Origin of the sequence: Kitasatospora sp. GAS204B, assembly GCF_029892155.1 — a bacterium.
Taxonomy (GTDB): domain Bacteria; phylum Actinomycetota; class Actinomycetes; order Streptomycetales; family Streptomycetaceae; genus Kitasatospora.
The window spans coordinates 1-57,671 of the sequence record NZ_JARZAG010000033.1 but is presented as its reverse complement, the minus strand read 5'-3'; the positions used below and the strand labels follow the sequence as shown (position 1 = coordinate 57,671).

Here is a 57,671-nt window from a genome sequence, read left to right as displayed (position 1 = left end):
ACCAGGCCGATGATCACTGAAACTCCGATCGAGGCGCGCGGTGCGCGAAGGGCGGGATGGGTCCCACTATGCCCTGCGGGACAGGGCCCGGCGAAACCCTGTCCCGTCCCGTGGACCTGGTCAGTCGACGCAGGGGATGCCGCCCATCCTCACCGCGGGCCCCTGCATCGGCAGACCGGCCGCCGGGTCGCCGGCACCGGGGGTGGCGGCGGCGGTCGGCGCGGCGGCGGCCGGGGCGGAGCCGTTGGCCGTCCCGGCGGGTGGGGTGAAGGTGCTGCCCAGGGTCAGCTGGACGTGCCCGGCCTTGACGGCGGGATTCGCGGTCGCCGTAACGCCGTAGCGGGCCGCCACCTGGTCGGCCGCGTCCTTCGCACCGGGGCCGTAGGCCACCGTGGTCCGGCTCTGCCGGGCGCCCTGGGCGGTGCGGCCGGTGGTGAACCCGAGTGCGGTCAGCGCCTTGGCCTCGGTGTCGGCGGCGTGCGGGACGGTGGAGGTGTTGGTCACGTCGACGGTGCCGCTCGCCTTGGCGCCCTGGTCGGCGGCCGGGCTCGGGGCGGTGGGCGCGTCCGGGCTCGGCGCCGGGGCCTGGCTCGCACTGTCCACGGTGTTGCCGGCCGGCAACGGGTCGCGTCCGATCAGCTGCTGGACGATCCGCTTGATCTGCACCGGGTCGACCTTGTTGACGTCCTGCCCGTTGATCGTCGCGAAGCCGGCGATCGGCAGCGTGTTGGCCTCGACGTGGCCGCCCGAGAGGTTGGGCGCCTGCTGCGCGAAGTCCAGCACGTTCCACCGGTCGTCGGTCACCACGTCCTTCTTGACCACGTCGAGCAGCTGCTGCATCTTGCCGAGGTCGCCGACCACGCCCTGGTCCTTGAGCTTCTTCACCACCGAGGCGATGAAGGCCTGCTGGCGGTGGGTGCGGTCGAAGTCGCCGCCGGCCAGGTTGTGGCGCTGGCGGACGAAGGAGAGCGCCTGCGAGGCGTTGAGCGTGTTGAGCCCGGCGTGGAAGTCGGCACCGGAACCCTGGCCCGCCATCGCGGGGTCCTTGGTGGCGTTGTTGAGGCAGACCGTGATCGGCTGCACCGCCTTGGCGATGTCGTAGAAGCCGACCAGGTTGACCTCGGCGAAGTGGTCGATCGGCACGCCGAGGAAGCTCTGCACGGTGGCCAGCGTCGCCTTGCGCCCGGCCTCCCGGCTCTGCCGCTCCAGCTCGGCCTTGTTCAGGCCCTTGCTCGCCAGCTTGGCCTCGGCGGCCGCCTTGGCGATGCCGTAGGCCTCCTTGATCTTGTGCATCCTGCCGTCCGCGCCCACGGTCTGGACGTAGTCGTCGCGCGGGATGGAGAGCGCCGTGACCTGCCCGCCGTTGGCCGGGATGTGCATCAGCATCAGGGTGTTGGTGTTGTAGCCGCCGACCTCGCTGCTGGAGCCGGCGTGCAGCTCGTCCTGGACGAACTCGCCCGGCAGGTCGTTGCCGTTCATGTCCTTGCGGCTGTCCAGGCCGATCAGCAGCAGGTTCACCGAGTTGTCCAGGTGCGGCGGGGCGCCGTTCCTGATCTCGTCCAGCGCGCTGGAGGTGGTCATGTCGCTGGACAGCGCGTGGACCGCGTACCAGGTGAAGCCGCAGGTGCCGAGCACCGCGAGCGAGGTGACGCAGGCCACCATGCGTCCGGCGACCAGCAGCGGCGAGCGTCGTCCGGGCCTGGGCCTGCCGGGCTTGGCGGCGGCGCGGCGGGCGGGGCTGGGCCGGTCAGCCACGGCGGCTCCTCTTCTGCCGCTCCGGACGCTGCCGGTGCTCCAGGACGACCCGCAGCACGATCACCAGCAGCGCGGCGCCGAGCGCGTAGGCCATCACCGGGAAGCCGTGCACGGCCCACTTGGCGGCGCCGGTGGCCAGTGCCTTGGTGTTGGCGTACTGCGCCCGGTTGGCCAGCAGTTCGGCGCCGGCCGTGCAGCCGAGCACCACCGGGGCGACTGCGGTGAGCACCCACCACCAGCCGGCCCGGGTGGCCAGCCAGCCGGCGGCGGCGGTGCCGAGCACGGTCAGCACCGTGAAGACCCCGCCGGGCGCGGAGCCGAGCAACTCGTCGGTGAACGCGCCGATCACGGGCAGGCCGAGCGCCGCCAGCACGGTGGCGCCCGGATTGGGGCGGCGGGTCCGGGTGCCGGCCCGGGACCGGGCGGCTCGCCGCGCCGGGGCCTGGCCCTGGTCGGGCAGCGGCGTGTCCGCGCCGCGCCGCGGGGCCGGCAGCTGTGCGCCGCGTGCTCGGCCCCGGGGCCGCAGCTGGTCCGGTGCCTCGCTCGTGGGCGTGCTCGCCCGTTGGCCTGCCATGTCCCCTACCTCGTCCGGTCGGCCGGTGTCGCCGGCGGTCGAGCCGGCGACCGCCGGCGTGTGACAGTTGCGCAATCTAGCAAGCGTTGGGACGACTTCGGATCGCTCGACGGTTCCTCGACTCCCGCTACGTAACGCTTGCGTAAGAGAATAAGTTTTGATCTGACTTTGGATCCTACTTGGTTGACATGGTAACCATCATGGGGTCGCTGGCAGTTGACGGCTCGCAGGCGGGTCGGCCGGACGGCGCCGGCCGACCCGCTCCCGACTGGTCCGATGAGCGGACCGGTAGCGTCTGGTCCATGAGAATCGTTCTTCACCGCTCCCGGGCGGCCGGGCAGGGTGCGGTCCTGGCGATGTTGCTCGGACTGCTTCTGTTGCTCGCCCCCGGCGCCGCCGTCGCCGCGGGCGGGCTCGACGACGCGTCCGCGGCACTCAAGCAGGGCAAGGTCTACGTCGATCCGGCGATGACCGGCCAGTTCTCCCAGGCCCAGGCCGACGCCCTGACCAAGAAGATCAAGGACGTCGACAAGCCGATCCTGGTCGCGGTGCTGCCGGCCACCAGCCAGTACCCGGCCAGCACCGTCATCGCCGATCTGCGCACCAAGGCCGGCATCACCGGCGTCTACGCGGTCTGGCGCGGCGACCAGTTCGCCGTCCGCACCGATGGCGCCGCGATGAGCGAGCTGACCGCTCGCAACTACGCCCAGGCCGCGTTCGACTCCCACCACGGAGATATCAACGCGACGTTGACCGATTTCGTCACCAACGCCGCGCCGAAGGTGCGAGGTCACGCGCCCGGCGCGGGCGGCTCCGGGTTCAGCGCCGCGCTGATCGTGGTCCCGCTGGTGCTGCTCGCGCTGGTCGGCGGCGGCGCCTTCCTGCTGGTCCGCCGGGCCCGCAAGCGCCGGGCCGAGCAGCTGGCGGCCGAACTGCGCGCGCTGCGCACCGTGGTCGACGAGGACATCACCGCCTTCGGTGAGGAGTTGGAGCGCTTGGACTTCACGCCGGGCGCCCCCGGCGCGGACGACACGCAGCGCGCCGACTACGAGCACGCGCTGGACGCCTACGAGCGGGCCAAGCGCACCATGGACGAGGCCAAGCGCCCGGCGGACGTCAAGGCGGTCACCGAGGCGCTGGAGGACGGCCGGTTCTCGCTGGCCACGCTGGCCGCCCGGCGGGCCGGCCGCCCGCTGCCGGAGCGCCGTCCGCCGTGCTTCTTCGACCCGCGCCACGGCCCCTCGGTCCAGGACGCGCAGTGGGCGCCGATGGGCGGCGCGGCCCGCTCGGTGCCGGTCTGCGCGGCCGACGCGCAGCGCCTGGCCACCGGCCTGGACCCGGCGATCCGCACCGTGCAGACCGCTCAGGGCCCGCAGCCGTACTGGAACGCCGGCCCGGCCTACGGGCCCTGGGCGGGCGGCTACTTCGACAGCTACGGCTCGGGCCTGCTGCCCGGCCTGCTGGTCGGCACCATGCTCGGCTCGGTCTTCTCCGGTGGCGGCTGGGCCGACGGCGGCTACGACGGTGGCTACGGTGCCGGGTTCGACGGCGGCTTCCCGGGCGGCGGCGAGCAGTACCAGGGCGGCGACGTCTCCGGTGGCGACTTCAACCCGGCGGACTTCGGCGGCTTCGGCAGCGGGGACTTCGGCGGTGGCGGCGACTTCGGTGGCGGCGACTTCGGCGGCGGTGGCGATTTCGGCGGCGGCGACTGGTAGGCCGCTCCCACCGCGCCGCAGGCCGGGCCCGCTCCGCACGGAGCGGGCCCGGCCTGCTGAGGCGGTCACGCCCTAAGGTCGGAGGATGCACGACGAAGACGTACGGGCCACCATCTGGGTGCGCGGCACCGTCCAGCAGGTCGGCTTCCGCTGGTGGACCAGGGCCCGCGCGCTGGAGATCGGACTGACCGGCTACGCCGGCAACCTCGGCGACGGCCGGGTCCAGGTGGTCGCCGAGGGCCCGCACGCCGGCTGCGAGCAGTTGCTCGCGCTGCTCCGCGGCCCGGGCACCCCGGGACGGGTGACCGGCGTCACCGAGATCTGGAGCGCCACCGGCGAGGGCTACGACGGCTTCGCGATCCGCTGAGCGCGCCCGCGGGAGAACCGCGGGCGCCGCGGCAGCGGCGGCAGCGGCGGCAGCGGTGCCCGAGAGATCAGGGCAGGTCCGCTGCCCGATGGTGGGCCGCTGGAGCGGTGGTTGCCATCGCCGTCCACTCGTGGTTAACTCCGCATCGTGCAGTGATCCACCGGACGTTCGGTGGTGTCATCCGCTACCCGTGGCGTGAGTCGACCGCCATGCAGGTGACAGCGGCGCCGTAGCACGCGGTGATCGTGTTGACCCGTACGGTCTTTGGTGAGACGCTGGAAGCCCGCGCACGCGACCGTGATTTCGGGCAGGGCCATGCCCTGTGGCCGTACATCCACAGTGCCTGACCAGGCTGGCAAGCCGGCTGCCCGGCATTCGCGAGCGCGCGCGTCAATCCCTTCCCCTCGACCTGTACCGTACCGGTTCGGTCACTCAGCGTGGAGGACCATACATCATGGCAAAGGCGCTTCTCGGGTACGTCGGCGGTCCCGACCCGCGAATGCTGTCCGAGATGCGGCGGCTTCAGCAGCGCGTCCAGGACCTGGAAGCCGAACTTGTTCGGATGCAGGCCGAGAACGACGCACTGGTGGCTGTCGCTGACGAGCACTCCCTGCTCGACAGTATCGGCCTCGGACAGCGGGAGCCCGCACTCACCTGAAGCACAATCCAGGTCGACCGGTCCCGTACCGGCCGGCTTTGCCGCGCGCGGATGTTGTCCGCTCCGCCACTGGAGCACCCGTGCTGATCGACTGATCGGACCGGGCGTCCTGCGGCGGGACGCGATCATCAGGGACGCCTTCACCGGCGTCCCTTCGTCGTCTCTCCCCCCGTCACGTTCTGTTTGTCCGATGCTGCCCACGGCCCGCCCTCCCGAAACCGGCGCAGCGGGCGGATACAGTCGATCGCTGTGCACCTCAAGAGTCTGACGCTGCGCGGCTTCAAGTCCTTCGCCTCGGCGACCACCCTGCGCTTCGAGCCGGGCATCACCTGTGTGGTCGGCCCGAACGGCTCGGGCAAGTCCAACGTGGTCGACGCGCTCTCCTGGGTGATGGGCGAGCAGGGGGTCAAATCGCTGCGCGGCGGCAAGATGGAGGACGTCATCTTCGCCGGGACCAGCGGGCGGGCCCCGCTCGGCCGGGCCGAGGTCAGTCTGACCATCGACAACAGTGACGGCGCCCTGCCGATCGACTACGCCGAGGTGACGATCACCCGGACGATGTTCCGCAACGGCGGCAGCGAGTACGCGCTGAACGGCGACACCTGCCGGCTGCTCGACATCCAGGAACTGCTCTCCGACTCCGGCATCGGCCGGGAGATGCACGTGATCGTCGGCCAGGGCCGGCTGGACTCCGTGCTGCACGCCGACCCGATGGGCCGCCGTGCCTTCATCGAGGAGGCCGCCGGCGTGCTCAAGCACCGCAAGCGCAAGGAGAAGGCGCTGCGGAAGCTGGACGCGATGGCCGCCAACCTCAACCGGGTGCAGGACCTGGTGGCCGAGTTGCGCCGCCAGCTCGGCCCGCTCGGCCGGCAGGCCAAGATCGCCAGGCGGGCCGCCGGGATCCAGGCCGAGCTGCGCGACGCCCGGCTGCGGCTGCTCGCCGACAATCTGCTGACGCTGCGTCAGGCCATAAAGGCCGAGGTGGCGGACGAGCTGGCGCTGCGGCTGCGCCAGTCGGCCGTGGAACAGGAACTGCAGCGGGCCCGGCAGCGGGAGGCGGTGCTGGAGGCGCAGGTCGAGCAGCTCGGGCCGCGCCTGGAGGCCAGCCGGCAGGCCTGGTACCAGCTCTCCGCGCTGGTCGAACGCACCAGGGGGACGATCGGCCTGGCCGAGGCCAAGGTCCGGCACGCCGGCAGCGCGGACCAGGCCGAGGAACGGCGCGGTCGCGACCCGGAGGAACTGGCCGCCGAGGCCGAGCGGGTCCGGGCCGAGGAGGCCGCGCTGGCCGAGGCACTGGAGGAGGCCCAGTACGCGCTGGCCGAGGCGGTGGAGACCAGGGCCGCCGCCGAGCGCGCGCTCACCGAGGAGGAGCAGCGGCTCAAGGCGGCCGCCCGAGCGGTGGCGGACCGCCGTGAAGGGCTCGCCCGGCTGCAGGGCCAGGCCGCCGCGGCCGCCTCCCGGGCCGCCGGCGCGCAGGCCGAGATCGAGCGCCTGGCCACCGCCCGGGACGAGGCCGCGCTGCGCGCCGAGGCCGCGCAGGCCGAGTGGGAACTGCTCCAGGAGCAGGTCGCGGGCCTGGAATCCGGCGACGAGCAGCTGGAGGCGGCGCACGAGCAGGCGCGTGAGGCGCTGGCCGGCGCCGAACGGGAGCTGAGCGCGGTCCGCGAGGCCGCGGCCGTCGCGGAGCGGGAGCGCGCCGCCCTGACGGCCCGTCACGAGGCGCTCTCGCTCGGCCTGCGGCGCAAGGACGGCACCGGAGCGCTGCTGGACGGCGCCGAACCGCTGGCCGGCCTGCTCGGCCCGGCGGCCGAGCTGCTCACCGTCACCCCCGGGCACGAGGTGGCGGTGGCCGCCGCGCTCGGCGTGGCGGCCGACGCCGTCGCGGTCGCCGACCCGCAGGCGGCGAGTGCCGCGCTGCGGCTGCTGCGCGAGCGGGACGCGGGCCGTGCGGCGCTGCTGATCGCGGGTGGGCCGGCCGGTTCGGTCGGTGCCGAGCAGCCGGTCGGGCCCGCTCCCGAGGGGGCCCGCTGGGCCGCCGAGCTGGTGGCAGGCCCCGCCGAGCTGCTGCACGCGGTGCGGATCCTGCTGGCCCGCACCGCGGTGGTCGCCGACCTGGACGCCGCCCGCCGGCTGCTCGCCGCCCACCCCGAGCTGACCGCCGTCACCGCCGACGGCGACCTGCTGGCCGCCCACCTCGCCCAGGGCGGCTCGGCCGGACCGCCCAGCCAGCTGGAGACCCAGGCCGCGGTGGACGCGGCGGCGCGCGCGATCGAGGAGCTGACCGGCCGCTGCGCCGAACTGGCCGAGCGGCTCGCCGAGGCCAAGGACCACCGCCGCGAGTGCGCCGAGCAGCTGGACCGGCTGGCCGCCGAGCGCCGCCGGACCGAGAAGCAGCGCGCCGAGGTGGCCGGTTCGCTCGGTCGGCTGGGGGGCCAGGCGCGGGCCGCCGCCGGCGAGGCCGAGCGCGCCGCCGCCGCCGTGCGGCGTGCCGAGGAGGGCCGGGCCGCCGCGGCCGAGGCCGCCGCCGAGCTGGCCGAGCGGCTCGCCGCCGCCGAGGAGCTGGCCGAGGAGCAGTCCGAGGAGCCCGACCCCGCCGAGCGCGACCGGCTGGCCGGGGCCGGGACCGCCGCCCGGCAGGCGGAGCTGGAGGCCCGGCTCGCGGTGCGGACCCACGAGGAGCGGGTCCGCTCGCTCGCCGGCCGGGCCGACGGCCTGGACCGCGCGGCCCGTGCCGAGCGCGAGGCCAGGGCGCGGGCGGCCGAGCGCCGCCGCCACGCCGCGGTGCAGGCCCGGGTGGCGGGGGCGGTCGCGGTCGGCGCCCGGCAGCTGCTCGGCTGCCTCGAGGTCTCGCTGGGCCGGGCGGACGCCGAGCGCACGGCGGTCGAGCGGGCCAGGGCCGAACGGGAGAGCGCGCTGCGCGAGATCCGCGAGCGGGGCCGGGAACTCAAGGACGAGCTGGACAAGCTGGTCGACGCCGGGCACCGGGACGAGGTGCTGCGGGCCGAGAAGCGGCTGCGGATCGAACAGCTGGAGGCCCGCGCGCTGGAGGAGTTCGGCATCGAGGGGGAGGAGCTGCTGGCCGGCTTCGGCCCCGACCAGCCGGTGCCCGCGCAGCCGCCCGAGGAGGGAGAGGAGCCGGGGGAGGCCCGCCCGTACGTCCGGGCCGAGCAGGAGAAGCGGCTGCGCGCGGCCGAGAAGGCCTACCAGCAGCTGGGCCGGGTCAACCCGCTGGCGCTGGAGGAGTTCGCCGCGCTGGAGGAGCGCCACCAGTTCCTCGGGGAGCAGCTGGACGACCTCAAGAAGAGCCGGCGCGACCTGCTGGAGATCGTCCGGGACGTGGACCAGCGGGTGGAGCAGCTCTTCGCCGCCGCCTTCCACGACACCGCCGCCCAGTTCGAGGGCGTCTTCTCCCGGCTCTTCCCCGGTGGCGAGGGCCGGCTGGTGCTGACCGACCCGGACAACATGCTCACCACCGGCGTCGAGGTGGAGGCCCGTCCGCCGGGCAAGAAGGTCAAGCGGCTCTCGCTGCTCTCCGGTGGCGAGCGCTCGCTGACCGCGGTGGCCATGCTGGTCGCCATCTTCAAGGCCCGCCCCAGCCCGTTCTACGTGATGGACGAGGTGGAGGCGGCGCTGGACGAGACCAACCTGCGCCGGCTGATCGCGATCATGGAGGAGCTGCGGGACAGCTCGCAGCTGATCGTGATCACCCACCAGAAGCTGACCATGGAGTGCGCCGACGCGCTGTACGGCGTGACCATGAAGGGCGACGGGATCTCCCAGGTGATCAGCCAGCGGCTGCGCGAGGAACACCGGGAGCGGCGGGCGCCGCAGCCGCGGGAGGCAACGGTCTGAGCACGGTTGCCGCCGCTGGGGCCCGGTGTCACCGATACTGGGTGAGTTATGGAATACGTGATCCTTGCCGTAGTCATCGCCGTGGTCGCCATCGGAGCGGTCACCGGCCTCGTCGTCAGCGGCAGACGACGTAAGGAACTGCCCCCGGTCGAGCGCCCGACCACCGTCGCGCCGACGACCCCGAGCGAGCCGCAGGTCGGTGACGAGGCCGCGCCGCCGCGCGAGGCGCCGGTGCAGACCATCGAGGAGGTCCAGCTCCCCGACTCCGTCGAGACAGCGGGGGCCGTCGAGGCGGTCGAGGCCGAGCAGGCCGTCGAGGCGCCCGCCGTCGAGGTGCCGGAGCCGACCGCCGGCCGGCTGGTCCGGCTGCGCTCGCGGCTGTCGCGTTCGCAGAACTCGATCGGCAAGGGCCTGCTGGCCCTGCTCTCCCGGGACCGGCTGGACGAGGACACCTGGGAGGAGATCGAGGAGACCCTGCTCACGGCGGACGTCGGCGTGGCCCCGACCCAGGAGCTGGTCGAACGGCTGCGCACCCGGGTCAAGGTGCTCGGCACCCGCACCCCGGCCGAGCTGCGCGCGCTGCTGCAGGAGGAGCTGGTCGCGCTGATCGGCACCGAGGCCGACCGCACGCTGAAGACCGCCAAGCACGAGGACGGCCGCCCGGCGGTGGTCCTGGTGGTCGGTGTCAACGGCGTCGGCAAGACCACCACCTCCGGCAAGCTCGGCCGGGTGCTGGTGGCCGACGGCCGCACGGTGGTGCTCGGCGCCGCCGACACCTTCCGCGCCGCCGCCGCCGACCAGCTGCAGACCTGGGGCGAGCGGGTCGGTGCGCGCACCGTCCGCGGGCCCGAGGGCGGCGACCCGGCCTCGGTCGCGTTCGACGCGGTCAAGGAGGCGATCGCCGAGGGCGCCGACACCGTGCTGATCGACACCGCGGGCCGGCTGCACACCAAGACCGGCCTGATGGACGAGCTCGGCAAGGTCAAGCGGGTGGTCGAGAAGCACGGCCCGGTGGACGAGGTGCTGCTGGTGCTGGACGCCACCACCGGGCAGAACGGCCTGGTGCAGGCCCGGGTCTTCGCCGAGGTGGTGGACATCACCGGCATCGTGCTGACCAAGCTGGACGGCACCGCGAAGGGCGGCATCGTGGTCGCGGTGCAGCGTGAGCTGGGCGTGCCGGTCAAGCTGATCGGCCTGGGCGAGGGCGCCGACGACCTGGCGCCGTTCGAGCCGGGTGCGTTCGTCGACGCGCTGATTGGCGACTGACCGCCGGTCGGCTCCGCCGGGGCGTCCTTCCCACCGGGGAGGGCGCCCAGTGGTTTTCAGGGCGCCGGTTTTCAGGGCGCCGGGCTTTCAGGCGCCGGGGCCTGAGGGCGCCGGGCTGCTCGTGGCGCCGGTCTCAGGAGGCCAGCCAGGCCGACTGCATCATCGGTTGGGCCGCCACCGCCCGCTCCCGGCCGCGGTGGCAGGCGTAGGCGAGGGTGCCGAGCAGCAGCCGGGCCTCCGGCGGGCGGGCCGCGCTCTCCCGGCAGGGGTGCCGCAGCCAGCGCACCGGCCCCAGGCCCGGCAGCACGGTGGGCGGCGCGGCCAGGTAGGCGCCCTCGCCGTGGCAGCCGAGGTCGAGCGCCGCGTCGTCCCAGCCCATCCGGTAGAGCAGGTCGGGCAGTTTCTCGGCGGTGCCGCGGGCCACGAAGAAGAGCAGCCGGCCGGTCGGCGCCGCGAGCACCGGGCCGACCTGGGTGCCCATCCGCTCCAGCCGGACCAGGGCGCGCAGCCCGGCCGGCTCGGGCACGTCCAGCACGTCGAAGCCGCGGCCGGTCGGTAGCAGCACGCTGGCCTGCGGATCGCCGTCCCACAGCGCGCGGGCTTCGGGCGCGGCGGCGCCGGCGGGCAGTTCGGGACCCGGGGCGCCGAGCGGTGGATGCAGTCCTGGCGCGGCGCAGCGCGGGCGGCCGCAGGCGCAGCCGCCGTCGGGCCGCAGCCGGGCGGCGGACCCGGCGCGAGCCGGCGAGCCGCCGAGGGCGACCGTCCAGCCCCAGCGCCCGGCGTACTCGGCCGCGGCCCGGCACGCAGTGGCGCGGGTACGGCGGCGCGAGCCGAACCTCAGATCGCCGAACAGGTTGTCCATGCCTCCCCCAACAGAATTCGGTTGCCGGCGGTTACGGGATTGTGACGCACCGTCAAATTCTCGCGTCCGGCGTACGTTCTCGCTTGGCGGCGCGCGGCGGGCAGAGCGCGCCGTTGAATGTTTTCGTCGGCCAGGCGGGGCCGGGGCGGGTCCGGCTACCAGTGAAGCGCCGGTGGCGGGCTCGCGGATCCACTGCGGGGGGTGGCGAATGGTGGCGATTCCCGGCGAGCCATCCCCCGGACGGCTCATGGCAGGTTACGTTCAGCACGCGGACCAGGGCATTGGGTGCGCGGGCGGGAAGACGAGCAGACCTCCGAGCGGGGTCGCGCGGACAGGGGTGGACCCTCAATGGCAGAGAAGCAGCCCAACGAGAAACTGACGGCGTGGTTCGCCCGCAGCGGCTGGTCCAAGGGCGAGTTCGCCCGACAGGTCAACCGCCAGGCCCGCACGCTGGGTGCGCACCACGTCAGCACCGACACCTCCCGGGTGCGGCGCTGGCTGGACGGCGAGCAACCGCGCGAGCCGATCCCGAAGATCATGGCGGACCTCTTCTCGGAGCGGTTCGGCTCGGTGGTCGCGGTCGAGGACCTGGGCCTGCGCGCCGCCGTCCCGGTCTCCACGGTGGCCGGCGGCGGGGTCGACCTGCCGTGGAGCGGGCCGCAGACGGTGCAGCTGATCAGCGAGTACTCGCGCAGCGACCTGATGCTCAACCGCCGTGGCTTCCTGGGCACTTCGCTGGCGCTGACGGCCGGCGCCGCACTGATCGAGCCGATGCAGCGCTGGCTCACCCCGGGTCCGGGCGGCTCGCCCACCCCGATCCTGGCGGCGGCCAACGGCGGCGAGCCCTACACCGGGCGGCTTTCCGAGCCGGAGCTCCAGTTGCTCGAGCAGACCACCGTGATGTTCCGCCAGTGGGACGCGCAGAACGGCGGCGGCCTGCGCCGCAAGGCGGTGGTCGGCCAGTTGCACGAGGTCACCGACCTGCTGCAGGAGACCTACCCGCCGCAGGTGACCCAGCGGCTCTTCCGGCTGACCGCCGAACTCGCCCACCTGGCCGGCTGGATGTCCTACGACGTGGGCATGCACCCGAGCGCGCAGAAGTACTACGTGCTGGCGCTGCACGCGGCCAAGGAGGCCGGTGACCGTCCGTTCGGCGCGCTGATCCTCACCGACATGAGCCGCCAGATGATCCACCTGAACCGCGGCGAGGACGCGCTGGAGCTGATCCACCTGGCCCAGTACGGCAGCCGGGACACCGCCCCGCCGCGCCAGCAGGCGCTGCTCTACGCGATGGAGGCGCGGGCGTACTCCAACATCGGCGAGGTCAACCGCTGCGCCCGCGCGGTCCGGCTGGCCGAGGACACCTTCACCGATGCCGGGCCGATCGAGCAGGACCCCAACTGGCTGCGGTTCTTCTCCAAGGCGGAGCTCTACGCGGAGAACGCGCACTCCTTCCGGGACCTCGCCTACCACTCCTCGCGCAGCCCGCGGTACGCCTCGATGGCCGAGCCGGTGATGGCCACCGCAGTGGACCTGTTCCGCGCGGACAAGGAGAACCACACCCGGTCCTACGCCTTCAACCTGGTCGGCATGGCCAGCGTGCACCTGCTGCGCGGCGAGCCGGAGCAGGCCGCTGCGGTGGCCGAGGAGGCGGTGGACATCGCCGGGAAGGTGCGCTCGGAGCGGCTCAACACCCGGGTCCGCAAGACCTCGGCGGCGGCCAGCCGGGACTACCGCTCGGTCGGGGCCGTCAACCGGCTGGCCGAGCTGGTGGTGGATCAGATCCCGGAGTACGAGGCGGTCTGAACGTTCACCCTTTCGGTGGACCCGGGGTGATCGCCTGCGCACCCCGGGTGTTGTGCGGCGGTACGGTACCTCACGGCCTGTCATGGCACGGCCGTAGTTCACGTACCCGTAACCGGTGCGTCGGCGGCGTCACGACGGCGAAACACCGAGCCGCACTGGCCGAAACCCGCTTTCGGCACTCTCCTCTTCATCGCCGACACCCCGGGTGGCACGGGACAGGGATCCCGAGGGTGGCGCGGCGGACATCTGGAGGAGACGCCGATGCCGGACGGCTTCAGCGCGGGCGATACCGCCTTCGTGCTCATCAGTGCGGCCCTGGTCATGTTGATGACCCCGGGCCTGGCCTTCTTCTACGGAGGCATGGTCAGGGTCAAGAGCACGCTCAACATGCTGGTCATGAGCTTCATCGCGCTGGCGATCGTCAGCGTGCTCTGGGTGCTCTACGGCTACACCCTGAGCTTCGGCAAGGACGCCGGCGCCGGCCTGATCGGAAACCTCGACCACCTCGGGATGCGCGGGATCGGTCTGAACGACCTGAACGGCTCGATCCCGGTCACCGCCTTCGCCGCCTTCCAGTTGATGTTCGCGGTGATCACCCCGGCGCTGATCAGCGGCGCGATCGCGGACCGGGCCAAGTTCACCGCCTGGTCGCTGTTCGTGGCGCTCTGGGTGACCGTGGTCTACTTCCCGGTCGCGCACTGGGTCTTCTTCAGCGACAACGGCCACGGCGGCTGGCTGGTCGACCACCTGGGCGTGATCGACTTCGCCGGCGGGACCGCCGTGCACATCAACGCCGGTGTCGCGGGTCTCGCGCTCTGCCTGGTGCTGGGCAAGCGGGTCGGCTTCAAGAAGGACCCGATGCGCCCGCACAGCCTGCCGCTGGTGATGCTCGGCTCCGGGCTGCTCTGGTTCGGCTGGTTCGGCTTCAACGCCGGCTCGGCGCTGGCCGCCAACGGCGTGGCCGGCATGGCCTTCATGAACACCCAGGTCGCCACCGCCGCCGCGATGCTCGGCTGGCTGGCCTACGAGAAGCTCAGGCACGGCGCCTTCACCTCGCTCGGCGCCGCCTCCGGTGCGGTGGCCGGCCTGGTCGCCATCACCCCGGCCTGTGGCTCGGTCTCGATGCTCGGCGCGATCGCCATCGGCTTGATCGCCGGCGCCGTCTGCGCGGCGGCGATCAGCCTCAAGTACCGGCTCGGCTTCGACGACTCGCTCGACGTGGTGGGCGTGCACGCGGTCGGCGGGGCGATCGGCTCGGTGCTGATCGGCCTCTTCGCCACCGGCCACGTGGGCCAGACGGCCAAGGGTCTCTTCTACGGCGGCGGTTTCAGTCAGCTCGGCAAGCAGGCGATCGGCGTGGCCGTGGTCGCGGTCTACTCCTTCGTGCTCTCCTGGTTGCTCGGCCAGGCGATCCAGAAGACGATCGGCTTCCGGGTCGCCGAGGAGGTCGAGCTGGCCGGCATCGACCAGGCCGAACACGCCGAGACCGCCTACGACTTCAGCGCGGTGGGGGCCAGCCTCGCCCGGGCGCTGAGCACTCCTGCGGCCGCCGGGACAGCACCTGGGGCAGCCACTGGGGGATCCGCTGGGACAGCCCCCGGGAAAGTCACTGACAAGAGCTCCGAGAAGACCGAGGTCGACGCCCGATGAAGCTGATCACCGCAGTCGTGAAGCCCCACCAGCTGGAGTCGGTCAAGGACGCGCTGCAGGCCTTCGGAGTCCAGGGCCTGACCGTCACCGAGGCCAGCGGCTACGGCCGCCAGCGCGGTCACACCGAGGTCTACCGGGGCGCGGAGTACACCGTCGACCTGGTGCCGAAGGTCCGGATAGAGGTGCTGGTCGAGGACGCCGACGCCGAGGAAGTGATCGAGGTCCTGGTCAAGTCCGCCCGCACCGGGCGGATCGGCGACGGCAAGGTCTGGAGTGTCCCGGTGGACACCGTGGTCCGGGTACGGACCGGCGAGCGCGGGCCCGACGCGCTCTGACCCTCACGCAGCAGCGGACCCGCGACCAGCCCGTCGCGGGTCCGCTCGCCCGTTCCACGGAGTCGCCGTGATGATTGACTACCAGTCGGCCCGCACCGACCTGTTCACCAACCCCGACCTGGTCGGACGCGAACGCCGCAGCGCGCTGGCCGAGTTGACGGACCGTTGGCTCGCCGCGCTGCTCGCCGCGGCGGGCGGTGACCGGGGCGGCGTCGCGCTGGTCGCCGTCGGCGGCTACGGGCGCGGCGAACTCTCCCCGCGCAGTGACCTGGACCTGCTGCTGCTGCACGACGGCGGCCCGGTCGGTGAGCTGGCCGAGCGGCTCTGGTACCCGGTCTGGGACAGCGGGGTGGGCCTGGACCACGCGGTGCGCAAGCCCGCCGAGGCGCGCGCGGTGGCCGCCGCCGACCTGAAGGCGCAGCTGGGCCTGCTGGACGCCCGGCACATCGCCGGTGACGCCGAGCTGACCGGCGCGCTGCGCTCGGCGGTGCTGGGCGACTGGCGGGCCAAGGCCGCCGAGCGGCTGCCCGAGCTGCGCGCGCTCTGTCGTGAACGGGCCGAGCGGCACGGCCAGTTGGCCTTCCTGCTGGAGCCCGACCTGAAGGAGGCGGCCGGCGGCCTGCGCGACGTGGTCGCGCTCGACGCGATCGCCGCCTCCTGGCTGGCCGACGCGCCCCGGGAGGGCCTGGACGCCGCCCAGCGCCGGCTCAGCGACGTGCGCGACGCGCTGCACCTGGCCACCGGACGGGCCACCGAGCGGCTCGCGTTGCAGGAACAGGACCGGGTGGCCGGCGCCCTCGGCGTGCTGGACGCGGACACCCTGCTGCGCCAGGTCTACCAGGCGGCCCGGACCGTCTCCTACGCGAGCGACGTGACCTGGCGGGCCGTCGACCGGCTGCTGGCGGCGCGCGGCTCCCGCGGCCGGCGTCCGTTCCGCTTCGGCCTGGGCGGCGCGGGCCGGTCGGGCGGCGCGGACGCGGTGGCCCGCGGCCTGGTGGCCCGCCGGCCGCTGGCCGAGGGCGTGGTCGAGCAGGACGGCGAGGCGGTGCTCGCGCAGGGCGCGCGTCCGGCGGCCGACCCCGTGCTGGCGCTGCGCGCGGCGGCCGCCGCCGCGCAGGCCGGGCTGGTGGTCGGGTACGCCACGGTGCGCCGACTGGCCACCGAGACCAAGCCGCTGCCGGTGCCCTGGCCCGACGAGGCGCGCGAGCAGCTGATCACCCTGCTGGGCGCGGGGGAGGCCTGCCTGCCGGTCTGGGAGGCGCTGGAGGCCGAGGGCCTGATCACCCGGCTGCTGCCGGACTGGGAGCGGGTGCGCTGCCGTCCTCAGCGCAACGCGGTGCACACCTGGACGGTGGACCGGCACTTGGTGGAGACCGCGGTGAAGGCCGCCGCGATGACCCGCCGGGTCTCCCGCCCCGACCTGCTGCTGGTCGCCGCGCTGCTGCACGACCTGGGCAAGGGCTGGCCGGGCGACCACTCGCAGGCCGGTGAGGTGATCGTGCGCGACGTGGCCGCCCGGATGGGCTTCGACCAGGACGACACCGAGACCCTGGCGCTGCTGGTGCGCCACCACCTGACGCTGATCGACACCGCGACCCGGCGCGATCCGAACGATCCGGCCACCGTCGAGATGCTCGCCAAGGTGGTCGGCACCGCCCAGCACCTGGAACTGCTGCACGCGCTGACCGAGGCGGACGCCACCGCGACCGGGCCGGCCGCCTGGAGCAGCTGGCGGGCCTCGCTGGTGACCGGGCTGGTGGAGCGGGTGGCCGTGGTGCTGGCCGGGAGTCCGGTCGCCGAACCGCTCGCCGCGGCCTCCGCCGAGGAGGAGCGGCTCGCGGTGGAGGCGGCCCGGACCGGCGAGCCGTCCCTGACGCTGCGTGCCGTGCTGGTCGAGCCGGCCGTGGGCGCGGCCGGTGAGCCGCCCCGGGAGCCGCTGGGCGAGCCGATGGGCGTGGAACTGGCGCTGGCCATCCCGGACCGTCCCGGCCTGCTCGGCACGGTCGCCGGGGTGCTCGCGCTGAACCGGCTCACCGTCCGCTCGCTCACCCTGCGCGAGCTGGACCCGATCGGTGCGGGACCGGTGCTGCTGTTCGCCTGGCGGGTGGCCGCCGAGTTCGGCGAGCTGCCCGAGGCGACCCGGCTCCGCGCCGACCTGCGCCGGGCCCTGGACGGCTCGCTGGACCCCGGCCGCCGGCTGGCCGAGCGCGACGCGGCGGTGCCCCGTCGCCCGGGGATCAGCACCCCGCCGCCGGTGGTCACGGTGGCCCCCGGCGGCGTCTCGGCCACCGCGACCGTCCTGGAGGTGCGCGCGCACGACGCCCCGGGCCTGCTGCACCGGATCGGCCGGGCACTGGACGCGGCGCGGGTGCGGGTGCGCACCGCGCACGTCAGCACGCTGGGGGCGGACGCGGTGGACGCGTTCTACCTCACCGACACCGCGGGCGAACCGCTCGCCGAGGCGGTGGCCCGCAAGGTGGCCGAGGAGGTGCGGCAGGCCTTGTGCTGACCGGGTGGGACCCAAGCCCGGGGCGGCCGGATACCCTGGTGGGCGACGACCGTACTCATACCGATGCCGCAAGGGACCCGCGACCGACGTGTTCGACACTCTTTCCGACCGCCTCGCAGCGACGTTCAAGAACCTCCGGGGCAAGGGCCGCCTCAGTGAGGCGGACATCGACGCCACCGCCCGGGAGATCCGGATCGCCCTGCTGGAGGCGGATGTCGCGCTGCCGGTGGTGCGGGCCTTCATCAAGCAGGTCAAGGAGCGCGCGCTCGGCTCCGAGGTCTCCGGCGCGCTGAACCCGGCGCAGCAGATCATCAAGATCGTCAACGAGGAGCTCGTCAACATCCTCGGTGGCGAGACCCGCCGACTGCGGTACGCCAAGACCGGCCCCACCGTGATCATGCTGGCCGGTCTGCAGGGTGCCGGTAAGACCACGCTGGCCGGGAAGCTCGGCTTCTGGCTGAAGCAGCAGAAGCACACCCCCCTGCTGGTCGCCTGCGACCTGCAGCGCCCGAACGCGGTCACCCAGCTGAACGTGGTGGCCGACCGGGCCGGCGTCGCCTTCTACGGCCCCGAGCCGGGCAACGGCGTCGGTGACCCGGTCAAGGTGGCCGCCGACGCGATCGAGTACGCCAAGCAGAAGCAGTACGACGTCGTCATCGTCGACACCGCGGGGCGCCTGGGCATCGACGCCGAGCTGATGCGGCAGGCCGCCGACATCCGGGCCGCGGTCAACCCGGACGAGGTCCTGTTCGTCGTCGACGCGATGATCGGCCAGGACGCGGTCACCACCGCGCAGGCCTTCCTCGAGGGCGTCGACTTCACCGGTGTGGTGCTCTCCAAGCTGGACGGCGACGCCCGCGGTGGCGCGGCCCTCTCGGTGGCCCACGTCACCGGCCGGCAGATCATGTTCGCCTCCAACGGCGAGAAGGTCGACGACTTCGACGCCTTCCACCCGGACCGGATGGCCTCGCGCATCCTCGGGATGGGCGACATGCTCTCGCTGATCGAGAAGGCCGAGCAGACCTTCTCGCAGGCCGAGGCCGAGAAGATGGCCGCCAAGCTGCAGGGCGGCGGCAAGGACTTCACGCTCGACGACTTCCTGTCCCAGCTGGAGCAGGTCCAGAAGATGGGCTCGATCTCCAAGCTGCTCGGCATGCTGCCGGGCATGGGCCAGATCCGCGACCAGATCAACAACATCGACGACAAGGACGTCAACCGGGTCGGCGCGATCATCAAGTCGATGACCCCGGCCGAGCGGACCGACCCGAAGATGATCAACGGCTCGCGCCGGCTGCGCATCGCCAAGGGTTCGGGCGTCGGCGTGGGTGAGGTCGGCAACCTGGTCGAGCGTTTCTTCGAGGCGCGCAAGATGATGACCGCGATGGCCTCCGGCAAGGGCATCCCGGGCATGCCGGGGATCCCGGGCATGGGTGGCGGCGGCAAGAAGTCGGGCAAGAAGGCGCCGGCCGCCAAGGGCAAGCGCAAGAGCGGCAACCCGCTCAAGCGGGCCCAGGAGGAGGCGGCCGCCGCCGAGCGCCGGGCGCTGGGCCCGGGCGCGGCGCAGGAGCCGGCCCAGGGCGGTGCGTTCGGGCTCGGCGCGGGCAAGGGGCCGAGCGACTTCGAGCTGCCCAAGGAGTTCAAGGACCTGCTCTGAGCGGGACCTGAGCTCGGGAGTCGAGCAGGACGACTCGAGCTGACGAGTCGAAGGGCCGGTCGTGACGACCGGCCCTTCGCATGCCCGATGATGTTGGGATGAGCCGTGTGACCATTCGCGCCCCCAGGCCCTCCGATGCCGTGCTGTACGCCGCGGCGGTGCGGCGCTCCGCCGAGCACATCGGGCGCTGGAACCCGGTGGAGCCGGATGGGCTGCCGGACCTGTTGCAGCGTCAGGGTCCTGGACTGCGCACCTTTCTGATCGTCGACACGGCCGACGGCGGCCTGGTCGGCAAGTGCAACGTGTCCAACATCGTGATGGGCCGCTACTGCAACGCCGCGCTCGGCTACGACAGTTACCTTCCCTACGCGGGCACCGGGCGGATGACCGAGGGCATGCGGCTGGTGCTGGACGCCTGCTTCGCGGACCAGACCGCCGGCGGGCTCGGGCTGCACCGGCTGGAGATCAACGTGCAGCCGGAGAACAAGCGGTCGATCGCGCTGGCGACTCGACTCGGCTTCCGGCACGAGGGGTTCACCCCGCGGATGCTCTTCCTGGCCGGGGCCTGGCGCGACCACGAGCGGTTCGCGCTGACCGCGGAGGAGTGGCGTCCGGCGGGGTCGCCGGCCTAGGGCCTGTCCGGCGGCGTTGCTGATGGACGGGATTGCGCGGACTCCGGACTGAGACCACGTCAGGTCCGCGGCCACTGCGTCAGGTCCGCCGGCCGATCACGTACCGGAAGGTGTTGGCCAGCCAGACCGTGTCATCCGCCCGGGTGAACGGGTGCAGCGCCTCGGCGACCTCCTTGGCCACCGGAGCGGCGCCCGCATATGCGATCGCCGCGTCGAACCAGCCGGTGGCGAGCAGCCCGCGCACCGCGCTGTCCGGGTCGGGGTAGCCGAACGGGCAGGTCACCGTGGAGCTCGCGACCAGCCGCAGACCGGCGCCGGCCAGCAGAGCCGGCAACTCACCCGGCCCGCTGAGCCCGAACGGGTCGGCGACCTTTCGCGGGCCGCCGCGCCGCCGAGCCACCTCCAGCACCGCGGCGCTCTGGCAGTCCTGCTCGGGCCCGAGGGCGGCCAGCGCCACCAGGCCGCCGAGCGGCACCAGGCGGGCCGCCTCCTGGGCCGCCCGCAGCGGCTGCTCGGCCAGCCGTAGCGGTTCGAAGACGGTGACCGCGTCGTGCGCCGTCCGGGTGGCGGGCGCCCCCGCCGTCACCCACAGCCGGCGCGCCCTGGCCAGCTCGCGCAGTTCCGGATCGGGCTCCAGACCGGCCACCCGCGCCCCCCGCCCGGCCGCCAGCAGCAGTGCGAGCCCCGAACGGCAGCCCAGGTCCAGCAGGCTGACGCCCTGGCCGACGGTCAGCCGCTGGTGCACCGCGTCGTACAGCGGGACCAGCGTGCGCTCCTGGATCTCGGCCCAGTCGCGGGCCCGTGCCGCGGGCGTGGGCTGGATCGCCTGGAGCCGTGCTGCCATGGCCGTGCCGTGCGCTGAAGCCATCTGGTGGCCTCCCATCAGGTCCGGTCGGACGTGCTGCGAATGCTCCCCCACTACTGCTCCCCCCACTGTCGACCCCGACTCAAGCGAAGCGCGGCGCGGGCGCGGCGTCCAGAGGAGCACGCCGGTGCACGCGAGCCCGCTGGGCGTGCGCCCCCCGGCTGCCGGCCGTGCCGTTCCGTCGACCGGCAGCGATTCACACTCGGCCCGCCGGGCACCGTACGATTCGCCCCATGGCAAAGGCTCCCGTTCTCACCCCCCAGGCGGACGACTTCCCGCGCTGGTACCAGGATCTGATCAACAAGGCCGAGCTGGCCGACAACGGTCCGGTGCGCGGCACCATGGTCATCCGACCGTACGGCTACGGGCTGTGGGAGCGGATGCAGCAGGAGATGGACGCGCGGATCAAGAAGGCGGGCGCGCAGAACGCCTACTTCCCGATGTTCATCCCGCAGTCCTACCTCACCAAGGAGGCCGAGCACGTCGAGGGCTTCGCCCCCGAGCTCGCGGTGGTCACCCACGGCGGCGGCAAGGAGCTCGAGGAGCCGGTCGTGGTCCGGCCGACCTCCGAGACGATCATCAACGAGTACTTCTCCAAGTGGGTGCAGAGTCACCGCGACCTGCCGCTGCTGATCAACCAGTGGGCCAACGTGGTCCGTTGGGAGCTGCGCCCGCGCGTCTTCCTGCGCACCACCGAGTTCCTCTGGCAGGAGGGCCACACCGCGCACGCGACCTACGAGGACGCCCGCGCCTACGCCTCGATGATCCACACGGACGTCTACGGCGACTTCATGACCAACGTGCTCGGCATCGACGTGGTGCTCGGCCGCAAGACCGCCAAGGAGCGGTTCGCCGGCGCCATCAACACCCTCACCCTCGAGGGCATGATGGGCGACGGCAAGGCGCTGCAGATGGGCACCAGCCACGAGCTGGGCCAGAACTTCGCCAAGGCCTTCAACACCACCTACCAGCTGCAGGGCGCCGAGCGCGAGTACGTCTGGCAGACCTCCTGGGGCGTCTCGACCCGGATGGTCGGCGGCCTGATCATGTCGCACGGCGACGACAACGGCCTGCGGGTGCCGCCGCGACTGGCCGCCACCCAGGCCGTGGTGCTGGCGATCAAGGGCGACGACGCGGTGATCGCCAAGGTCCGCGAGATCGGTGCCGCCCTGGAGGCGGCCGGCATCCGCACCGTGGTGGACGACCGCACCGACACCCCGTTCGGCCGCCGCGCGGTGGACTGGGAGCTCAAGGGCGTCCCGCTGCGGATCGAGGTCGGCCCGCGCGACCTGGAGGCCGGCACCGCGATGCTGGCCCGTCGCATCCCCGGCGGCAAGGAGCCGGTGGCGATCGACGGCCTGGCCGCGCTGCTGCCCGGCATCCTGGAGGAGGACCAGGCGCTGCTGCTGCGCCAGTCCCGCGAGCGCCGCGAGTCCCGCACGGTGGACGTGAAGACCCTCGACGAGTGCGTCGAGGCCGCGGCCACCGGCTGGGGTCGGATCTCCTGGGCCGAGCTCGGCCCGCAGGGCGAGGCGAAGCTTGCCGAGCAGGGCGTTTCGGTGCGCTGCATCGTCGCCGCGGACGGCTCGGTGCCGGCCGCCGACGATCAGGAAGGCAATGTCGCGATCGTCGCGCGGGCGTACTGAATGGGTTATCCCCTCACTGATTGAGTAACCAGTAGGTGACGACGCCTCGTCTACTGGCCGGTCAACTCCCAGTGCGGGCGAACTAGCGGTACGGTGAACGGCCCGTGGCCCTGTCAAAATCTCGTCAGGGCCCGGGCCGAAACAACGCGGCGCGGCGCTCCGCCGTGCCCGGGAATCGGGCGACCCGGCGACGAACGGCGGGTGCGGACACCGAGGGGGTTGGTCTTGCGTCAGAATTCGAACGCTCAACACGGGCATTGTCTCGCCCAGCTGAGAGTTCTCCGGGAATTCCCGGTGAGCGCTCAAGAATGGAACGTCGGAACCCACTCCCTCGTTGGCATAGCGTGAGCACGACACAGCCCCTCGTCCTCGCGGCCGAACTGGCCGCCGCCTGGAGCGACATCCAGGCCTACCATCGCGACCTGCCCGATCTCGCCTCGCCCGAGGCGCTGATCGGCGAGTCGTCCTCGGCCTGCGGCACCCAGCTCGGCTTCGAGCGGCTGCTGCACGAGGCCGCCCACGGTCTGGCCGCCGCCCGCGACATCCGGGACACCTCCCGGGCCGGGCGCTACCACAACCGTCGATTCCTGCTGCTCGCCTCGGAGTTGGGGTTGGCGCACCCGGTGGAGCCGCACGCCAGTAGCGGCTTCTCGCAGGTGACCATGCTCGCCGAGACCCAGGAGCGGTACGCCGCGACCATCGAGCGGCTGGAGGGCGCCCTCGGCGCCCACCAGCAGGCGGTGGCCGGGACTCCCGACGGCGGAGTGCTGCGCGCGTTCCGTGGTCCGGCGGCCCGGCACGGCTCCTCGGGCGGCGGCGTCCGGGTCAAGGCCGTCTGCGGCTGCGGTCGCAACGTCCGGGTGGTGCCGTCGGTGCTGGCCCAGGCCTCGATCGTCTGCGGCGCCTGCCAGCAGCCGTTCAAGATCACCTGAGTGCGCCGCTCCCCTGACCGGATCCGCCCCGGTCGGGGGAGCCGCGCCCGGTGTGGCACAATCGATAGCTGATACCCGGCAGCCAACAGGAACCCTCTCGCCTACGGCTGGCGTGTCATTCGAACGGCCGACCCCCGCAACCCCACGCGGTGGTGCGGTCGCTCACCCACGTCAACTCCAGGAGAATCCACTCCCGTGGCAGTCAAGATCAAGCTCAAGCGTCTCGGCAAGATTCGCTCCCCGCACTACCGCATCGTCGTCGCCGACTCGCGCACCAAGCGTGACGGTCGTGCGATCGAGGAGATCGGCATCTACCAGCCGACCTACAACCCCTCGAAGATCGAGGTCGACACCGACCGCGCCCAGTACTGGCTGTCCGTCGGCGCCCAGCCGACCGAGCCGGTGCTCGCCATCCTCAAGCTGACCGGTGACTGGCAGAAGTTCAAGGGCCTGCCCGCCCCGGCCCCGCTGCTCGTCGCCGAGCCCAAGGTCGAGGACTTCTCGCACCTGTTCGCGAAGGCCGTCGCCGGCTTCGAGGACGCCACCACCGGTGTCGCCATCACCCCGAAGGCCAAGAAGTCGGACAAGGCCGAGGCTGACGCCGACGCCGCTTCCACCGAGGCCTGAGCGTGATCGAGGACGCCCTCGATCACCTGGTGAAGGGCATTGTCGAGCACCCCGAGGATGTCCAGGTGCGCTCGCGCAACCTGCGCCGGGGTAACAGCATCGAGGTGCGGGTGCACCCTGATGACCTCGGCAAGGTGATCGGCCGTGGCGGTCGCACCGCACGTGCGCTGCGCACTGTGGTGGGCGCGCTCGGCGGTCGCAACGTCCGGGTCGACCTGGTCGACGTGGACAACATCCACTGACGACCACCGTCGTCTTCTGATCCGGCCGGGACGCGTCATGCGTCCCGGCCGGATCTGTTTCTTCTCAGGCAACACCGTCTCGGTACCAGTACTCAGGAGTGCACCGTGCAGCTCGTCGTCGGCCGGATCGGCCGTGCCCACGGCATCAGGGGGGACGTCTTCGTCGAGGTTCGCACCGACGAGCCGGAGCTGCGGCTCGGGCCCGGCGCGGTGCTGCTCACCGACCCCGCCGCCGTCGGGCCGCTGACCGTCGAGTCCGGCAAGGTGCACAGCGGCCGGCTGCTGATCCGCTTCGAGGGCGTCAAGGACCGCACCGCCGCCGAGGCGCTGCGCAACACCATGCTGATCGCCGAGGTCGACCCGGAGGAGCGGCCGGAGGAAGAGGACGAGTACTACGACCACCAGCTGATCGGCCTGGACGTGGTGCTGCTCGACGGCACCCCGGTCGGCGAGCTGACCGAGGTGGTCCACCTGCCCTACCAGGACCTGCTGACCGTCACCAAGGCCGACGGCACCGAGGTGCTGGTCCCGTTCGTCGAGAGGATCGTGCCGACCATCGACCTGGAGAACCAGCGCTGCGTCATCGACCCCCCGCGCGGGCTGATCGACGACGGTGAGGCCGAGGTCGACGGCGGACCGGAGAGCGAGCGATGAGCGACGGTCAGGGGATGCGGCTCGACGTCGTCACGATCTTCCCCGAGTACCTGGAGCCGCTGAACGTCTCGCTGGTCGGCAAGGCCCGCGCCCGCGGCCAGCTCGACGTGCACCTGCACGACCTGCGGTCCTGGACCCACGACGTGCACCGCACGGTGGACGACACCCCGTACGGCGGCGGCCCCGGCATGGTGATGAAGCCCGAGCCGTGGGGCGAGGCGCTGGACGCGGTGCTCGCGGCCGGACCCGAGGGGGAGGTGCCGACGCTGGTGGTGCCCACCCCGAGCGGGGTGCCGTTCACCCAGCAGCTCGCCCAGGAGCTGGCCGGGCGCCCGTGGCTGGCGTTCGCGCCGGCCCGGTACGAGGGCATCGACCGCCGGGTGATCGAGGAGGCCGCCACCCGGATGCCGGTGGTCGAGGCCTCGATCGGTGACTACGTGCTGGCCGGCGGCGAGGTCGCGGTGCTGGTGATGGTCGAGGCGATCGCCCGACTGCTGCCCGGCGTGCTCGGCAACGCCGAGTCGCACCGGGACGACTCCTTCGCCCCCGGCGCGATGGCCGACCTGCTGGAGGGCCCGGTCTACACCAAGCCCGCCCAGTGGCGCGGCCGGGAGGTGCCCGAGGTCCTGCTCAGCGGCAACCACGGCAAGATCGCCCGCTGGCGGCGCGAGCAGGCCTTCGCCCGCACCCTGGCCAACCGGCCCGACCTGGTGGGGCGCTGGCGGCCCGAGGATTTCGACAAGAAGGAGCGCGAGGCGCTCAGCGTGCTCGGCCTCGGCTGGGACGAGCGGCAGGGCCGATTTCTTCAGGCCGCCGAAGCTGTGGAAGAATAGGCGGCTGTTGTCTGTCGCCGGGACTCCGTCAGGTGGTCCGGTGGTCCGGTGCCCTCGCCACGGGGGGATCATCGAGGGCCGAAGCGACCCGCAACGCACCCCATTGTGACGATTTTTCCGTGGGCGGCCCGTGGCGCCTGCGATGGAGAGCATCATGAGCAACAAGCTCGCTGCCGTCGACGCGCCTTCGCTGCGCACCGACATCCCGGCCTTCCGCGCCGGTGACACCCTGAAGGTCCACGTCCGGGTCATCGAGGGCAACCGCTCTCGTATCCAGATCTTCCAGGGCGTCGTGATCCGCCGCCACGGTGCGGGCATCGGTGAGACCTTCACCGTCCGCAAGGTGAGCTTCAACGTCGGCGTGGAGCGCACCTTCCCGGTGCACACCCCGGTCGTCGAGAAGATCGAGGTCCTCACCCGCGGTGACGTCCGTCGCGCCAAGCTGTACTACCTCCGTGACCTGCGCGGCAAGGCCGCGAAGATCAAGGAGAAGCGCGACCGCTGAGTCGCCGCCCCGGGCTCGCCCGGGGGGTGCGGCACGCTCAGGGTTGGCCGCTAAGCTCAGCCCGATGAGCACGCATGAACCGATCGCGGACCGCGACGGCACCTCGGCACCTGCGGGTGCGGGGGCGCCGTCGCGGTCCGCGGCCGTTTCGGCGCCGGCCGCCGGCACCGAGGAGGCCACGGTCGAAGGTGCCGCGGTCGAAGATGCTGCCGTCGAGACCGATACCGTCGAGACCGATGCCGTCGAGGCTGATGTCGCCGCGGAGCTGCCGCCTCGCTGGAGCCTGGGCTACCTGGCCAAGCTCGGTGCCGTCTGCGTGCTGGTGCTGCTGCTGGTCAACATCTTCGTCGCGCAGCCCTTCGTGGTCCCCTCCGGTTCGATGGAGAACACGCTGCGCCCCGGCGACCGGCTGGTGGTGGACAAGCTCGCCTACCAGTTCGGCGGCACCGTCGAGCGCGGCGACGTGGTGGTCTTCGACGGCACCGACTCCTTCGTGCCGGGCGGCGACAACGCGATCGGCCTGGGCACCGAGCTGCGCAAGTTCGGCGCCGCGCTGGGCCTGGCGGGCTCGGACGGCTCGATCTTCGTCAAGCGGGTGATCGGGGTCGGCGGCGACCGGGTGACCTACCGGCCCGGCGACCGGGCGCTGACCGTCAACGGCGTGCCGCTGGCCGAGTCGGACTACCTCCACCCTGGTGACACGCCCTCCGACGTGGGCTTCGACGTCCAGGTGCCGCCCGGCGAGCTCTTCGTGCTGGGCGACCACCGCAGCGCCTCCAGCGACTCCCGGGACCACCTCGGCGACCCCGGGGGCGGCTTCGTCCCGGTCGCCAAGGTGATCGGCCGGGCCGACTGGGTGGTCTTCCCGGTCGGGCACTGGTCCGCGCTGGACACCCCGGCCGGCTTCGCGGCGATCGCCGCGGCAGCGAGGGGCGGTGGCCATGGGGGCACGCGGTAGGGCGGCGGAACCGGCGCAGGCCGAGACCGCCGAGGAGGCCGGGACGCCGTCGCCCGCCGCTCGCGGCCGCGCCCAGCGCCGCCGCACCGCGCGGCGGGCCGCCCGCAAGGGCCGGCGCTCGCTGCTGCGCGAGGTGCCGGTGATCGCGGTGGTCGCGCTGCTGATCGCGCTGACGCTCAAGACCTTCTTCGTGCAGGTCTTCGTGATCCCCTCCGGCTCGATGGAGCAGACCATCCAGATCGGCGACCGGGTGCTGGTCGACAAGCTCACCCCCTGGTTCGGCAGCACGCCGCAGCGCGGCGACGTGGTGGTCTTCAAGGACCCGGGCGGCTGGCTGGAGAACAGTCCCGGCGCCGGCAGCGACGGGCCGATCACCCGGGGCGTCAAGGACGCCTTCAGCTTCGTCGGGCTGCTGCCCTCGTCCAACGAGCAGGACCTGATCAAGCGGGTGATCGGGGTCGGCGGCGACACCGTGGTCTGCTGCGACAACAGCGGCCGGATCACGGTCGACGGCAGCCCGATCGACGAGCCCTACCTCGCACCCGGCAACCCGCCCTCGCGGATGCCGTTCCACGTCACGGTGCCCAAGGGGCGCCTGTGGGTGATGGGGGACCACCGCGACCTGTCGGCCGACTCGCGCTACCACATGGACGGGCAGTGGCAGGGCACCGTGCCGGTCTCGAACGTGATCGGCCGCGCCTTCCTGATCGGCTGGCCGCTGAACCGCCTGCACTGGCTCTCCCAGCCGACCTACGGCACCCCGGCGGCCCTGGGCGCACCGACGGCCGGACAATCCCCGGGTGCCGGCCCGGATCCCTTGGAACCCTCACTCGTTATGGGGATGTTGGGCGTATCGCCTGCCGTGCTGCGACGTCGGCTCGGGGCGTTCACCGGTGGCTCACCGGCTGCGCGGCGGCGCTGGCGGGCGGCTCGCCGGTCGGCGGGCGCGGACTGACGGTCCGTCCGGTCCATCGGGCCGCCGTGTGGGAAGACCCGGGTGGACCACTCGGGGTGATAGAGAAGTGCAGACGTTCCCCGGCGCGGCCGTGGGGACGGTTCCGAAGGCTGTGCTGGTGTCCGGCCGTCCGACGACGGACGGCCGGACCCGGGTTCACGGTCGGTCACAGGCGTGGTGCCGGCTGTGCGGCACTGGTGAGCGCGGACGACAGTCGTCCGCACAGCAGGGAGGAGATGTCGTGGGGGATCTGGTGATCGGCGCCCGCGGGGCCGGCGAGCCTGAGGGTTCCGGCGGCCGCACGGCCCAGTCCACCGAATCCGGACAGCCATCCGAGCCCACCGACGGCCCTGGCGGGCCCGGCGGCGGCCACGGTGAGGGCGAGCTGCCCGACAACGGCGCGCCCGGGCAGTCCGGAGCAGGCCGGCCGCCGGTGCCGGACGAGGTGGACGACGTGCCGGAGAAGCCCGGTGGTGGCGAGCGCAAGCAGCGCTCGTTCTGGAAGGAACTGCCGATCCTGATCGGTATCGCGCTGGTCCTGGCGCTGGTCATCAAGACCTTCTTCGTCCAGGCCTTCTCGATCCCCTCCGCGTCGATGGAGCAGACCCTGCAGATCGGCGACCGGGTGCTGGTCGACAAGCTGACCCCGTGGTTCGGCGCCAAGCCGGACCGCGGCGACGTGGTGGTCTTCCACGACCCGGGCGGCTGGCTGGGCGACGGCGAGACCGCCCAGCAGAGTTCCAACTCGGTGGTCCGGGGCGTCCAGGACGTGCTCAGCTTCATCGGCCTGATGCCGGCGGCCAACGAGAAGGACCTGATCAAGCGCGTGATCGGGGTCGCAGGTGACACCGTGGAGTGCCAGGGCAACGGGCCGCTCAAGGTCAACGGGGTCGCGCTGAACGAGCCGTACGTCTACACGCCCGGCATGGTGCCCCCCAACCCGTGCGGCGGCACGCCGTTCGGGCCGGTCAAGGTGCCGGCGAACGCGATCTGGGTGATGGGCGACCACCGCAACGACTCGCTCGACTCGCGCTTCCACCAGGACCAGCCGCCGACCAAGAGCGAGCCGGGCGGCGGCTTCGTCTCGGTGAACGACGTGGTCGGGCGGGCCTTCGTGGTGGCCTGGCCGGTGAACCACTGGGCCACCCTGCCGGTGCCCTCCACCTTCGACCAGAAGGGCATCTCGGCCGAGGGCCTGGTGCCGCCGGCCCTCGGTGTGGTGGGGACCATGCCGGTGGCCCTGTGGCTGCGGCGCAAGCGTCGCGACTAGGCCCTGTCCGCCCGGCAAGATCGGCCGGACAGGACCTAGCCGCTCCGCCGGCCGCTCGGCCCTTGTTCCTCCCTGCTCGGCTCTTGCGCGGGCCGTGGTACCGACGAGTAATCTGCTCGGACGTGCCACGGCCCGCCGCCGTGTCCGGTCCCTCGTACCCAGGACGGTCCCGATGAGCAGGCTCGCCGAAGAAACCCCCGGTCCGGCCGGCTCCGCCGCCGCGTCCACCGGCCCGGCCCGGCCCGCCCGGCGGCGCCCGGAGATCGGCGCGGTGCTGCAGGGGGTGGCCCTGGTTCTGGGCCTCGGGCTGCTGCTGGGCGGCTTCGGGATGATCGCGCTGGACTACCGTCCGTACGCGGTGCCCACCAGTTCGATGGCCCCCACCATCGCGGCCGGCGACACCGTGCTGGCCCGCACGGTGGACGGCAACCGGATCGGGCGCGGCGACATCGTGGTCTTCCACGACCCGACCTGGGGCAACGCGACCATGGTCAAGCGCGTGGTGGGGGTCGGTGGCGACACGGTGGCCTGCTGCGACGCGCAGCACCGCTTCACCGTCAACGGCGTCCCGCTCGACGAGTCCTACCTGGCGCCCGGCGGCCCGCCGAGCGCGGCGTTCAGCGCGAAGGTCCCGGCCGGGCGGCTCTTCCTGCTCGGTGACAACCGCACCGGCTCGCTGGACTCCCGCACGCACCTGGACGACCTGGCGGGGACGGTGGCCACCTCGCAGGTGCAGGCGCGGGTGGAAGCGACCGTCTGGCCCTTCGGACACTCCGGTCTGTGGGGGCGTACGGTGGCCTTCGACGCGCTGGGCGGCCCGACGGCCAGCCGGCCCGGGCCGCTGGTGCCGCTGGCGTGGGCGATGGCGGCGGGCGCGGTGATCATCGTGCTGACCTCGCTGACCGGCCCGGTGGCCACGCTGGTCCGGCGGATCCGCGGGGCGGGGCGCTCGTAGCCGTCAGGTCGGGCTGGTCGGCAGGGCAGGGGGTTCGGATGGCAGCGCGGGAACCGGTGCGACGGCGGGAGGCCGCCCGGGTACTGCTGCTCGATGCGGCGGACCGGGTGCTGCTCTTCCACGGCTTCGACCCCGCCGAGCCGGCGCGCACCTGGTGGTTCACGCCCGGCGGCGGGCTGGAGCCGGGGGAGGACGGCCGGACGGCGGCGCTGCGCGAGCTGGCCGAGGAGACCGGGCTGGCCGGGGTCGAACTGGGCCCGGTGGTGGCCGTCGACCTGGCGGAGTTCAGTTACGACGGCGAGCGGTACGAGCAGCGCCAGTCCTTCCACCTGGCCCGCCTGCCCCGCACCCCCGACGCTCCACCGGCCGCCCTGGACAGCTCCGGGAGCGCGCCGGACGAGCGCGAGCAGTTGCGCGAGGCGCGCTGGTGGACGGTGGCGGAGCTGTGCCGGACGGCCGAGCAGGTCTACCCCGAGCGCCTGGCCGAGCTGCTGGAGCTGCTGTTGCGGCAGGGCCCGCCCATCGAGCCGGTCCGCCTCTGAGTGCGGGTGCCGTGGTCCACAATGGGGAAGGACTCGACGACCTGAGGGGACGCCTGAATGAGCGCGGAAGATCTCGAGAAATACGAGACCGAGATGGAGCTCAAGCTCTACCGGGAGTACAAGGACGTCGTCGGCCTCTTCAAGTACGTGATCGAGACCGAGCGCCGGTTCTACCTCACCAATGACTACGAGCTGCAGGTGCACTCGGTGCAGGGGGAGGTGTTCTTCGAGGTCTCGATGGCCGACGCCTGGGTCTGGGACATGTACCGGCCGGCCAGATTCGTCCGCAAGGTGCGGGTGCTGACCTTCAAGGACGTGAACATCGAGGAGCTCGCGAAGAGCGACCTCGAGCTGCCCTCGGACGACGCCGGCTTCGGGAGCTGAGCGTCGCGGGTGCGGATGTCGGGGTGCGGATGTCGGGGTGGGGATGTCGCGGTTGGGGATGTCACGGGTGGGACGTCCAGGCTGAACGTTTCATCGGATGATCTCCATGCGGCCGCGCCCAACTGAGCGACCGCACCTGTCCACACCCTCGGGGTTCTCCACAGCCTGACGACACCCCGTGGCCGGCTCGGCCGCCCGGCGGCAACCTCCGTAATCGGAGGTGATCGCCAATGCAGAACGCGAACACGGCCCTTGGCCGCTATGGCGAGGAGGTGGCCGCCCGCCGCCTCGCGGAGGACGGCCTGCGGGTCCTGGAGCGCAACTGGCGCTGCCCGGAGGGCGAGCTCGACATCATCCTGCTGGACGACGACACGATCGCCGTCTGCGAGGTCAAGACCCGCTCCGAGCACAGTTTCCAGCAGCCCGAGGAGGCCCTCGGCCCGGCCAAGGTCGACCGGCTGCGCCGACTCGCCGAGCGCTGGCTGGTCGAACGGTGGCCGGAGCACTTCGCCCGGTTCGCCTGGGCGCTGCCGCCGACATCGGCGACGTCCGCGCCGCCCGCAACCCCGTCGCCGGCCGCCGGGACCACCGCACAACCGATCGTGCCGGTGCTACCCGTCGGCGAGGTGCCGTTGCCGCCCGGCGGTGTGCGGATCGACCTGGTCTCGGTGGTCAGCCGGGCCCGCGGTGCCGCGCGGATCGAGCACCTGCGGGGAGTGGTCTGAGATGGCCTTCGCCCGTACCTGCTCGGTGGCCCTGCTCGGGGTGGACGGCGTGGTGGTCGAGGTCCAGGCCGACCTCGAGCCGGGCGTCGCCGCCTTCACCCTCGTCGGCTTGCCCGACAAAGCGCTCAGCGAGGCGCGCGACCGGGTCCGCGCCGCCATCTCCAACTCCGGCGAGCGGTGGCCGCAGCGCAAGCTCACCGTGGGGCTCAGTCCCGCCTCGGTGCCCAAGAGCGGCAGCGGCTTCGATCTCGCGGTGGCCTGCGCCGTACTGGCCGCCGCCGAGCGGCTGCCCCCGCCCGCTATCGCCGACCTGCTGATCATCGGCGAACTGGGGCTGGACGGCCGGGTCCGGCCGGTGCGCGGCGTGCTGCCCTCGGTGCTGGCCGCCGCCGACGCCGGCTACCGCCAGGTGGTGGTGGCCGAGCAGACCGCGGCCGAGGCCGCGCTGGTCCCCGGGGTCTCGGTGCTCGGGGTGCGCAGCCTGCGGCAGCTGATCGCGCTGCTCACCGACGAGCCGGTGCCGGACGAACCGCCGGACGCCGTGGCGGGCGCCCCCGACCCGTTGATGTCCGGACTGATGCTGCCCGGCACCGCCGTGCGCCGCACCACCGCCGACTCCGAGTACGGGCCCGACCTGGGCGACGTCGCCGGGCAGGAGGAGGCCCGCCGGGCGCTGGAGATCGCGGCCGCGGGGGCTCACCACCTCTACCTGAAGGGGCCGCCCGGCGCCGGCAAGACGATGCTCGCCGAGCGGCTGCCCGGCCTGCTCCCACCCCTGACCAGGGCCGAGGCGCTGGAGGTCACCGCCGTCCACTCGGTGGCCGGGCTGCTGCCGCCGGGCCGCCCGCTGATCGACCTGCCGCCCTACTGCGCGCCACACCACTCGACCACGATGCCCGCCATCATCGGCGGCGGCAGCGGGCTGCCCCGACCGGGCGCGGTCTCCCTCTCGCACCGAGGCGTGCTCTTCCTGGACGAGGCACCGGAGTTCCCGGTCCGGGTGCTCGACGCACTGCGCCAGCCGCTGGAGTCGGGCGAGGTGATCATCGCCCGCTCGGCCGGTTCGCTGCGACTGCCGGCCAACTTCCTGCTCTGCCTCGCGGCCAATCCGTGCCCCTGCGGGCGCCACTCGCGCCGGGGCGAGGGGTGCGACTGCACGCCGACCATGGTGAGCAGGTATCAGGCACGGCTCTCCGGACCGCTGCTGGACCGGGTGGATCTGCGGGTCCAGGTCGACCCGGTGACCCGGACCGAACTGCTGGGGCGCGAGCGGTCGGCCGAGCGCACCCGGGTGGTGGCCGAGCGGGTGCGGGCCGCGCGGGAGCGGGCGGCGGCCCGCCTCACCGGGACGCCGTGGCGCACCAACGCCCAGGTGCCCGGGCGGGAGCTGCGGACCCGTTGGCGGCCGGCGGAGGGTTCGCTGGCGGAGGCCGAACGGGAGATGGAGCGCGGGCTGCTCACGGCGCGCGGGTTGGACCGTGTGCTGCGAGTCGCCTGGACCGTGGCGGACCTGGCGGGCCATGACGCCCCGGGGGCCGTCGAAGTGCGCACCGCGCTCGCGCTGCGGCGCGGTTTTCCGGGCGGCGTCCGCTCGCTCGGCGGGGAGTCAGGAGGTCGGCTGTGAGGCGATCGGCGGATGACGTGCCGTGGGACGGCCCATCGCTGGACGGCCGACCGCCCGATGCCGTCCAGACCGAACTGCCGCTCGGCGGCGCCGCCGCGCCGGTGACGCCGGAGCAGGAGCGGCTGGCCCGGGTGGCGTTGACCCGGCTGTTCGAGCCGGGCAGCGCCGCGGTCGGCCGCTGGTTGCGCTCGCGCCCGGCGGTCGAGCTGGTGGAGCTGCTGCGTGGCGGCGGCACGCACCGGGAGCTGAGACTCGATCAGCAGCGCCTGGCAGTCCTGCGAGAGCGCCTGGCGCTCGTCGATCCGCCTGCCGACCTCGAACGCCTGCACTCCCTCGGCGGCCGGTTCCTGGTGCCCGGCGACGCCGAGTGGCCCAGCCAGCTCGCCGATCTGGCCGACGCCGCGCCGATCGGCCTCTGGGTCCTGGGTACCGGATCGCTGCGCCTGCTCGCGCTGCGCTCGGTTGCCGTGGTCGGCGCCCGCTCCTGCACGGCCTACGGCGCGCACGTCGCGACCGAGCTGGCGGCAGCGCTCGCCGAGCGTGGCTGGGTGGTCTGCTCGGGAGCCGCCTATGGCGTGGACGCGGCCGCCCACCGGGGTGCGCTGGCGGTCGGTGGCATGACCGTGGCGGTGCTCGCCTGCGGGGTCGACGTGCGCTACCCGCGCGGCAACAGCGAGTTGATCCGCCGGATCAGCGAGCAGGGCCAGCTGGTCAGCGAACTGCCACCGGGGGAGCACCCGAACCGCTTCCGGTTCGTGCTGCGCAACCGGGTGCTCGCCGCGCTGACCCGGGGCACGGTCGTGGTGGAGGCGGCGCCGCGCAGCGGAGCGCTCAGCACGGCCCGGCGGGCCCAGGAGCTCAACCGGCACACGATGGGCGTCTGCGGTCCGGTCACCTCCGAGCTCTCGGCCGGCGTGCACGCGCTGATCCGTGGCGGTGGCGCGACCCTGGTCACCGACGCGGCCGAGGTGATCGAGCAGATCGGCGCGATCGGGGCCGACCTGCCGCCGCCGGCCCGCTCCCGACCCCGGCCGCGGGACCTGCTGCACCACAGCGCCGCCCTGGTGCTGGAGGCGATCCCGGCCGGACCGCTCGGCGCGCCGGTCGGTGAGCTCGCGCTGCGCGCCGCGCTCCCCGCTGACCAGGTGCTCAAGGAGCTCTACGAACTGTGCTCGCTGGGATTCGTCCAGCGGGCGGGATCGCACTGGAGGGTGATCCGTTGACAGCTGACGAATCGTGCGGCCGCAGGCGCTCGTTGATGCGGTCACGGGCGCCCGGGCCGCGCGACGGTGCCGCGCTCCGTCCGGAGAACGCTCCCGCGACCGAGTGAACGCCACCGGAACGGGCGACGGCCAGTGGTGGTAGCGCTGTGCAAGGACTTGGTCACGCTACGCTCGCCAATGGCTTCCCTATCAGCACATGACTCGGCAGAACGGCGCAAACCCACGTATGCCCACACACATTCCCGGACACAGGGTGACCAGTGCCGGCCTGCCCTCGGGGGGCTCCGGCACCGACTCGCGTCCCGCCCCCGGTGCCCGGCCCGCGAAGCCCGTCCTGCCGACACCGACTGTGGCGAATCCCCTGGGGACGCCGGAGCCGTCGGGCGGGGACGCGTCACCGAGCCTGGCGCCACCACCGAACGCGGCGCCTCCCCCGAGCGGGGCGGACGGTCCGCCGGGCAGGCCACGGTCGGGCACCCCATCAGTCCCACTAGACCAATCGGCCTCCCCGGTTTCGCCTGCCCCGACGGTCCCCTCGGGCGGCGTCGCTCCTGCCGCCGCAGGCACCGCTGCTGCCGAGCTGCCCAGCCGGGTTGCCGAGACGCCGGCCAGTGCCGCCGACCAGAACACCGCGGCCGCCGCCGAAGCGGCTGCGCCCGCAGACCAGGCGCCCTCTGCTGCCGTCCTGCCATCGGTGCCGGCGACCGAGGGGCGATCGCGAGCCCGCAGACGCGCGTACGTGCGAAATCAGAGCAGCGGGGTAGGGCGGGCGCCGCTGGTCGCCACGACACCGAGCGCGCTGGCCTCGGTGCCGTCGCCCGCCCGTGCGGGCGCGCGCCGCGACGGCGCAGGCCTGGTCGACGCCGGCCAGAGCGGCGGTTCGCCCACCCTCGAGGCGATCGGCCCGCCGACCGGCCCCCGGCGCCAGCCAAGCCCGTTCGCACCCGGTGCCGTGTCGTCGGGCAGGCTCGGGCGGCAGGCCGGTCCGATGGTCACCACGTCGACCGGTCCCGGGCCGGCTGCCGCTGCGACACCACCACCGGCCGGCGTGCCGACACCCGCGCCCCCCGGCCCGCGTGCTCAGCCTGGTCGGCCGGCGGCTCCCGCCGGTCCCGCCGGTCCCGCCGTGCCGAACAGCTCACCACCCCCCGCGCCTACCACCACGCCGTCGACGCCGGACACCCTCGGCGCCCCTGTCGCCGCGCGCAGCGCCACCGCGCCGAAGCTCAGCGGGCTCGAAGCACTCTGGCGCTCCTACAAGAGCACCGGTGACGCCAATCTCCGCGAACAGCTGATCCTCCACTACTCCCCACTGGTCAAATACGTGGCCGGTCGGGTCGGAGTCGGTCTGCCGGCCAATGTCGAGCAGGCGGATTTCGTCTCGTCCGGGATCTTCGGTCTGATCGACGCGATCGAGAAGTTCGACCTCGACCGGGCGATCAAGTTCGAGACCTATGCGATCAGCCGGATCCGTGGCGCGATCATCGACGAACTGCGGGCGCTGGACTGGATCCCCCGCTCGGTCCGGCAGAAGGCCAAGGCGGTGGAGCGGACCTACGCCACCCTGGAGGCCCGGCTGCGGCGGACCCCGCACGAGCCCGAGGTGGCCGCCGAGATGGGAATCGCCATCGAGGACCTGCACGCGATCTTCAGCCAGCTCTCGCTCGCCAACGTGGTGGCGCTGGACGAACTGCTCCACCCGGCCGGTGAGGGCGGTGAGCGGCTGAGTCTGATGGACACCCTGGTGGACACCGGAGCCGACGACCCGGTCGAGATCGCCGAGGACCGTGAGCTGCGCAAGCTGCTGGCGCGCGCCATCAACACCCTGCCCCAGCGGGAGAAGACCGTGGTGACGCTCTACTACTACGAGGGCCTGACGCTGGCGGAGATCGGCCAGGTCCTGGGCGTGACGGAGAGTCGGGTCAGCCAGATCCACACCAAGTCCGTGCTGCAACTGCGGGCGAAACTGACCGATCTGCGCTGACCGATCGGCCCTGACTGATCAGTGCTGACCGATCGGCGCTGACCGGTCCGCGTCGCCTGATCGGTGTCGACCGGCCCGCGACGGCAGGCCCGCGACGACCAGCCCGCGCCCGGCCGAGCCGCACCCTGGCGTTTGCGAGGGTGCGCCGCCGTCCCGGTGGCCCGGCTGGCTCCGTACAGTGGGACGGTGCCGAAGATCCGAGCCGCCACCCTGGCCGAGCATCGTCAGCTGCAACGTGCCGCCCTCCTGGACGCGGCCCGCGCGCTGCTGACGGAGGGTGGCGTGGAGGCGCTCACGTTCCCCTCGCTGGCCGCTCGCACCGGGCTGGCCCGCTCGTCGGTCTACGAGTACTTCAAGTCCCGGGCCGTGGTGGTGGAGCAGCTCTGCGAAGTCGACTTCCCGCTCTGGGCGGCGGAGATCGAGGCCGGCATGGCGGCCTGCGACGGCGCGGTCGGCAGGCTGGAGGCGTATGTCCGCGGCCAGCTCGCGCTGGCGGGCGACCCGCGGCATCGGGCCATCGTCGCGCTCTCCGCGATGGAGCTGGACGAGGCCGCCAGGCGCCGGATCCGCGCCGCCCACGCGGAGCTGGTGGGGTTGGTGGTGGACGCGCTGGACGAGCTCGGCCACCCGGAGCCGCGCCTGGCGGCGACGCTGTTGCAGGGCGTGGTGGAGTCGGCGGTCAGATGCTCGCAGGGCCGGTCCGCCACCGAGCGCGCCCTGATCACCGACACCGCCGTCACGCTCGCGCTGCGCGGGCTGGCCACCCTGGGCCCGAGCCGAGGCCCCGCCGTCCAGGACGGCCAGGACGGCCAGGCCTGCGGCTGAGCCGCCAGCGCCAGTGCCGGTGGGTGCGGCGGCAGCAGCCTGGCCCGCGCGGCACCGAGGAGCGCGAGCGGGTCGAGGTAGCGATCGCCGCGCAGCAGCCCCCAGTGCAGGCAGTCCGCCGCGCAGTGCCCGCCGCCCGGTGCCAGCTGCCCGATGACCTCGCCCGCCGCCACCTGACTGCCGACCGGGGCACTCCCGATGACCGGCAGGTAGGTGGTGCGCAACGGTGGGGCACCCGTACCCGGGTGAAGCACCGTCACCACCGGACGTCCGGCGACCTCGCCGACGAAGGCGACGGCCCCCGGCGCGGCGGCCCGCACGGGCTCACCGCCGGCCGCCGCGAGATCGACCCCGCGATGCCCGGCGGCCCAGGGCGCGGGCGGTGGCGCGAACCGCCGCAGCAATCCGCTCGGCCCGCCGACCGGCCAGGCCCGCCCGGGATCGAGCCCGACCGCCGCCGGTACGCCGTCGCCGTGCGCAGTCGCCTGCGCGGCCGAAGGATCGATCAGCACGCAGAGCACGCAGAGCACGCAGAGCGCAGACAGCACGCAGAGCAGAGCGGAGGCGGTGCGGAGGAGGGCGAGGGGAAAGACGGCGGCGTAGCCGGACCGGGTGCGCAGCGAAGCTCTCATGCTCGCGAGGTTCCACCCGCTCGCCCGCCCGCGCGGCGCCGGTCCCGAAAGCTGTGGAGAACCCGGCCCCTGTGGACAACGCCCTTCACCCACATCGCCGCAGCTGCCTTGTGATCATCGGACGAGCGACCATCTTGTCCACCGCACCCGCGCAGAGTCGCCCGTTACTCGGCGCTTCCCGTACACTTCACACGCGACCCGGCTCACCGGGTCGACTTCGCACGCCCCGCCACCGGCGATGACGCGCGCGGACCGCCGCCTCCGGCCCGGTTCGCCGCCCCTCCGGTGCGAGTGCCGCTCGGTCCTTCCGAGCCTGTCGCGGCCCCGCCGCCCAGGCACGGCGGCTCGGCACGTCGGGGCGTCAGGCGTGACGGTCACCCGACCGGCACGGACAACCGAGCAGACCCGGTCGCCGCCGAGTGCCGCGAGGCAGCAACGAGCGCCGGGCGCAACACCTGAGGAGCACGGCCATGGCCGTCGTCACGATGCGGGAGCTGCTGGAGAGCGGCGTCCACTTCGGTCACCAGACCCGTCGTTGGAACCCGAAGATGAAGCGCTTCATCTTCACGGAGCGCAACGGCATCTACATCATCGACCTGCTGCAGTCGCTGAACTACATCGACCGCGCCTTCGAGTTCGTCAAGGAGACCGTTGCCCACGGCGGCAGCGTCCTCTTCGTCGGCACCAAGAAGCAGGCCCAGGAGGCCATCGCCGAGCAGGCCACCCGCGTGGGCATGCCCTACGTGAACCAGCGCTGGCTCGGCGGCATGCTGACCAACTTCCAGACCGTCTACAAGCGCCTTCAGCGGATGAAGGAGCTCGGCGAGATCGACTTCACGGACGTGGCCGGCTCCGGCCTCACCAAGAAGGAGCTCCTGGTCCTCGAGCGCGAGCACACCAAGCTCGAGAAGACCCTCGGCGGTATCCGCGACATGCAGCGCGTTCCCAGCGCCGTCTGGATCGTGGACACCAAGAAGGAGCACATCGCGGTCGGCGAGGCCCGGAAGCTCAACATCCCGGTCGTCGCGATCCTCGACACCAACTGCGACCCCGACGAGGTCGACTACAAGATCCCGGGCAACGATGACGCGATCCGCTCCGTCACCCTGCTGACCCGCGTGATCGCCGACGCCGTCGCCGAGGGCCTCAAGGCCCGCGCCGGTGTCGCCAAGGGCGATGTCAAGGCCGAGCCGGGCGCCGACCAGCCGCTGGCCGACTGGGAGCAGGACCTCCTGGCGACCGGTGAGGCGAAGGCCGAGGAGGCCCCCGCCGCCGACGCCGCTGCCGAGGCCCCCGCGGCCGAGGAGGCCCCCGCCGCCGAGGCCGAGGTCGTTGCTGAGGCCCCCGCCGCCGAGGCGCCGGCCGCCGAGGCCGAGCAGGCCTGACGTACCGAGGTGAGGGGCACTCGCCGGTACGCACCGGCGAGTGCCCCTCTCTCCACGTACCGGGGCTGAACCAGCAGCCCCGGCACACCCACACCGCAGACACGCGAGACGCGAGAAGAGATTCACACCATGGCGAACATCTCCGCCGCGGACGTCAAGAAGCTCCGTGAGCTCACCGGCGCCGGCATGATGGACTGCAAGAAGGCTCTCGACGAGGCCGAGGGCAACGTCGACAAGGCCCTTGAGCTCATCCGCATCAAGGGCCTCAAGGGTGTCGCGAAGCGCGAGGGCCGCACCGCCGAGAACGGTGCCGTCGTCGCTGTGATCGCCGCCGACGCCAAGTCCGGTGTGCTGGTCGAGCTCAAGTGCGAGACCGACTTCGTCGCCAAGAGCGAGAAGTTCGTCGCGGTCGCCGACACGATCGCCGCGCACCTCGCCAAGGCCGCCCCGGCCGACCTGGACGCCGCGCTGGCCTCCGAGATCGAGCCCGGCAAGACCGTCCAGCAGTTCGTGGACGAGGCCAACGCGAACCTGGGCGAGAAGATCGTCCTGGACCGCTTCGCCCTGTTCGCCGACGGCTACGTCGCGGTCTACCTGCACCGCACCTCTCCCGACCTCCCGCCGCAGGTCGGCGTCCTGGTCGAGCTCGACAAGGAGAACGTGGACGTCGCCAAGGACGTCGCGCAGCACATCGCCGCCTTCGCGCCGAAGTACCTCTCCCGCGAGCAGATCCCGGCCGAGGCGCTGGAGAACGAGCGTCGTGTCGCCGAGGCCACCGCTCGTGAGGAGGGCAAGCCCGAGGCTGCCCTGCCGAAGATCGTCGAGGGTCGCGTCACCGGCTTCGTCAAGGAGAACTCCGTTCTGGAGCAGGCCTTCGCGAAGGACAACAAGAAGACCGTCGCCAAGGTCCTCGAGGAGAACGGCGTCGCCCTCAAGCGCTTCGCCCGCTTCCGCGTCGGCGCCTGACCCACGTTCACCTGGTTCCCGCCTAAGGTAGGAACCGCCGCCGCAGCTGGACTCCAGTGAGTCGGCACCAGAACGACGAGGAGGCCATTGCCGTGCAGGAGACCGTACCGGTTCCCGCGGCAGTGGCCTCCTTGCGTGTATGCGCGGGCGGCCCGGCCGCACAGCAAGGCCGACGGCCCGCGCAGCCGGGCCCGGGGGCCGCACACCCCGGCCCGCGAGTCAGCAGGTGAATAGCCTGTGAACCAGCAGGTGTAGAAGGAGAAGTCGATGGAGAAGACGCAGGAGTCCGCGCAGGACGGCACCAGCCGTCGCGTTCTGCTCAAGCTGTCCGGTGAGGCGTTCGCCGGCGGAGGCGGCCTCGGCGTCGACCCCGATGTCGTCCACAAGATCGCTCGCGAGATCGCCACGGTGGTCCGGCAGGGCACCGAGGTCGCGGTGGTCATCGGCGGCGGCAACTTCTTCCGCGGCGCCGAGCTGCAGGTCCGCGGCATGGACCGGGCCCGCTCGGACTACATGGGCATGCTCGGCACCGTGATGAACTGCCTGGCGCTGCAGGACTTCCTGATGAAGGAAGGCATCGAGACCCGGGTCCAGACCGCGATCACCATGGGCCAGGTCGCCGAGCCCTACCTGCCGCTTCGGGCGATCCGGCACCTGGAGAAGGGCCGCGTGGTCATCTTCGGTGCGGGCATGGGCATGCCGTACTTCTCCACCGACACCACCGCCGTGCAGCGCGCCCTGGAGATCCACGCCGAGGTGCTGCTGATGGGCAAGAACGGCGTCGACGGCGTCTACGACTCGGACCCCAAGACGAACCCGGACGCGGTGCGTTTCGACGCGCTGGAGTACTCCGAGGTGATCTCGCGTGATCTCAAGGTCGCCGACCTGACCGCGATCACCCTGTGCAAGGACAACGGCCTGCCGATCCTGGTCTTCGAGCTGCTCGCGGAGGGCAATATCGCTCGCGCGGTGAAGAGTGAGAAGATCGGCACACTCATCAGCCAGGATTCCGTCCGGGCCTGAGCAAGCAGCAGCGCCGCCGCCCCGCGACGGTGGGGCATTTCAGTACGCCACGAGGCAACCGGACAGGGAGCAGACTGTGATCGAAGAGACCCTCCTCGAGGCCGAGGAGAAGATGGAGAAGGCCGTCGCCGTCGCCAAGGACGACTTCGCCGCCATCCGCACCGGCCGGGCCCACCCGGCGATGTTCAACAAGATCGTCGCGATGTACTACGACGCCCCGACCCCGATCAACCAGCTCGCCTCGTTCTCCGTGCCGGAGCCGCGGATGGCGGTCATCACCCCGTTCGACAAGAGCGCGCTGCGCAACATCGAGCAGGCGATCCGTGACTCCGACCTGGGCGTCAACCCGTCCAACGACGGCAACATCATCCGGGTGACGTTCCCGCAGCTGACCGAGGAGCGCCGCCGGGAGTACATCAAGGTCGCCCGCGGCAAGGGCGAGGACGCCAAGATCTCCATCCGGACCATCCGCCGCAAGGCCAAGGACGCCTTCGACAAGCTGGTCAAGGACGGCGAGATCGGCGAGGACGAGGGCCGTCGCGCGGAGAAGGAGCTCGACGACACCACCGCGAAGTACGTCGCGCAGGTGGACGAGCTGCTGAAGCACAAGGAAGCCGAGCTGCTCGAAGTCTGATGAACGATGCCCCCATGGCCCCCGGCGAGAGGGGCGCTTCCCCGCAGACCCCCGTGACACCGCGCTCGCCGTTGGTGGACCGGGGGCCCCGACCCCCAGCGCAGGAGAGTCCGGTGGCCCAGCCCGAGCCGCAGCAGCCCCGCAAGCAGCGCGGCGGCCGCAACCTCCCCGCCGCGATAGGGGTGGGGCTGGGCCTGGGGGCGGTGATCATCGCTTCGCTCTTCGTGGTCAAGGTGCTCTTCCTGTTCGTCGTGGTCGCGGCGGCCTCGGTCGGCAGCTGGGAGCTGACCAGCCGGCTGGCCGAGCGCAAGGAGATCCACGTCGCGCAGGTCCCGCTGCTGCTGGGCGGCGTGGCCATGCTGACGACCGGTTACTGGATCGGCCCGCAGGGCGCGGCGGCCGCGCTGGCCCTCACCGCGCTGGCACTGATGATCTGGCGGATGACCAAGCCGCCGGAGAACTACCTGCGCGACATAACGGCGGGTGTCTTCACCGCCTTCTACGTGCCCTTCCTGGCGACCTTCGTGGCGCTGATGCTCGCCGCCCACGACGGCCCGCAGCGGATCGTGCTCTTCCTGGTGGTCACCATCTGCAGTGACACCGGGGCCTACGCGGTCGGTTACAAGTTCGGCCGCAACAAGCTGGCGCCGACGATCAGCCCCGGCAAGACCCGTGAGGGACTGGCCGGCGGGATCGGCCTGTCGATGCTGGCCGGCGCGCTGCTGATGCAGTGGATCATCGACGACGGCCACTGGTGGCAGGGCCTGATCCTGGGTGGCTGCGCGGCGGTCATCGCGACCCTGGGCGACCTGGTCGAGTCGATGATCAAGCGTGATCTGGGCATCAAGGACATGGGGACGCTGCTGCCCGGGCACGGCGGGATCATGGACCGGCTGGACTCGCTGCTGCCGACCGCTCCGGTGGTCTGGCTGCTGCTGGCGGCCTTCGTCGGCAGCTGACGACCAGCTTGGCAGCAGGGCCCTGGACGGCACCGCCGGCCGGGGCCTTCGCGCATCTGCGACACTGGTTGAACCATGCCTGCACCCGGAGAACTCACCTTTGTCGCGCCGCGTGGCGCCAAGCCCCCGCGACACCTCGCCGACCTCAGCCCCGCCGAGCGCAAGGAGGTCGTCGCCGAGCTGGGCGAGCAGCCGTTCCGCGCCAAGCAGCTGGCCAACCACTACTTCGGCCGGCTCTCCGCCGACCCCGCCTCCTGGACGGACATCCCGGCGGCCGGCCGCGAGAAGCTGGCCGACGCGCTGCTGCCCGAGCTGATGTCGGTGGTCCGACACGTCTCGTGCGACGAGGACACGACCCGCAAGACGCTCTGGAAGCTCTTCGACGGCACCCTGGTCGAGTCGGTGCTGATGCGCTACCCCGACCGGGTGACCATGTGCATCAGCTCGCAGGCCGGCTGCGGGATGAACTGCCCGTTCTGCGCCACCGGCCAGGCCGGGCTCACCCGCAACCTGTCCACCGCCGAGATCGTCGAGCAGATCGCGGCCGGCATGCGGGCGCTGAAGGCCGGTGAGATCCCGGGCGGCGAGGCGCGGCTGAGCAACGTGGTCTTCATGGGCATGGGTGAGCCGCTGGCCAACTACAACCGGGTGCTGGCCGCGATCCGCCGCCTGACCGACCCGGCGCCCGACGGCTTCGGCCTCTCCCAGCGCGGCATCACGGTCTCCACCGTCGGCCTGGTGCCGGCCATGAACCGACTGGCCGACGAGGGCCTGAGCTGCCGCCTGGCGCTCTCGCTGCACGCGCCGGACGACGAGCTGCGTGACGAGCTGGTGCCGGTCAACACCCGCTGGAAGGTCGCCGAGGTGCTGGACGCCGCGTGGAACTACGCGGAGAAGTCCGGTCGGCGGATCTCCATCGAGTACGCGCTGATCAAGGACATCAACGACCAGGCCTGGCGGGCCGACCTGCTCGGCCGGCTGATCAAGAACCACCGGGTGCACGTCAACCTCATCCCGCTGAACCCCACACCGGGATCCAAGTGGACCGCCTCCCGGCCCGAGGACGAGCGCGAGTTCGTCCGCCGGCTGGAGGCGCACGGCGTGCCCACCACGGTGCGCGACACCCGTGGCCAGGAGATCGACGGCGCCTGCGGTCAGCTCGCGGCCGCCGGCTGACGGCGAGCCCTCAGGTCAGCATCCCGGCGCCCAGCACCGCGGTCAGTGCGCCGGTGGCCAGCACCACGCTGCCGGCGGCCGCCCAGCGCAGCATCGCGGCGCCGAAGAGCAGTCGGGGCGAGGCACCGAGGCGCAGGAGCGCGGTGCTGCCGGGGCGGCGCAGGGCTCGCAGCTCGGCCAGCCGGGCCAGCACCGCCCCCACCATGCAGCCGGTGGTCAGCAGTGCCTCGGCGGCCGGCAGCAGCCCGGTGCCCTCGGCTCCCGGCGCCACCCAGTGCCGGACCGAGGTCAGCACCACCGCCACGGTGAAGGCCAGCATCGCCAGCGGCGCGCTCAGCTCACGCGCCGCGCCGGTCAGCCCGCGTCCGGCCAGCAGCCGCTGCGGGCTGGGGCGGCCGAGCGCCAGCAGCCACCCGGTGCCGGCCAGCAGCGGTCCGGTCAGCAGCGCCAGGCCCAGGGTGGCCACCGCCCAGCCGCCCAGCAGCGCGGCGTTGGTGTGGCCGAGGTCGGCGGGCAGTCCCAGGGTGCGCGGGTCGTAGGCCGCGGCGGGGCGCAGCGCGTAGAGCTCGGTGAGGATGCCGCCGATCGTCAGCAGGACGGCCGCCGAGGTGCGCACCGGCCCGAAGTGGCGGGCCCGGTCCGGCTCCTCGCCGCCGGGCAGCCGCTCACCGGGGCGGACCGCGGCGGCTGCGGCCAGGCCGCCGGCCAGCGGGAGCAGCGCGAGCAGGGCCACCGGTGCGGCGGGCGGCAGTGGCACGCCCATGCCCAGCTCGGGGGCCAGGCTCGGCCCCGCGATGTTGTTGCGCAGCACCAGGAAGAGCAGCAGCGTGGCCACCGCGCCCAGCGCGCAGGCGAGCGCCAGCTCACCGGCGATCAGCAGCCGGATCCACCGCGGCCCGGCACCGGCGGCGGTCAGCCCGGCCATCCGCTCGGGCCGCTGGGTGGGCAGCGCGCGGGCCGCGATGGCCGTGAACCAGCCGATCGCCAGCAGCGGTGGCAGGCACCAGAGCAGCCGCTCCAGCGTGGCGTGCGCGCCGGGCGGGTCGCTCAGGGCGCGGCCGAGCGCCCGCAGCAGGAAGGCGGCCACCACGGCGGCCGCCGTGGCGGTGAGCAGCCAGCGGCCCAGGTCCAGGACCCGGTATCCCCTGACCAGGCGGAGATAGAACACCTGATAGTCCTTCAGTCCGTCAGAGCGCGAGGGCTGGGCGGCTGCCCGGCACGGGGCTGTTCACTGCCCGGCCACCACTGCCGCCGCGCGCCGTACCGGGGTGGCCGGAGCGGGGGTGCGGCCGTCGACCAGGGCCACCGTCCGGTCCGCGTACTTGGCGAGTTCCGGGTCGTGGGTGGCCAGCACCAGGGTGAGCTGGTGGGAGCGGGCCGCGCTGGTCAGTATCCGCAGCACCTGGTCCTGGGCCTCGCGGTGCAGTGGCGCGGTCGGGTCGTCGGCGAAGACCACCCGGGGGAGCGGGGCCAGCGCGCGGGCCACTGCGATCCGCTGGCGCTGGCTCTGGACCAGCTCGGCGGGGCGGCGCTTGGCGCTGTCGGTCACGTCGAGCCGCTCCAACCAGTCGTCGGCGGCGCTGTAGGAGGCCTTGTGGCCGGCCCCGGCGAGCAGCAGGGGCAGGGCGACGTTCTCCCGGGCCGTCAGCTCCGGGACCAGGTGGGGCTGTGAGCCGACGAAGCCGAACCGGTCGCGGCGCAGCTTCTCCCGCCCGGCCCGGCTGAGCGTGTGGACCGGTGAGCTGTTGAACCAGACCTCCCCGGAGTCCACCGGCAGCAGCGCCGAGAGGCAGCCGAGCAGGGTGGACTTGCCGCAGCCGCGGGCACCGGTGATGGCGAGCACCTCGCCCTCCCGGACCGCGATCGAGACGTCCCGCAGCGCCGGGGTCCCCTGGTGGGACTTGACGATCCCCCGGGCCCACAGCACGTCGTTGTCGGGCGGGGCCGCTGACATGGAATTCCTCCGCCGGTCCGAGAGAGCTCTGCCCGGGTGCCGCACCGCGGGTGCTGCACGGGGCAGGGGAATGACAGTCGTCAGATTAGAACGACAAGGTCGTGTTGCGGTTGCGGCACACGGGGTCCAGCTGGGGTAAACCCGGACGAACTATCAGCAGATCAGTGGGAAAAACACCGCGGGGCGGTCCCGGCAGCCCTGAGGAGGAGGCTGCGCGGGACCGCCCCGCGGGGCGAGGGTGGGTCAGATCGCCTTGGCGATCAGATCTTGGCCCACGCGTCGGTGAGGCTGGTCCGCAGGATCTGCTCGATCTCGTCGAAGGTCGACTGGTCGGAGATCAGCGGCGGGGCCAGCTGGATGACCGGGTCGCCACGGTCGTCGGCGCGGCAGTACAGGCCGTTGTCGAAGAGCGCCTTCGACAGGAAGCCGTAGAGCACGCGCTCCACCTCGTCGTCGTTGAACGACTCCTTGGTGACCTTGTCCTTGACCAGCTCGATGCCGTAGAAGTACCCGTTGCCGCGCACGTCGCCGACGATCGGCAGGTCGCGCAGCTTGTTCAGGGTGCCGAGGAAGTTCGCCTCGTTGTCGAGGACCTTCTGGTTGAGGCCCTCGCGCTCGAAGATGTCCAGGTTGGCCAGCGCGACCGCCGAGGAGACCGGGTGGCCGCCGAAGGTGTAGCCGTGCAGGAAGGTGTTGTCGCCCTTGTAGAACGGCTCGGCCAGGCGGTCCGAGATGATCGTGGCGCCGATCGGGGAGTAACCCGAGGTCATGCCCTTGGCGCAGGTGATCATGTCGGGCTGGTAGCCGAACTTGTCGGCGCCGAACATGGTGCCCAGCCGGCCGAAGGCGCAGATGACCTCGTCCGAGACGAGCAGCACGTCGTGCCGGTCGCAGATCTCGCGCAGCCGCTGGAAGTACCCGGGCGGCGGCGGGAAGCAGCCACCGGCGTTCTGCACCGGCTCGACGAAGACGGCGGCGACGGTCTCGGCGCCCTCGTTGAGGATCGCGACCTCGATCTCGTCGGCGCACCAGCGGCCGTAGGCCTCCGGGTCCACCGTGCCGTCGGGGCCCTGGAGGAACGCCGGGGCGCGGTAGATGTTGGTGTTCGGGGCCTTGTGGGTGCCCGGCACCAGCGGCTCGAACGGGGCCTTCAGGCCCGGCAGGCCGGTGATCGACAGGGCGCCCTGCGGGGTGCCGTGGTAGGCGACCGCGCGGGAGATGACCTTGTACTTGGTCGGCTTGCCGGTCAGCTTGAAGTACTGCTTGGCGAGCTTCCAGGCGGTCTCGACCGCCTCGCCGCCACCGGTGGAGAAGAAGACCTTGTTCAGGTCGCCCGGCGCGTAGTTGGCCAGGCGCTCGGCCAGTTCCACGGCCTTCGGGTGCGCGTAGCTCCAGACGGGGAAGAAGGCGAGCTCCTTGGCCTGCTTGGCAGCGGCCTCGGCCAGCTCCTCGCGGCCGTGGCCGGCCTGCACCACGAACAGGCCGGCCAGGCCGTCGAGGTACTTCTTGCCGTTGGAGTCCCAGATGTAGGTGCCCTCGCCCTTGACGATGGTGGGTACGGGGGACTTCTCGTACGACGACATGCGGGTGAAGTGCATCCACAGGTGGTCGTAGGCGGTCTTCGAAAGGTCCTTCGGTGCCGGGTCGGCGCTCATCGGGTGCCCCAGGTGTAGGTCTGTTTCCGGAGCTTCAGGTAAACGAAGCTCTCGGTCCTCCGCACGCCGGGAAGCGCACGGATTCGCTTGTTGATCATTTCGAGCAGGTGCTCGTCGTCCTCGCACACCAGCTCGGCCAGCAGGTCGAACGAGCCCGCGGTGCAGACCACGTAGTCGACCTCGTCCATGGCGGCCAGTGCGTCGGCGATCGGCTCGATGTCACCTTCGACGGTGATCCCGACCATCGCCTGTCGGGTGAATCCGACGGTCAGCGGGTCGGTGACGGCGACGATCTGCATCACGCCCTGGTCGAGCAGCTTCTGGACCCGCTGCCGGACGGCGGCCTCGGAGAGGCCGACGGCCTTGCCGATGGTCGCGTAAGCCCGGCGGCCGTCCTCCTGCAGCTGCTCGATGATCGCCTTGGAGACGGAGTCGAGGGGAACGCTGCTGTTCCGGTCGCGGTTGGCCACGCGGCCACTGTGCCTGATCGACGAAGTGTTCGCAAGTGCCTGCGCTGCTGATTTCGTTGCGCGGCTCGGAAAACAGCACGGATTTCATTGCGATACATGCACGACTCTGCCGAGAACAGCATGGAACGGGCTACTCTGGCGAGGTCACGCGCGCGCGTCCCCCCGGGGCGTACGCTCCCCACCAGTGGACCGTGTCCCGCCCAGCCCGGCCACCCGGCGCCCGGGCCCGCGGCCCCACTGGCACAGCCCCCCGACGGATCGGCCGCCACCGCGCCGACCGCAACCCGAGGAGAGAGTCGTGAGCGACCTTCGTACGCTGCGCAACTACATCAACGGCCAGTTCGTCGATGCGGCCGACGGCCGCACCCTGCAGATCGTCGATCCCACCACCGGCCAGGCGTACGCGACCTCCCCGCTGTCGGGCGCGGCCGACGTCGACGCCGCGATGGCCGCGGCCGCCGCCGCCTTCGAGATCTGGCGCGACGCCACGCCGTCGACCCGGCAGAAGCTGCTGCTGAAGATTGCCGACGCGGTCGAGACCCGGGCCGACGAGCTGGTGGACGCCGAGTGTCGCAACACCGGCAAGCCGCGCGGGCTGACCAAGTCCGAGGAGATCGGCCCGATGGTCGACCAGATCCGCTTCTTCGCCGGCGCCGCCCGTCTGCTGGAGGGCAAGGCCGCCGGTGAGTACATGGACGGGATGACCTCGATCGTCCGTCGCGAGCCGGTCGGTGTCTGCGCCCAGGTCGCGCCGTGGAACTACCCGATGATGATGGCGGTCTGGAAGTTCGCGCCGGCCATCGCGGCCGGCAACGCCGTGGTGCTCAAGCCCTCCGACACCACCCCGGCCTCCACCGTGCTGCTGGCCGAGATCATCGGCGGCGTGCTGGCCGAGCTGGAGCTGCCGGCCGGCGTCTTCAACGTGCTCTGCGGCGACCGCGAGACCGGCAAGCTGATGGTCGAGCACGCCACCCCGGCCATGGCGTCGATCACCGGCTCGGTCCGGGCCGGCATCCAGGTCGCCGAGTCGGCCGCCAAGGACGTCAAGCGGGTGCACCTGGAGCTCGGCGGCAAGGCCCCGGTGGTGGTCTTCGAGGACGCCGACATCGCCGAGGCGGTCGAGGGCATCTCGGTGGCCGGCTTCTTCAACGCCGGCCAGGACTGCACCGCCGCCACCCGGGTGCTGGTGCACGAGTCCATCCACGACGCCTTCGTGACCGCGCTGGCCAAGGCCGCCGCGGAGACCAAGACCGGCGGGGTGGACGACGAGGACGTGCTCTACGGCCCGCTCAACAACGCCAACCAGCTGAAGCAGGTGGCCGGCTTCGTCGAGCGGCTGCCCGCCCACGCCAAGGTCGAGGCGGGCGGCCACCAGGTCGGCGAGACCGGCTACTTCTACGCCCCGACCGTGGTCTCCGGCCTGCTGCAGGACGACGAGATCATCCAGAACGAGGTCTTCGGCCCGGTCATCACCGTGCAGAAGTTCACCGACGAGGACCAGGCCGTCGGCTACGCGAACGGGGTCGAGTTCGCGCTCGCCTCGTCGGTCTGGACCAAGGACCACGCCCGCGCGATGCGGATGTCGCGCCGGCTGGACTTCGGCTGCGTCTGGATCAACACCCACATCCCGCTGGTCGCCGAGATGCCGCACGGTGGCTTCAAGAAGTCCGGGTACGGCAAGGACCTGTCCTCGTACGGCTTCGAGGACTACACCCGGGTCAAGCACGTGATGACCGCGATCTGATCGTCGGGCCGGACCGCTCAGAAGAAAAACGGCCCCGGGGAGCACCTCCCCGGGGCCATTTCCATCCTGTCGCCGTTCCCGGTGACCACCTGACAAGATGGCGCTCCTCGTCGGTTCGCCCGTTGCCTACGCTGGCGGCCATGAGCATCCCCACTGCCGATCCCGCCGCCGGGCTGGCCGTCAAGGCCGCCGACCGCGCGCACGTCTTCCATTCGTGGTCCGCCCAGGCCCTGATCGACCCCCTCGCGGTGGCCGGCGCCGAGGGCTCGTACTTCTGGGACTACGAGGGCAACCGCTACCTCGATTTCTCCTCCCAGCTGGTGAACACCAACATCGGTCACCAGCACCCCAAGGTGGTCGCCGCGATCCAGGAGCAGGCCGCCAAGCTCTGCACCCTGGCGCCGGGCTTCGCCGTCGAGGCGCGCAGCGAGGCCGCCCGGCTGATCGCCGAGCGCACGCCCGGTGACCTCGACAAGATCTTCTTCACCAACGGCGGTGCCGAGGCGGTGGAGAACGCGGTGCGGATGGCGCGGTTGCACACCGGCCGGCAGAAGGTCCTCTCCACCTACCGCTCGTACCACGGCGCGACCGGGCACGCGATCGCCCTGACCGGCGACCCCCGGCGCTGGCCCAACGACACCGGCGCCACCGGTGTCGTCCACTTCTGGGGCCCGCACCTCTACCGCTCGGCGTTCCACGCCGAGACCCAGGCGCAGGAGTGCGAGCGCGCGCTCGCCCACCTGGAGCAGACGGTCGCCTTCGAGGGCCCGGGCACGGTGGCCGCGATCATCCTGGAGACCGTGGTCGGCACCGCCGGCATCCTGATCCCGCCGCCCGGCTACCTGGCCGGCGTCCGGGAGATCTGCGACCGCTACGGGATCGTCTTCATCCTGGACGAGGTGATGGCCGGCTTCGGCCGCACCGGCGAGTGGTTCGCCGCCGACCACTGGGGCGTCGTGCCCGACCTGCTGACCTTCGCCAAGGGCGTCAACTCCGGCTACGTCCCGCTGGGCGGCGTGGCGATCAGCGCCGAGATCGCGGCCACCTTCGCCGAGCGGCCCTTCCCCGGCGGGCTCACCTACTCCGGCCACCCGCTGGCTTGCGCCTCCGCGGTGGCCACCATCAACGCGATGGCCGAGGAGGGCATCGTCGAGCACGCCAAGCTGATCGGCGAGACCGTGCTGGGCCCCGGGCTGCGCGAGCTGGCCGAGCGCCACCCGTCGGTCGGCGAGGTGCGCGGGCTGGGCGTCTTCTGGGCGCTCGACCTGGTCCGCGACCGGGCCACCCGGGAGCCGCTGGTCCCCTACAACGCGAGCGGTGCGGCCAACGCCCCGATGGCCGAGCTGGCAGCGGCCTGCAAGAAGCGCGGGCTCTGGCCGTTCACCAACATGAACCGCTTCCACGTGGTGCCGCCGTGCACCGTCACCGTCGACGAGGCCAAGGCGGGCCTGGCCGTGCTCGACGAGGCGCTCACCCTGGCCGACGCGCACGTGAACTGAGACCGCCCCCCGATCGCCGGCCGGTCCGCGTCACCGCCGGACGGCGTCCAGCGCCAGCAGGGCGACGTGCAGGGAGAGACAGGACTCCACCTGGTCCAGATCCACCGCCAGGATCCGCTCCACCTTGTGCAGCCGGTCGTAGAAGCTCGGCCGCGACAGATGCGCAGCGTCTGCCGCGGCCGACTTGTTCCTGCCTTGTTCGAGGTAGACCCGCAGCAACTGCACCAGTTGCGAGCCGTGCTCCGCGTCGTGCGCCAGCAGCGGCCCCAGCTCCCGCTCCACGTAGGTCTGCAGCCGTGCGTCGTCGCGCAGCAGGTGGAGCAGTCCGCGCAGTCGCACGTCCGGCAGCCGGTAGTACGAGGCGGCCCGGGCGCCGGGCGCGTCGTGCAGTGCGGCGTCCGCCACCTGGGTGGCCTCCATCAGGCTGCGCCGGGCGTCGCGCACCGACCCGACCGAGGAACCGACCGCTATCACCGGCGTCGCCGTCTCCTTGCCGCTGTCCGTCACCAGCCGGCGCAGTGCCGCCGCGAACGCCTCCAGCGCGGTGTGCTCGTTCTGCTGCGAGCCGAGCGCGATCAGCAGGCCGACCCCCTCGTCGTCCAGCGCCCCGACCAGCGCCGAGAGCCGGCTGCCGCGTGCTGCGGCGGCCGCCAGCTCGGTGAAGTCGCGCAGCCGGGCCTGCGCCTCCAGCGCGGCCGGCAGCGCTCCGCCGCGGCGGCGCAGCACCACGCCGACCAGCCGCCGCCCGTCGAGCGGCACGCCCAACGCCTGGGCCCGCAGCGCGACCTCACTGACCGTCAGCGCGTGCGTCATGATCCCGGCGAGCAGCGTGCGATGGGTCTGCCGCTCCAGGCTCTCCCGGTCGCGCACCAGCAGCCGGTTGAGCGCCAGGGTCGCGGCCCCGCGCTCCAGCAGCATCGTGCAGGGGTGCGACTCCTGGTCGGGCAGCGGCCCCGGCTCCTCGACCAGCACCAGCCGACCCCAGTCCTCGCCCCGGGCGCCCACCGCCGTCACCAGCCAGCCGCTGCGCGGGTCGTAGCCGGTCCGGCCGGCCGGGCGCACCGCGCGCGAGCGGCGCTCCCACCGGTCCAGCAGCTCGTCCTCGGTGCGCCCGGCCGGGTCGTGCGCCAGCACTTGGTGGCTCAGGTTCTCCAGCACCACCGGCGCGCCCGCCATCCGGGCGATCTGCCGCAGCACCTCGGCCGGCTCGGCGCCCTCCACCGCCAGTTCGTTGAAGACCTGGTGCACCGCCTCCGAGGCCCGCAACTGCTCCAGCTGGGCGTTGACCACCAGCGCGTGCACCGCCTCGGTGACCGCCACGAAGCGCAGCTCCCGGCGCAGCGCGATCAGCGGCAGGCCGCGCTGCTCGGCGGCGTGCACCAAGGCCCGCGGCAGGGCGTCGAAGTAGCGGCGGCCGAACTCCACCACGAGCCCCGCCACGCCGATCTCGACCAGCTCCCGAACGTAGCGGGCCAGCCCCTCGCGGTCCTCGGGCAGCGCGATCCCGGTGGTCAGCACCAGCTCGCCGCCCTGCAGCATGCCGGCCACGTCCGGTAGCTCGCTCACGTGCACCCAGCGCACCGGGCGTTCCAGCCGGTCGGCCCCGGCCACCACCTGCGGCAGACCACGGCGCATCACGTCCAGATCGAGCACACGGGCGACGGTGGGCAGCATGGCGGCCTCCTGGACCTCGGGGACAGGGAACAAGGTGTCAGCTGAATCATGCATCCCCATGACGACCTGTTGCCCTCCTGCGGGCCTGGCATTCTGTAAGGCTCTTGGCGCCTCGGCTGTCGGGGTGACCCTTGCCCGGTCGTGGGACCGGCGGGCATCGTTCGGCGCACCGGAGCGGGTGGAATGGCCCGGAACGGACATCTGGAGGAGACCGAACCCATGGACCGCAGCAGTGTCGTGGATCTGAGCAGTTTCGCGGACGGCGCCCAGTACATCGGCGGCCGGCTCACCAGCGGGACCGGTGACGAGCCGCATGACGTGATCAACCCGGCGGACGGCAGCACGGTCCAGCGGGTCCGGCTCGCCTCGGGCGCCGACGTCGACGCCGCCGTGGCCGCCGCCAAGGCCGCGCTGCCCGAGTGGTCCCGCGCCACCCCCGGCACCCGGGCCGAGGCGCTGCTGCGGCTCAGCGCGGTGCTGGCCGACCGGGCCGAGGAGTTCGCCCACGTCGAGACCGCCCAGACCGGCAAGCCGATCAAGCTCTCCAGCGAGTTCGACGTGCCCGGCACGATCGACAACGCCGCCTTCTTCGCGGGCGCCGCGCGCAACCTCGAGGGCAAGGCGGCCGGCGAGTACTCGGCCGACCACACGTCCTACGTGCGCCGCGAGGCGATCGGCGTGGTCGGCTCGATCGCCCCGTGGAACTACCCGCTGCAGATGGCCGCCTGGAAGATCCTGCCGGCCGTCGCCGCCGGCAACACCGTGGTCCTCAAGCCCGCCGAGCTCACCCCGCTCACCTCGCTGATGCTCGCCCGCGCCTGCACCGAGGCCGGCCTGCCCGCCGGCGTGGTCAACGTGGTCACCGGCACCGGGAAGACCGCCGGCGAACGCCTGGTCGCGCACCCCGACGTCGCGATGGTCTCCTTCACCGGCTCCACCGGAGTCGGCCGGCGGGTCGCCGAACTGGCCACCGCGACCGTCAAGCGCACCCACCTGGAGCTCGGCGGCAAGGCTCCGTTCGTGGTCTTCGAGGACGCCGATCTGACGGCGGCCGTGCACGGGGCGGTGGCCGGCTCGCTGATCAACAGCGGCCAGGACTGCACCGCCGCCACCCGCGCCTACGTTCAGCGCCCGCTCTACCAGGCCTTCGTGGACGGGGTCGCCGAGCTGTTCGCCGCCATCCGGCTGGGCGACCCGCGCAACCCGCAGACCGACCTCGGGCCGCTGGTCTCGTACGCGCACCGCGACCGGGTGGCCGGTTTCGTCGAGCGGGCGCGCGGCTACGGCGCCGATATCGTCACCGGCGGCCTGGCACCCGCGACCGGGCACGACGGCACCGACCTGAGCCTGGGCGCCTACTACGCGCCCACCCTGATCACCGGCGTCGCCCAGGACAGCGAGGTGGTGCAGGGCGAGATCTTCGGCCCGGTGCTGGTGGTGCTCCCGTTCGACAGCGACGACGAGGGCCTGCGGCTGGCCAACGACACGCCGTACGGCCTGGCCGCCTCCGCCTGGACCCGTGACGTGCACCGCTCGCTGCGGGCCACCCGGGAGCTCGCGGCCGGCTGCGTCTGGGTCAACGACCACATCCCGATCATCAGCGAGATGCCGCACGGCGGGTACAAGGCCTCCGGCTACGGCAAGGACATGTCGCAGTACTCGCTGGACGAGTACACCCAGGTCAAGCACGTCATGTTCGACACCACGGCGGTGGCGCGCAAGGACTGGCACCGCACCGTCTTCGGCGACCGGAGCTGACCGCCCCCCCCGGCAGACCCGCCGCCCGCGCCGGCCGCCGTGCAGATCATTGCCCGAGATCGCTGTAAGAGTCCGCGCCCCAGCCCATCTCTCCAACCAGAGCGGCGGCCGACACAGCCCGCCGTCCGAACGACGGGAGCGCTGGCCATGGAGCAGACCGGACCGATCGCCGCCGCACTGGCCTGGCTGGCCGGCGCCGCACTCGATCCCGAGGCCTGCCGACGGGAGTGGGAGCGAACGGCCTCGGGCCTGGCGCTGCTGCCGGCCGGACGGCGCTGGGACGTGCTCCTGGTCCCCGGCAGGCTCGGCCGCCCGGCGCTGCGCCTGCTCCTGGAGCCGCCGGTGGTCCCGGGCCGGCGCAGACTGCTCGGCGCCGGCCCGGTGCTCTTCGACCCGGGGGACGACAGCCTCGGGTTCCTCGTCCCGGTCGGTACCGCCGCGCGGTGGGTGGGCACCGGCGTGCGGGCGGCGGGCGCCGGGGCGTGGGTGGTGGTCCCGCACCCCGCCCGGCGTGGTCCGGGGCCGAGCTGGCTGGTGGCGCCGGACGGCTCGGGGCGGCTCACCGACCCGGTGCCGCTGGAACTCGCGCTGCACGAGGCGGCAGCTGGGCTGGGCGGGCCCGGCGAGCACCTGTGAGGCGCCGGTGTCGCGGTGGACCGACGGGCTGTAAGACCGATCGGGGTATGCCCGTCAGTGTGCTCGTTGAGCGGCCCCGGAGCGCGGACCAGACTGGATGCTGAGCGCGATAGCCCCCGCTGAGCCTGACCTGAGCCCGACCTGAGCCTGACCCCTGGAGGCAGAGGAACTGTGAACACGCCCACTGAGCGCCAGGCCGGCGCACCGAAGCACGTCGTCCACTGGATCGACGGTGCCCCGGTGCCGACTGCCGGCGCCGCCCCCCGCCGTGGCGACATCTACGACCCGGCCACCGGACAGATCGCCGGCCAGGTGGACTTCGCCGAGATCGCCGAGGTCGACCAGGCGGTCGCCGCGGCCGCCGCCGCCTTCGGCGAGTGGCGCAACGCCTCGATCGCCAAGCGCACCTCGGTCCTCTTCGCCTTCCGCGAGCTGTTCAACGCCCGCAAGGACGAGCTGGCCGCGATCATCGTGGCCGAGCACGGCAAGGTGCACTCGGACGCGCTCGGCGAACTGGCCCGTGGCCAGGAGGTCGTCGAGTACGCCTGTGGCATCCCGCAGCTGCTCAAGGGCGGCTTCACCGAGCAGGCCTCCACCGGCATCGACGTCTACTCGATCCGCCAGCCGCTCGGCCCCGTCGCCATCATCTCGCCGTTCAACTTCCCGGCGATGGTGCCGATGTGGTTCTTCCCGATCGCCATCGCGGCCGGCAACACGGTGATCATCAAGCCTTCCGAGAAGGACCCGTCGGCGGCCAACTTCATGGCGGAGCTGTGGAAGGAGGCCGGGCTGCCGGACGGCGTCTTCAACGTCGTACACGGGGACAAGGTCGCCGTCGACCGCCTGCTGGAGCACCCGGACGTCAAGTCGGTCAGCTTCGTCGGCTCCACCCCGATCGCGCGGTACGTGTACGAGACCGGCACCCGCTACGGCAAGCGGGTCCAGGCGCTGGGCGGCGCCAAGAACCACATGCTGGTGCTGCCCGACGCCGACCTCGACCTGAGCGCCGACGCGGCGATCAACGCCGGCTTCGGCGCGGCCGGCGAGCGCTGCATGGCGATCTCGGTGCTGGTCGCGGTGGACCCGATCGGTGACCAGCTGGTCGAGAAGATCAAGGAGCGGATCGCCGGCCTCAAGGTGGGCCCCGGCTGCAATGGCGACAGCGAGATGGGTCCGCTGGTCACCGGCCAGCACCGCGACAAGGTCACCTCCTACGTGGAGTCCGGCCTCGCGGACGGCGCCGAGCTGGCCGTGGACGGCCGAAAGCACCCGATCGCCGACCAGGACGTGAACGGTCAGCCCACCGCCGACGGCTTCTGGCTGGGCCCCACGCTCTTCGACCACGTGAAGCCGGGCATGTCGGTGTACAACGACGAGATCTTCGGCCCGGTGCTCTCGGTGGTCCGGGTGTCCTCCTACCAGGAGGGCCTGGAGCTGATCAACGCCAACCCGTACGGCAACGGCACCGCGATCTTCACCAACGACGGCGGCGCGGCCCGACGCTTCCAGCACGAGGTGGAGGTCGGCATGGTCGGGATCAACGTGCCGATCCCGGTCCCGGTGGCGTACTACTCCTTCGGCGGCTGGAAGTCCTCGCTGTTCGGCGACGCCCACGCGTACGGCCCCGACGGCGTGCAGTTCTTCACCCGGGGCAAGGCCGTGACCCAGCGTTGGCTCGACCCCTCGCACGGTGGCATCAACCTCGGCTTCCCGACCAACAGCTGAGCGGACGTCGACAACGCCCTGCCCGCACCGGCCGGCCGACCCCACGGGGCCGGCCGGCCGGTGCCGTTCATGTGCCGTTTGCATGCGGGCCGTGAAAGGCGTAGCGTGTCCTAGTCGCTCGGCAGGGAGCACCGGACACGCGTCTGCGCGGACGGTCCCGGGGCGGCCACTCTCCTGGAACACCATCTCTCAGTACAACGTCCTGCTTTCGACGTGTTGCTTTTCGCGCACTGTCGGAGCTGGTCTGTTTTGCTGTGCCGGTAATTCGGTGAGTGCGGCTGGATTCGCTTTTCGGAGCGGGACTGGGCTAAAGTTCAACACGTCGGACGGGCCGTCAGGTCCGGTACGGCGAAGGCCTCCTGAGGCCGAAGCGGTGCGGAAGACCTGGTAAGGTTGG

Annotated in this window: 49 protein-coding genes and 2 pseudogenes (1 of these 51 running past the window's edge); 40 read left to right on the top strand and 11 right to left on the bottom strand. The window is 72.5% G+C overall.

All coding sequences use genetic code 11. From position 1 onward, the window contains the following. The 3 genes from P3T41_RS32290 to P3T41_RS32280 all read right to left on the bottom strand — a co-directional run. Positions 1–17: the start of a hypothetical protein gene (locus P3T41_RS32290; protein ID WP_280694141.1), read on the bottom strand. It extends 910 nt beyond the left edge of the window; only the first 17 of its 927 coding nucleotides appear in the window; the start codon lies at positions 15–17; its stop codon lies off the left edge, out of view. A gap of 103 nt (positions 18–120) precedes the next feature. Continuing rightward, positions 121–1,755 carry an LCP family protein gene (locus tag P3T41_RS32285; RefSeq protein WP_280694140.1) on the bottom strand — a complete coding sequence of 545 codons (1,635 nt, stop codon included), beginning with the start codon at positions 1,753–1,755 and terminating at the stop codon, positions 121–123. Beyond that, positions 1,748–2,329, bottom strand: coding sequence for a DUF6542 domain-containing protein (locus P3T41_RS32280; protein ID WP_280694139.1), 582 nt, complete (start codon positions 2,327–2,329; stop codon positions 1,748–1,750). Before P3T41_RS32280 ends, P3T41_RS32285 begins: the two co-directional genes overlap by 8 nt. Before the next feature lie 302 nt (positions 2,330–2,631). Between P3T41_RS32280 and P3T41_RS32275 the strand changes: the two genes are divergently transcribed. From P3T41_RS32275 to ftsY, 5 genes are all read left to right on the top strand, one after another. Continuing rightward, positions 2,632–4,044, top strand: coding sequence for a hypothetical protein (locus tag P3T41_RS32275; RefSeq protein ID WP_280694138.1), 1,413 nt, complete (start codon positions 2,632–2,634; stop codon positions 4,042–4,044). An 85-nt stretch (positions 4,045–4,129) separates the two neighbouring features. Beyond that, a complete protein-coding gene (locus P3T41_RS32270) occupies positions 4,130–4,411 on the top strand; it encodes an acylphosphatase (RefSeq protein ID WP_280694137.1) in 282 nt (93 codons plus the stop codon). A 454-nt stretch (positions 4,412–4,865) separates the two neighbouring features. Beyond that, on the top strand, positions 4,866–5,069 hold the full coding sequence (locus P3T41_RS32265; RefSeq protein WP_035846027.1) for a hypothetical protein: 204 nt from the start codon (positions 4,866–4,868) through the stop codon (positions 5,067–5,069). Positions 5,070–5,318: 249 nt separating this feature from the next. Then, positions 5,319–8,921, top strand: coding sequence for a chromosome segregation protein SMC (gene smc / locus P3T41_RS32260; protein WP_280694136.1), 3,603 nt, complete (start codon positions 5,319–5,321; stop codon positions 8,919–8,921). A 48-nt stretch (positions 8,922–8,969) separates the two neighbouring features. Continuing rightward, positions 8,970–10,187 carry a signal recognition particle-docking protein FtsY gene (ftsY, locus tag P3T41_RS32255; protein ID WP_280694135.1) on the top strand — a complete coding sequence of 406 codons (1,218 nt, stop codon included), beginning with the start codon at positions 8,970–8,972 and terminating at the stop codon, positions 10,185–10,187. Positions 10,188–10,320: 133 nt separating this feature from the next. On the opposite strand, the gene P3T41_RS32250 is transcribed toward ftsY, so the two are convergent. Next, positions 10,321–11,049: a bifunctional DNA primase/polymerase gene (locus P3T41_RS32250; RefSeq protein ID WP_280694134.1), complete on the bottom strand. Its 729-nt coding sequence runs from the start codon at positions 11,047–11,049 to the stop codon at positions 10,321–10,323. A 348-nt stretch (positions 11,050–11,397) separates the two neighbouring features. On the opposite strand from P3T41_RS32250, the gene P3T41_RS32245 reads away from it, so the two are divergent. The 6 genes from P3T41_RS32245 (at position 11,398) to P3T41_RS32220 (ending at position 19,635) form a co-directional block, all read left to right on the top strand. Next, on the top strand, positions 11,398–12,855 hold the full coding sequence (locus P3T41_RS32245) for a hypothetical protein (protein WP_280694133.1): 1,458 nt from the start codon (positions 11,398–11,400) through the stop codon (positions 12,853–12,855). A 261-nt stretch (positions 12,856–13,116) separates the two neighbouring features. After that, entirely contained in the window at positions 13,117–14,505 is a 1,389-nt protein-coding gene (locus tag P3T41_RS32240; RefSeq protein WP_280694132.1) for an ammonium transporter, read from the top strand. After that, a complete protein-coding gene (locus P3T41_RS32235) occupies positions 14,502–14,840 on the top strand; it encodes a P-II family nitrogen regulator (protein ID WP_280694131.1) in 339 nt (112 codons plus the stop codon). The genes P3T41_RS32240 and P3T41_RS32235 overlap by 4 nt, the downstream gene beginning before the upstream one ends. Positions 14,841–14,910: 70 nt before the next feature. Continuing rightward, positions 14,911–17,349 (top strand): [protein-PII] uridylyltransferase, encoded by a 2,439-nt coding sequence (locus P3T41_RS32230; protein WP_348533713.1) that lies wholly within the window; start codon positions 14,911–14,913, stop codon positions 17,347–17,349. Positions 17,350–17,437: 88 nt separating this feature from the next. Continuing rightward, positions 17,438–19,003, top strand: a complete 1,566-nt coding sequence (gene ffh, locus P3T41_RS32225; RefSeq protein WP_280694129.1) for a signal recognition particle protein — start codon at positions 17,438–17,440, stop codon at positions 19,001–19,003. A 98-nt stretch (positions 19,004–19,101) separates the two neighbouring features. Continuing rightward, the gene (locus tag P3T41_RS32220) at positions 19,102–19,635 is read left to right on the top strand and encodes a GNAT family protein (RefSeq protein ID WP_280694128.1); all 534 of its coding nucleotides are present in this window, start codon (positions 19,102–19,104) and stop codon (positions 19,633–19,635) included. A 79-nt stretch (positions 19,636–19,714) separates the two neighbouring features. On the opposite strand, the gene P3T41_RS32215 is transcribed toward P3T41_RS32220, so the two are convergent. After that, positions 19,715–20,503 carry a methyltransferase domain-containing protein gene (locus P3T41_RS32215; RefSeq protein ID WP_280694127.1) on the bottom strand — a complete coding sequence of 263 codons (789 nt, stop codon included), beginning with the start codon at positions 20,501–20,503 and terminating at the stop codon, positions 19,715–19,717. A 230-nt stretch (positions 20,504–20,733) separates the two neighbouring features. Here P3T41_RS32215 and proS point away from each other — a divergent pair, with 230 nt between their 5' ends. The 18 genes and pseudogenes from proS (at position 20,734) to P3T41_RS32125 (ending at position 37,384) form a co-directional block, all read left to right on the top strand. Continuing rightward, positions 20,734–22,146, top strand: a complete 1,413-nt coding sequence (proS, locus tag P3T41_RS32210) for a proline--tRNA ligase (protein WP_280694126.1) — start codon at positions 20,734–20,736, stop codon at positions 22,144–22,146. A gap of 344 nt (positions 22,147–22,490) precedes the next feature. Then, complete coding sequence (locus P3T41_RS32205) at positions 22,491–23,078, top strand: hypothetical protein (protein WP_280694125.1); 588 nt, start codon at positions 22,491–22,493, stop codon at positions 23,076–23,078. Between the two features lie 195 nt (positions 23,079–23,273). Beyond that, positions 23,274–23,705, top strand: coding sequence for a 30S ribosomal protein S16 (gene rpsP / locus P3T41_RS32200; RefSeq protein ID WP_184935375.1), 432 nt, complete (start codon positions 23,274–23,276; stop codon positions 23,703–23,705). Between the two features lie 2 nt (positions 23,706–23,707). Beyond that, positions 23,708–23,947, top strand: a complete 240-nt coding sequence (locus P3T41_RS32195) for an RNA-binding protein (protein ID WP_280694124.1) — start codon at positions 23,708–23,710, stop codon at positions 23,945–23,947. A gap of 105 nt (positions 23,948–24,052) precedes the next feature. Next, complete coding sequence (gene rimM / locus P3T41_RS32190; RefSeq protein ID WP_280694123.1) at positions 24,053–24,601, top strand: ribosome maturation factor RimM; 549 nt, start codon at positions 24,053–24,055, stop codon at positions 24,599–24,601. A gap of 14 nt (positions 24,602–24,615) precedes the next feature. Beyond that, entirely contained in the window at positions 24,616–25,434 is an 819-nt protein-coding gene (gene trmD / locus P3T41_RS32185; protein WP_280694163.1) for a tRNA (guanosine(37)-N1)-methyltransferase TrmD, read from the top strand. 154 nt (positions 25,435–25,588) lie between these two features. Continuing rightward, on the top strand, positions 25,589–25,939 hold the full coding sequence (gene rplS, locus P3T41_RS32180) for a 50S ribosomal protein L19 (protein ID WP_280694122.1): 351 nt from the start codon (positions 25,589–25,591) through the stop codon (positions 25,937–25,939). A gap of 64 nt (positions 25,940–26,003) precedes the next feature. Then, positions 26,004–26,897 carry a signal peptidase I gene (gene lepB / locus P3T41_RS32175; RefSeq protein WP_280694121.1) on the top strand — a complete coding sequence of 298 codons (894 nt, stop codon included), beginning with the start codon at positions 26,004–26,006 and terminating at the stop codon, positions 26,895–26,897. After that, on the top strand, positions 26,881–27,852 hold the full coding sequence (gene lepB, locus P3T41_RS32170; protein WP_280694120.1) for a signal peptidase I: 972 nt from the start codon (positions 26,881–26,883) through the stop codon (positions 27,850–27,852). The genes lepB (P3T41_RS32175) and lepB (P3T41_RS32170) overlap by 17 nt, the downstream gene beginning before the upstream one ends. A gap of 241 nt (positions 27,853–28,093) precedes the next feature. Beyond that, the gene (gene lepB, locus P3T41_RS32165; RefSeq protein ID WP_280694119.1) at positions 28,094–29,122 is read left to right on the top strand and encodes a signal peptidase I; all 1,029 of its coding nucleotides are present in this window, start codon (positions 28,094–28,096) and stop codon (positions 29,120–29,122) included. Positions 29,123–29,294: 172 nt separating this feature from the next. Then, entirely contained in the window at positions 29,295–30,077 is a 783-nt protein-coding gene (gene lepB / locus P3T41_RS32160; protein ID WP_280694118.1) for a signal peptidase I, read from the top strand. 38 nt (positions 30,078–30,115) lie between these two features. Beyond that, the gene (locus P3T41_RS32155) at positions 30,116–30,619 is read left to right on the top strand and encodes an NUDIX domain-containing protein (RefSeq protein WP_280694117.1); all 504 of its coding nucleotides are present in this window, start codon (positions 30,116–30,118) and stop codon (positions 30,617–30,619) included. A 57-nt stretch (positions 30,620–30,676) separates the two neighbouring features. Beyond that, positions 30,677–31,003, top strand: a complete 327-nt coding sequence (locus P3T41_RS32150) for a DUF2469 domain-containing protein (RefSeq protein WP_101382377.1) — start codon at positions 30,677–30,679, stop codon at positions 31,001–31,003. Positions 31,004–31,233: 230 nt separating this feature from the next. Next, positions 31,234–31,728 (top strand): YraN family protein, encoded by a 495-nt coding sequence (locus P3T41_RS32145; RefSeq protein ID WP_280694116.1) that lies wholly within the window; start codon positions 31,234–31,236, stop codon positions 31,726–31,728. A gap of 1 nt (position 31,729) precedes the next feature. After that, positions 31,730–33,352: a YifB family Mg chelatase-like AAA ATPase gene (locus P3T41_RS32140; protein ID WP_280694115.1), complete on the top strand. Its 1,623-nt coding sequence runs from the start codon at positions 31,730–31,732 to the stop codon at positions 33,350–33,352. A 74-nt stretch (positions 33,353–33,426) separates the two neighbouring features. Continuing rightward, on the top strand, positions 33,427–34,575 hold the full coding sequence (gene dprA / locus P3T41_RS32135; RefSeq protein WP_280694162.1) for a DNA-processing protein DprA: 1,149 nt from the start codon (positions 33,427–33,429) through the stop codon (positions 34,573–34,575). A 1,234-nt stretch (positions 34,576–35,809) separates the two neighbouring features. Further along, positions 35,810–36,559 (top strand): annotated as a pseudogene (gene whiG, locus P3T41_RS32130) (RNA polymerase sigma factor WhiG); the annotation flags it as partial. A 210-nt stretch (positions 36,560–36,769) separates the two neighbouring features. Then, on the top strand, positions 36,770–37,384 hold the full coding sequence (locus P3T41_RS32125) for a TetR/AcrR family transcriptional regulator (RefSeq protein WP_280694161.1): 615 nt from the start codon (positions 36,770–36,772) through the stop codon (positions 37,382–37,384). Between the two features lie 80 nt (positions 37,385–37,464). On the opposite strand, the pseudogene P3T41_RS32120 reads toward P3T41_RS32125, so the two are convergent. Further along, positions 37,465–38,016 (bottom strand): annotated as a pseudogene (locus tag P3T41_RS32120) (M23 family metallopeptidase); the annotation flags it as partial. 470 nt (positions 38,017–38,486) lie between these two features. Here P3T41_RS32120 and rpsB point away from each other — a divergent pair. The 6 genes from rpsB to rlmN all read left to right on the top strand — a co-directional run bounded on the left by rpsB (position 38,487) and on the right by rlmN (position 44,159). Beyond that, entirely contained in the window at positions 38,487–39,401 is a 915-nt protein-coding gene (gene rpsB, locus P3T41_RS32115; protein ID WP_280694114.1) for a 30S ribosomal protein S2, read from the top strand. 129 nt (positions 39,402–39,530) lie between these two features. Further along, positions 39,531–40,367: a translation elongation factor Ts gene (gene tsf, locus P3T41_RS32110; protein ID WP_280694113.1), complete on the top strand. Its 837-nt coding sequence runs from the start codon at positions 39,531–39,533 to the stop codon at positions 40,365–40,367. Positions 40,368–40,634: 267 nt separating this feature from the next. Then, positions 40,635–41,390: a UMP kinase gene (gene pyrH, locus P3T41_RS32105; RefSeq protein ID WP_280694112.1), complete on the top strand. Its 756-nt coding sequence runs from the start codon at positions 40,635–40,637 to the stop codon at positions 41,388–41,390. A gap of 76 nt (positions 41,391–41,466) precedes the next feature. Further along, entirely contained in the window at positions 41,467–42,024 is a 558-nt protein-coding gene (gene frr / locus P3T41_RS32100; RefSeq protein WP_280694111.1) for a ribosome recycling factor, read from the top strand. Further along, entirely contained in the window at positions 42,024–42,983 is a 960-nt protein-coding gene (locus P3T41_RS32095; protein ID WP_280694110.1) for a phosphatidate cytidylyltransferase, read from the top strand. Before frr ends, P3T41_RS32095 begins: the two co-directional genes overlap by 1 nt. A 75-nt stretch (positions 42,984–43,058) precedes the next feature. Further along, positions 43,059–44,159, top strand: coding sequence for a 23S rRNA (adenine(2503)-C(2))-methyltransferase RlmN (gene rlmN / locus P3T41_RS32090; protein ID WP_280694109.1), 1,101 nt, complete (start codon positions 43,059–43,061; stop codon positions 44,157–44,159). 10 nt (positions 44,160–44,169) lie between these two features. Here the strand turns inward: rlmN and P3T41_RS32085 are convergent, their stop codons facing one another. The 4 genes from P3T41_RS32085 to P3T41_RS32070 form a co-directional block, all read right to left on the bottom strand. Then, positions 44,170–45,327, bottom strand: a complete 1,158-nt coding sequence (locus tag P3T41_RS32085; RefSeq protein ID WP_280694108.1) for a hypothetical protein — start codon at positions 45,325–45,327, stop codon at positions 44,170–44,172. A gap of 60 nt (positions 45,328–45,387) precedes the next feature. Then, entirely contained in the window at positions 45,388–46,113 is a 726-nt protein-coding gene (locus tag P3T41_RS32080) for an ABC transporter ATP-binding protein (protein WP_280694107.1), read from the bottom strand. Positions 46,114–46,373: 260 nt separating this feature from the next. Then, positions 46,374–47,768, bottom strand: a complete 1,395-nt coding sequence (locus P3T41_RS32075; protein WP_280694106.1) for an aspartate aminotransferase family protein — start codon at positions 47,766–47,768, stop codon at positions 46,374–46,376. After that, positions 47,765–48,238 (bottom strand): Lrp/AsnC family transcriptional regulator, encoded by a 474-nt coding sequence (locus tag P3T41_RS32070; RefSeq protein WP_035846077.1) that lies wholly within the window; start codon positions 48,236–48,238, stop codon positions 47,765–47,767. The genes P3T41_RS32075 and P3T41_RS32070 overlap by 4 nt, the downstream gene beginning before the upstream one ends. Before the next feature lie 298 nt (positions 48,239–48,536). Between P3T41_RS32070 and P3T41_RS32065 the strand changes: the two genes are divergently transcribed. After that, positions 48,537–49,982, top strand: a complete 1,446-nt coding sequence (locus P3T41_RS32065; protein ID WP_280694105.1) for a gamma-aminobutyraldehyde dehydrogenase — start codon at positions 48,537–48,539, stop codon at positions 49,980–49,982. Positions 49,983–50,122: 140 nt separating this feature from the next. After that, positions 50,123–51,481, top strand: a complete 1,359-nt coding sequence (locus P3T41_RS32060) for an aspartate aminotransferase family protein (protein WP_280694104.1) — start codon at positions 50,123–50,125, stop codon at positions 51,479–51,481. Between the two features lie 30 nt (positions 51,482–51,511). Here the strand turns inward: P3T41_RS32060 and P3T41_RS32055 are convergent, their stop codons facing one another. Then, positions 51,512–53,155, bottom strand: a complete 1,644-nt coding sequence (locus P3T41_RS32055) for a PucR family transcriptional regulator ligand-binding domain-containing protein (RefSeq protein WP_280694103.1) — start codon at positions 53,153–53,155, stop codon at positions 51,512–51,514. A 219-nt stretch (positions 53,156–53,374) separates the two neighbouring features. Between P3T41_RS32055 and P3T41_RS32050 the strand changes: the two genes are divergently transcribed. The 3 genes from P3T41_RS32050 to P3T41_RS32040 all read left to right on the top strand — a co-directional run bounded on the left by P3T41_RS32050 (position 53,375) and on the right by P3T41_RS32040 (position 57,274). Further along, positions 53,375–54,913: a gamma-aminobutyraldehyde dehydrogenase gene (locus P3T41_RS32050; RefSeq protein WP_280694102.1), complete on the top strand. Its 1,539-nt coding sequence runs from the start codon at positions 53,375–53,377 to the stop codon at positions 54,911–54,913. A 147-nt stretch (positions 54,914–55,060) separates the two neighbouring features. Then, a complete protein-coding gene (locus tag P3T41_RS32045) occupies positions 55,061–55,549 on the top strand; it encodes a hypothetical protein (protein WP_280694101.1) in 489 nt (162 codons plus the stop codon). A 225-nt stretch (positions 55,550–55,774) separates the two neighbouring features. After that, positions 55,775–57,274: a CoA-acylating methylmalonate-semialdehyde dehydrogenase gene (locus tag P3T41_RS32040; RefSeq protein ID WP_280694160.1), complete on the top strand. Its 1,500-nt coding sequence runs from the start codon at positions 55,775–55,777 to the stop codon at positions 57,272–57,274. The last annotated feature ends 397 nt before the right edge of the window (positions 57,275–57,671 follow it).

Excerpts from the sequence above, each read along its gene's own strand:
- P3T41_RS32280 (WP_280694139.1), bottom strand. The coding sequence starts at position 2,329 with ATGGCAGGCCAACGGGCGAGCACGCCCACGAGCGAGGCACCGGACCAG.
- P3T41_RS32275 (WP_280694138.1), top strand. The coding sequence starts at position 2,632 with ATGAGAATCGTTCTTCACCGCTCCCGGGCGGCCGGGCAGGGTGCGGTC.
- P3T41_RS32270 (WP_280694137.1), top strand. The coding sequence starts at position 4,130 with ATGCACGACGAAGACGTACGGGCCACCATCTGGGTGCGCGGCACCGTC.
- P3T41_RS32265 (WP_035846027.1), top strand. The coding sequence starts at position 4,866 with ATGGCAAAGGCGCTTCTCGGGTACGTCGGCGGTCCCGACCCGCGAATG.
- ftsY (WP_280694135.1), top strand. The coding sequence starts at position 8,970 with ATGGAATACGTGATCCTTGCCGTAGTCATCGCCGTGGTCGCCATCGGA.
- P3T41_RS32250 (WP_280694134.1), bottom strand. The coding sequence starts at position 11,049 with ATGGACAACCTGTTCGGCGATCTGAGGTTCGGCTCGCGCCGCCGTACC.
- P3T41_RS32245 (WP_280694133.1), top strand. The coding sequence starts at position 11,398 with ATGGCAGAGAAGCAGCCCAACGAGAAACTGACGGCGTGGTTCGCCCGC.
- P3T41_RS32240 (WP_280694132.1), top strand. The coding sequence starts at position 13,117 with ATGCCGGACGGCTTCAGCGCGGGCGATACCGCCTTCGTGCTCATCAGT.
- P3T41_RS32235 (WP_280694131.1), top strand. The coding sequence starts at position 14,502 with ATGAAGCTGATCACCGCAGTCGTGAAGCCCCACCAGCTGGAGTCGGTC.
- P3T41_RS32230 (WP_348533713.1), top strand. The coding sequence starts at position 14,911 with ATGATTGACTACCAGTCGGCCCGCACCGACCTGTTCACCAACCCCGAC.
- P3T41_RS32220 (WP_280694128.1), top strand. The coding sequence starts at position 19,102 with ATGAGCCGTGTGACCATTCGCGCCCCCAGGCCCTCCGATGCCGTGCTG.
- P3T41_RS32215 (WP_280694127.1), bottom strand. The coding sequence starts at position 20,503 with ATGGCTTCAGCGCACGGCACGGCCATGGCAGCACGGCTCCAGGCGATC.
- proS (WP_280694126.1), top strand. The coding sequence starts at position 20,734 with ATGGCAAAGGCTCCCGTTCTCACCCCCCAGGCGGACGACTTCCCGCGC.
- trmD (WP_280694163.1), top strand. The coding sequence starts at position 24,616 with ATGCGGCTCGACGTCGTCACGATCTTCCCCGAGTACCTGGAGCCGCTG.
- rplS (WP_280694122.1), top strand. The coding sequence starts at position 25,589 with ATGAGCAACAAGCTCGCTGCCGTCGACGCGCCTTCGCTGCGCACCGAC.
- lepB (WP_280694121.1), top strand. The coding sequence starts at position 26,004 with ATGAGCACGCATGAACCGATCGCGGACCGCGACGGCACCTCGGCACCT.
- lepB (WP_280694120.1), top strand. The coding sequence starts at position 26,881 with ATGGGGGCACGCGGTAGGGCGGCGGAACCGGCGCAGGCCGAGACCGCC.
- lepB (WP_280694118.1), top strand. The coding sequence starts at position 29,295 with ATGAGCAGGCTCGCCGAAGAAACCCCCGGTCCGGCCGGCTCCGCCGCC.
- P3T41_RS32155 (WP_280694117.1), top strand. The coding sequence starts at position 30,116 with ATGGCAGCGCGGGAACCGGTGCGACGGCGGGAGGCCGCCCGGGTACTG.
- P3T41_RS32150 (WP_101382377.1), top strand. The coding sequence starts at position 30,677 with ATGAGCGCGGAAGATCTCGAGAAATACGAGACCGAGATGGAGCTCAAG.
- P3T41_RS32145 (WP_280694116.1), top strand. The coding sequence starts at position 31,234 with ATGCAGAACGCGAACACGGCCCTTGGCCGCTATGGCGAGGAGGTGGCC.
- P3T41_RS32140 (WP_280694115.1), top strand. The coding sequence starts at position 31,730 with ATGGCCTTCGCCCGTACCTGCTCGGTGGCCCTGCTCGGGGTGGACGGC.
- rpsB (WP_280694114.1), top strand. The coding sequence starts at position 38,487 with ATGGCCGTCGTCACGATGCGGGAGCTGCTGGAGAGCGGCGTCCACTTC.
- tsf (WP_280694113.1), top strand. The coding sequence starts at position 39,531 with ATGGCGAACATCTCCGCCGCGGACGTCAAGAAGCTCCGTGAGCTCACC.
- pyrH (WP_280694112.1), top strand. The coding sequence starts at position 40,635 with ATGGAGAAGACGCAGGAGTCCGCGCAGGACGGCACCAGCCGTCGCGTT.
- P3T41_RS32095 (WP_280694110.1), top strand. The coding sequence starts at position 42,024 with ATGAACGATGCCCCCATGGCCCCCGGCGAGAGGGGCGCTTCCCCGCAG.
- rlmN (WP_280694109.1), top strand. The coding sequence starts at position 43,059 with ATGCCTGCACCCGGAGAACTCACCTTTGTCGCGCCGCGTGGCGCCAAG.
- P3T41_RS32080 (WP_280694107.1), bottom strand. The coding sequence starts at position 46,113 with ATGTCAGCGGCCCCGCCCGACAACGACGTGCTGTGGGCCCGGGGGATC.
- P3T41_RS32075 (WP_280694106.1), bottom strand. The coding sequence starts at position 47,768 with ATGAGCGCCGACCCGGCACCGAAGGACCTTTCGAAGACCGCCTACGAC.
- P3T41_RS32060 (WP_280694104.1), top strand. The coding sequence starts at position 50,123 with ATGAGCATCCCCACTGCCGATCCCGCCGCCGGGCTGGCCGTCAAGGCC.
- P3T41_RS32055 (WP_280694103.1), bottom strand. The coding sequence starts at position 53,155 with ATGCTGCCCACCGTCGCCCGTGTGCTCGATCTGGACGTGATGCGCCGT.
- P3T41_RS32050 (WP_280694102.1), top strand. The coding sequence starts at position 53,375 with ATGGACCGCAGCAGTGTCGTGGATCTGAGCAGTTTCGCGGACGGCGCC.
- P3T41_RS32045 (WP_280694101.1), top strand. The coding sequence starts at position 55,061 with ATGGAGCAGACCGGACCGATCGCCGCCGCACTGGCCTGGCTGGCCGGC.